This window comes from Phreatobacter sp. (assembly GCF_022843985.1).
Lineage (GTDB): Bacteria > Pseudomonadota > Alphaproteobacteria > Rhizobiales > Phreatobacteraceae > Phreatobacter.
Genome location: NZ_JALHMP010000005.1, coordinates 1 through 56,841, shown reverse-complemented (window position 1 = coordinate 56,841; position 56,841 = coordinate 1). Strand labels below are relative to the sequence as shown.

The 56,841-nt window shown below is 68.7% G+C and carries 49 protein-coding genes and 1 pseudogene (1 of these 50 only partly in view); 20 read left to right on the top strand and 30 right to left on the bottom strand.

The window, feature by feature from the left end:
• The 4 genes from Q0C57_RS04790 to Q0C57_RS04775 all read right to left on the bottom strand — a co-directional run.
• A protein-coding gene (locus tag Q0C57_RS04790) for a murein L,D-transpeptidase family protein (protein ID WP_296572816.1) crosses the window boundary here: on the bottom strand, positions 1–1,130 show its 5' portion. 529 nt of this gene lie to the left of the window's left edge; the window shows 1,130 of its 1,659 coding nt (coding positions 1–1,130); the start codon lies at positions 1,128–1,130; its stop codon lies off the left edge, out of view.
• A 246-nt stretch (positions 1,131–1,376) separates the two neighbouring features.
• Positions 1,377–2,330 (bottom strand): acetyl-CoA carboxylase carboxyltransferase subunit alpha, encoded by a 954-nt coding sequence (locus Q0C57_RS04785; RefSeq protein WP_296572814.1) that lies wholly within the window; start codon positions 2,328–2,330, stop codon positions 1,377–1,379.
• Between the two features lie 124 nt (positions 2,331–2,454).
• On the bottom strand, positions 2,455–3,378 hold the full coding sequence (locus tag Q0C57_RS04780) for a site-specific tyrosine recombinase XerD (RefSeq protein ID WP_296572812.1): 924 nt from the start codon (positions 3,376–3,378) through the stop codon (positions 2,455–2,457).
• A gap of 4 nt (positions 3,379–3,382) precedes the next feature.
• On the bottom strand, positions 3,383–3,532 hold the full coding sequence (locus tag Q0C57_RS04775) for a histidine kinase (RefSeq protein WP_296572810.1): 150 nt from the start codon (positions 3,530–3,532) through the stop codon (positions 3,383–3,385).
• Positions 3,533–3,709: 177 nt separating this feature from the next.
• Here Q0C57_RS04775 and xth point away from each other — a divergent pair, with 177 nt between their 5' ends.
• The 4 genes from xth (at position 3,710) to Q0C57_RS04755 (ending at position 7,406) form a co-directional block, all read left to right on the top strand.
• On the top strand, positions 3,710–4,522 hold the full coding sequence (gene xth, locus Q0C57_RS04770) for an exodeoxyribonuclease III (protein WP_296572808.1): 813 nt from the start codon (positions 3,710–3,712) through the stop codon (positions 4,520–4,522).
• A gap of 166 nt (positions 4,523–4,688) precedes the next feature.
• Positions 4,689–5,438, top strand: a complete 750-nt coding sequence (locus Q0C57_RS04765) for an electron transfer flavoprotein subunit beta/FixA family protein (protein WP_296572805.1) — start codon at positions 4,689–4,691, stop codon at positions 5,436–5,438.
• On the top strand, positions 5,438–6,373 hold the full coding sequence (locus tag Q0C57_RS04760) for an FAD-binding protein (RefSeq protein WP_296572802.1): 936 nt from the start codon (positions 5,438–5,440) through the stop codon (positions 6,371–6,373). Before Q0C57_RS04765 ends, Q0C57_RS04760 begins: the two co-directional genes overlap by 1 nt.
• 157 nt (positions 6,374–6,530) lie before the next feature.
• Complete coding sequence (locus Q0C57_RS04755; RefSeq protein ID WP_296572800.1) at positions 6,531–7,406, top strand: 3-hydroxybutyryl-CoA dehydrogenase; 876 nt, start codon at positions 6,531–6,533, stop codon at positions 7,404–7,406.
• Positions 7,407–7,415: 9 nt separating this feature from the next.
• On the opposite strand, the gene Q0C57_RS04750 is transcribed toward Q0C57_RS04755, so the two are convergent.
• Complete coding sequence (locus Q0C57_RS04750) at positions 7,416–8,603, bottom strand: GGDEF domain-containing protein (RefSeq protein ID WP_296572797.1); 1,188 nt, start codon at positions 8,601–8,603, stop codon at positions 7,416–7,418.
• Between the two features lie 200 nt (positions 8,604–8,803).
• On the opposite strand from Q0C57_RS04750, the gene Q0C57_RS04745 reads away from it, so the two are divergent.
• The gene (locus tag Q0C57_RS04745) at positions 8,804–8,989 is read left to right on the top strand and encodes a hypothetical protein (protein ID WP_296572795.1); all 186 of its coding nucleotides are present in this window, start codon (positions 8,804–8,806) and stop codon (positions 8,987–8,989) included.
• A gap of 4 nt (positions 8,990–8,993) precedes the next feature.
• Here Q0C57_RS04745 and Q0C57_RS04740 read toward each other — a convergent pair whose 3' ends face one another.
• On the bottom strand, positions 8,994–9,860 hold the full coding sequence (locus Q0C57_RS04740; protein ID WP_296572792.1) for a prolyl oligopeptidase family serine peptidase: 867 nt from the start codon (positions 9,858–9,860) through the stop codon (positions 8,994–8,996).
• Complete coding sequence (locus Q0C57_RS04735) at positions 9,857–14,683, bottom strand: NAD-glutamate dehydrogenase (protein ID WP_296572790.1); 4,827 nt, start codon at positions 14,681–14,683, stop codon at positions 9,857–9,859. Before Q0C57_RS04735 ends, Q0C57_RS04740 begins: the two co-directional genes overlap by 4 nt.
• A gap of 181 nt (positions 14,684–14,864) precedes the next feature.
• Here Q0C57_RS04735 and Q0C57_RS04730 point away from each other — a divergent pair, with 181 nt between their 5' ends.
• The 3 genes from Q0C57_RS04730 to Q0C57_RS04720 all read left to right on the top strand — a co-directional run bounded on the left by Q0C57_RS04730 (position 14,865) and on the right by Q0C57_RS04720 (position 16,633).
• Positions 14,865–15,563, top strand: coding sequence for a peroxidase-related enzyme (locus Q0C57_RS04730; protein ID WP_296572788.1), 699 nt, complete (start codon positions 14,865–14,867; stop codon positions 15,561–15,563).
• An 85-nt stretch (positions 15,564–15,648) separates the two neighbouring features.
• On the top strand, positions 15,649–16,323 hold the full coding sequence (locus tag Q0C57_RS04725; RefSeq protein WP_296572786.1) for an LON peptidase substrate-binding domain-containing protein: 675 nt from the start codon (positions 15,649–15,651) through the stop codon (positions 16,321–16,323).
• Between the two features lie 64 nt (positions 16,324–16,387).
• Positions 16,388–16,633 (top strand): Trm112 family protein, encoded by a 246-nt coding sequence (locus Q0C57_RS04720; RefSeq protein ID WP_296572784.1) that lies wholly within the window; start codon positions 16,388–16,390, stop codon positions 16,631–16,633.
• Positions 16,634–16,637: 4 nt separating this feature from the next.
• Here the strand turns inward: Q0C57_RS04720 and Q0C57_RS04715 are convergent, their stop codons facing one another.
• The 3 genes from Q0C57_RS04715 to fdxA form a co-directional block, all read right to left on the bottom strand.
• Entirely contained in the window at positions 16,638–17,510 is an 873-nt protein-coding gene (locus tag Q0C57_RS04715) for an RNA polymerase factor sigma-32 (protein WP_296572782.1), read from the bottom strand.
• A 259-nt stretch (positions 17,511–17,769) separates the two neighbouring features.
• Positions 17,770–18,357, bottom strand: a complete 588-nt coding sequence (locus tag Q0C57_RS04710) for a CarD family transcriptional regulator (RefSeq protein WP_296572780.1) — start codon at positions 18,355–18,357, stop codon at positions 17,770–17,772.
• 405 nt (positions 18,358–18,762) lie between these two features.
• Positions 18,763–19,098 (bottom strand): ferredoxin FdxA, encoded by a 336-nt coding sequence (gene fdxA, locus Q0C57_RS04705; protein WP_296572778.1) that lies wholly within the window; start codon positions 19,096–19,098, stop codon positions 18,763–18,765.
• 153 nt (positions 19,099–19,251) lie between these two features.
• Between fdxA and htpX the strand changes: the two genes are divergently transcribed.
• Positions 19,252–20,175 carry a zinc metalloprotease HtpX gene (gene htpX / locus Q0C57_RS04700; protein WP_296572776.1) on the top strand — a complete coding sequence of 308 codons (924 nt, stop codon included), beginning with the start codon at positions 19,252–19,254 and terminating at the stop codon, positions 20,173–20,175.
• Positions 20,176–20,227: 52 nt separating this feature from the next.
• A complete protein-coding gene (locus Q0C57_RS04695) occupies positions 20,228–21,580 on the top strand; it encodes an RsmB/NOP family class I SAM-dependent RNA methyltransferase (RefSeq protein ID WP_296572774.1) in 1,353 nt (450 codons plus the stop codon).
• A gap of 53 nt (positions 21,581–21,633) precedes the next feature.
• Here Q0C57_RS04695 and Q0C57_RS04690 read toward each other — a convergent pair whose 3' ends face one another.
• The 5 genes from Q0C57_RS04690 to Q0C57_RS04670 form a co-directional block, all read right to left on the bottom strand.
• Entirely contained in the window at positions 21,634–22,923 is a 1,290-nt protein-coding gene (locus Q0C57_RS04690; RefSeq protein ID WP_296572773.1) for an ABC transporter substrate-binding protein, read from the bottom strand.
• A 79-nt stretch (positions 22,924–23,002) separates the two neighbouring features.
• On the bottom strand, positions 23,003–24,277 hold the full coding sequence (locus Q0C57_RS04685) for an ABC transporter substrate-binding protein (RefSeq protein ID WP_296572772.1): 1,275 nt from the start codon (positions 24,275–24,277) through the stop codon (positions 23,003–23,005).
• A gap of 37 nt (positions 24,278–24,314) precedes the next feature.
• Positions 24,315–25,166, bottom strand: coding sequence for a carbohydrate ABC transporter permease (locus Q0C57_RS04680; protein ID WP_296572771.1), 852 nt, complete (start codon positions 25,164–25,166; stop codon positions 24,315–24,317).
• 7 nt (positions 25,167–25,173) lie between these two features.
• On the bottom strand, positions 25,174–26,106 hold the full coding sequence (locus Q0C57_RS04675; protein WP_296572770.1) for a carbohydrate ABC transporter permease: 933 nt from the start codon (positions 26,104–26,106) through the stop codon (positions 25,174–25,176).
• Entirely contained in the window at positions 26,099–27,283 is a 1,185-nt protein-coding gene (locus tag Q0C57_RS04670) for an ABC transporter ATP-binding protein (RefSeq protein ID WP_296572769.1), read from the bottom strand. Before Q0C57_RS04670 ends, Q0C57_RS04675 begins: the two co-directional genes overlap by 8 nt.
• 186 nt (positions 27,284–27,469) lie before the next feature.
• On the opposite strand from Q0C57_RS04670, the gene Q0C57_RS04665 reads away from it, so the two are divergent.
• On the top strand, positions 27,470–28,294 hold the full coding sequence (locus Q0C57_RS04665) for a phosphodiesterase (protein ID WP_296572768.1): 825 nt from the start codon (positions 27,470–27,472) through the stop codon (positions 28,292–28,294).
• A 51-nt stretch (positions 28,295–28,345) separates the two neighbouring features.
• Here Q0C57_RS04665 and cydB read toward each other — a convergent pair whose 3' ends face one another.
• The 6 genes from cydB to Q0C57_RS04635 form a co-directional block, all read right to left on the bottom strand.
• The gene (gene cydB, locus Q0C57_RS04660; protein ID WP_296572767.1) at positions 28,346–29,350 is read right to left on the bottom strand and encodes a cytochrome d ubiquinol oxidase subunit II; all 1,005 of its coding nucleotides are present in this window, start codon (positions 29,348–29,350) and stop codon (positions 28,346–28,348) included.
• A 6-nt stretch (positions 29,351–29,356) separates the two neighbouring features.
• Positions 29,357–30,709: a cytochrome ubiquinol oxidase subunit I gene (locus tag Q0C57_RS04655; RefSeq protein ID WP_296572764.1), complete on the bottom strand. Its 1,353-nt coding sequence runs from the start codon at positions 30,707–30,709 to the stop codon at positions 29,357–29,359.
• A 394-nt stretch (positions 30,710–31,103) separates the two neighbouring features.
• Complete coding sequence (locus Q0C57_RS04650; protein WP_296573186.1) at positions 31,104–32,018, bottom strand: NAD(P)-dependent oxidoreductase; 915 nt, start codon at positions 32,016–32,018, stop codon at positions 31,104–31,106.
• Between the two features lie 6 nt (positions 32,019–32,024).
• Positions 32,025–32,978, bottom strand: coding sequence for a tripartite tricarboxylate transporter substrate binding protein (locus tag Q0C57_RS04645; protein ID WP_296572762.1), 954 nt, complete (start codon positions 32,976–32,978; stop codon positions 32,025–32,027).
• Between the two features lie 51 nt (positions 32,979–33,029).
• Complete coding sequence (locus Q0C57_RS04640; RefSeq protein ID WP_296572759.1) at positions 33,030–34,121, bottom strand: Ldh family oxidoreductase; 1,092 nt, start codon at positions 34,119–34,121, stop codon at positions 33,030–33,032.
• Complete coding sequence (locus Q0C57_RS04635; RefSeq protein ID WP_296572757.1) at positions 34,118–34,786, bottom strand: RraA family protein; 669 nt, start codon at positions 34,784–34,786, stop codon at positions 34,118–34,120. Before Q0C57_RS04635 ends, Q0C57_RS04640 begins: the two co-directional genes overlap by 4 nt.
• Before the next feature lie 96 nt (positions 34,787–34,882).
• On the opposite strand from Q0C57_RS04635, the gene Q0C57_RS04630 reads away from it, so the two are divergent.
• The 4 genes from Q0C57_RS04630 to Q0C57_RS04615 all read left to right on the top strand — a co-directional run bounded on the left by Q0C57_RS04630 (position 34,883) and on the right by Q0C57_RS04615 (position 38,261).
• Entirely contained in the window at positions 34,883–35,797 is a 915-nt protein-coding gene (locus tag Q0C57_RS04630) for a LysR family transcriptional regulator (RefSeq protein ID WP_296572755.1), read from the top strand.
• Between the two features lie 103 nt (positions 35,798–35,900).
• The gene (locus Q0C57_RS04625; protein WP_296572752.1) at positions 35,901–36,194 is read left to right on the top strand and encodes a lipoprotein; all 294 of its coding nucleotides are present in this window, start codon (positions 35,901–35,903) and stop codon (positions 36,192–36,194) included.
• A gap of 46 nt (positions 36,195–36,240) precedes the next feature.
• Positions 36,241–37,506, top strand: coding sequence for a diaminopimelate decarboxylase (gene lysA, locus Q0C57_RS04620; protein WP_296572749.1), 1,266 nt, complete (start codon positions 36,241–36,243; stop codon positions 37,504–37,506).
• 83 nt (positions 37,507–37,589) lie between these two features.
• Positions 37,590–38,261, top strand: coding sequence for a carbonic anhydrase (locus tag Q0C57_RS04615; protein ID WP_296572746.1), 672 nt, complete (start codon positions 37,590–37,592; stop codon positions 38,259–38,261).
• A gap of 1 nt (position 38,262) precedes the next feature.
• Here the strand turns inward: Q0C57_RS04615 and Q0C57_RS04610 are convergent, their stop codons facing one another.
• Positions 38,263–38,562: a YciI family protein gene (locus tag Q0C57_RS04610; RefSeq protein ID WP_296572743.1), complete on the bottom strand. Its 300-nt coding sequence runs from the start codon at positions 38,560–38,562 to the stop codon at positions 38,263–38,265.
• 82 nt (positions 38,563–38,644) lie between these two features.
• On the bottom strand, positions 38,645–39,682 hold the full coding sequence (locus Q0C57_RS04605) for an aspartate-semialdehyde dehydrogenase (protein WP_296572740.1): 1,038 nt from the start codon (positions 39,680–39,682) through the stop codon (positions 38,645–38,647).
• A 349-nt stretch (positions 39,683–40,031) separates the two neighbouring features.
• Here Q0C57_RS04605 and Q0C57_RS04600 point away from each other — a divergent pair, with 349 nt between their 5' ends.
• Positions 40,032–41,615: a glucan biosynthesis protein gene (locus tag Q0C57_RS04600; protein WP_296572738.1), complete on the top strand. Its 1,584-nt coding sequence runs from the start codon at positions 40,032–40,034 to the stop codon at positions 41,613–41,615.
• A 12-nt stretch (positions 41,616–41,627) separates the two neighbouring features.
• On the opposite strand, the gene Q0C57_RS04595 is transcribed toward Q0C57_RS04600, so the two are convergent.
• Entirely contained in the window at positions 41,628–42,317 is a 690-nt protein-coding gene (locus Q0C57_RS04595) for a hypothetical protein (protein WP_296572735.1), read from the bottom strand.
• 113 nt (positions 42,318–42,430) lie between these two features.
• Here Q0C57_RS04595 and Q0C57_RS04590 point away from each other — a divergent pair, with 113 nt between their 5' ends.
• Positions 42,431–43,045, top strand: coding sequence for a TetR/AcrR family transcriptional regulator (locus Q0C57_RS04590; protein ID WP_296572733.1), 615 nt, complete (start codon positions 42,431–42,433; stop codon positions 43,043–43,045).
• Here the strand turns inward: Q0C57_RS04590 and pbpC are convergent, their stop codons facing one another.
• The 5 genes from pbpC to Q0C57_RS04565 all read right to left on the bottom strand — a co-directional run bounded on the left by pbpC (position 43,046) and on the right by Q0C57_RS04565 (position 53,867).
• Positions 43,046–45,100, bottom strand: a complete 2,055-nt coding sequence (gene pbpC, locus Q0C57_RS04585; RefSeq protein WP_296572732.1) for a penicillin-binding protein 1C — start codon at positions 45,098–45,100, stop codon at positions 43,046–43,048.
• 10 nt (positions 45,101–45,110) lie between these two features.
• Positions 45,111–50,474 carry an alpha-2-macroglobulin gene (locus Q0C57_RS04580; RefSeq protein WP_296572729.1) on the bottom strand — a complete coding sequence of 1,788 codons (5,364 nt, stop codon included), beginning with the start codon at positions 50,472–50,474 and terminating at the stop codon, positions 45,111–45,113.
• Between the two features lie 220 nt (positions 50,475–50,694).
• Positions 50,695–51,672, bottom strand: coding sequence for a transketolase C-terminal domain-containing protein (locus tag Q0C57_RS04575; RefSeq protein ID WP_296572726.1), 978 nt, complete (start codon positions 51,670–51,672; stop codon positions 50,695–50,697).
• Positions 51,669–52,664: a thiamine pyrophosphate-dependent dehydrogenase E1 component subunit alpha gene (locus Q0C57_RS04570; protein WP_296572723.1), complete on the bottom strand. Its 996-nt coding sequence runs from the start codon at positions 52,662–52,664 to the stop codon at positions 51,669–51,671. Before Q0C57_RS04570 ends, Q0C57_RS04575 begins: the two co-directional genes overlap by 4 nt.
• Before the next feature lie 36 nt (positions 52,665–52,700).
• Positions 52,701–53,867 carry an acyl-CoA dehydrogenase family protein gene (locus Q0C57_RS04565; RefSeq protein ID WP_296572719.1) on the bottom strand — a complete coding sequence of 389 codons (1,167 nt, stop codon included), beginning with the start codon at positions 53,865–53,867 and terminating at the stop codon, positions 52,701–52,703.
• Between the two features lie 258 nt (positions 53,868–54,125).
• Here Q0C57_RS04565 and Q0C57_RS04560 point away from each other — a divergent pair, with 258 nt between their 5' ends.
• Positions 54,126–54,935, top strand: coding sequence for a hypothetical protein (locus Q0C57_RS04560; protein ID WP_296572716.1), 810 nt, complete (start codon positions 54,126–54,128; stop codon positions 54,933–54,935).
• Here the strand turns inward: Q0C57_RS04560 and Q0C57_RS04555 are convergent, their stop codons facing one another.
• Positions 54,936–56,027, bottom strand: coding sequence for a ring-opening amidohydrolase (locus Q0C57_RS04555; protein ID WP_296572713.1), 1,092 nt, complete (start codon positions 56,025–56,027; stop codon positions 54,936–54,938).
• A 153-nt stretch (positions 56,028–56,180) separates the two neighbouring features.
• On the opposite strand from Q0C57_RS04555, the gene rpmB reads away from it, so the two are divergent.
• Together rpmB and Q0C57_RS04545 are read left to right on the top strand one after the other, a co-directional pair.
• A complete protein-coding gene (gene rpmB / locus Q0C57_RS04550) occupies positions 56,181–56,471 on the top strand; it encodes a 50S ribosomal protein L28 (protein ID WP_106749993.1) in 291 nt (96 codons plus the stop codon).
• A gap of 157 nt (positions 56,472–56,628) precedes the next feature.
• Positions 56,629–56,841, top strand: a pseudogene (locus Q0C57_RS04545) (hypothetical protein); the annotation flags it as partial.

Here is a 56,841-nt window from a genome sequence, read left to right as displayed (position 1 = left end):
TCACGCGACAGCAGGGCGACCTGCGCCATGTCGCGGGCATGTTTGGCCGCCACCGCCTGGCGGATGGCCGGCGGCACGACATAGGCCGGGCAGCGGCCGGCGGCCTGGAAGCTCGGACGCGGCGCCGACGTGTCGTCGCCGATGGCGGTGAAGCGCGTGCGGATCGACCGCGCGGTGGCCGGTGCCTCGCGCGTCACCGGCGCCATGGTCGTGACCGGCTGGTTCAGCGAGGTCGGCACCGGCGTGCGCGGCGCCGGTACGGTCGTGACGTTGGCGCGCGTCGCGCCGGTGCGGCGGGTACCGGCCCAGGGATCGTTCACGGCGATCATCTCGCGTGTCTCGCCCGTGCCGCCGGCCTGCGCCAGCACCGATTGCGGCGACACGGCATTGAAGACGTAGCGGCGCTCGCAGACGTCGACCTGCGGCTCCAGGCGCGTCACCTCGAAATGATCGTGGCCTTCCTTCAGGTTCTTCCAGAAGGCCATGTTCGGATTGTTGCGGTGGCGGGCCATGTTCCGCGGCGTCATGCGGAAGGGGAAGGCCTGGACCTGGAAGCTCTCCTGGCCGGCCTGCAGCGCCTCGCGGGCCAGCGCATAGACCTCGGCGATGGCCTCGTCCGTCATGGCGTAGCAGCCGCGCGACGAGCAGTCGCCATGCACCATCAGATGCGAGCCGGTCCGGCCGTGCGAGCGATCGAACTGGTTGGGGAAGCCCATGTTGAAGGCGAGGTAGAAGGACGAACGCGGATTCATCAGACCCATATTGACCTGGTAGAAGCCTTCCGGCGATTGCCGGTCTCCCTCCCGCACCTTCGGGCCGAGATCACCCGAATAGTTGCAGATCGGATAGGTCTTGAAATGGGCGAAGCGGCCGGTCGCGTCCCGCTTCCAGACCTCCAGCTCGGCCTCTTCCTTGAAGATCCGCATCAGCACCGGCGAGCTGCGCGTCATGCCCTTGACGTTCAGTTCCTCAAGCACGGCCTGGGCGATCGGCACATTGCCGCGGTTGGGATCATTGCGCGACACGGTCTGGCTCTGGCAGCCGGCGAGCAGGACGGCGCATGCGGCGACGGAAAGCGCCAGCCGCCAGCCGCCGAAACGGTTGGACCGCGAGATTGCCACCTGGGACATACCGGCCGTCTGCTGCAATGCGATGCTCCCGAAACAGGGCGAAAAAGGACCCCTCGAACGGTATCAGCTTGGCGCTGATGATCCTTAACGGACCCTTGAAAACGACCGATAGCGTCAACCTGCGGTTACCGCAACCCGCCGGAAACCACGCCGAAGGTTAATGAAATCCTCAGGCTGGTCACAGGTCGGTGATGGTGCGGCAAGGAACACGGCGGAACCATGGCAGGCAGCTCAGCCGGCCGGTTTTCAGATCGTCCGACCGATGGCGAGGAATTTCTCGCGCCGGAGCCTGCGGACCTCGTCCGGCGGCAGGCCGGCCATGCCCTGCAACGCCGCCTCGATCGCATCGCCCACCCGCGCCACGGCGAGGTCGGGATCACGGTGGGCGCCGCCCAGCGGCTCTGGCACGATCTGGTCGATGACGCCGAACCGCATCAGGTCCTGCGCAGTGATCTTCATGTTGGTGGCGGCTTCCTGCGCCTTGGTCGTGTCGCGCCACAGGATCGAGGCGGCCCCTTCCGGCGAGATCACGCTGTAGATGGCATGTTCCAGCATCATCACCCGGTTGGCTGTAGCGATGGCGATGGCCCCGCCCGACCCACCCTCGCCGATGATGATGGCGATGTTCGGCACGCCGAGGCCGAGGCTGCAATCGGTGGACCGGGCGATGGCCTCGGCCTGGCCGCGTTCCTCGGCGCCGATACCGGGATAGGCACCCGCCGTATCGACCAGCGAAACCACCGGGATGTCGAAGCGCTGGGCCGTCTCCATCAGGCGTACCGCCTTGCGGTAGCCCTCCGGCCGGGCCATGCCGAAATTGTGCCGGATGCGCGTCTCGGTCGTGTCGCCGCGTTCGTGGCCCATGATGCAGAGGCTCTGGCCGCGAAACCGGCCGAACCCGCCGATGATGGCCTCGTCCTCGCCGAAGACGCGGTCACCGGCGAGCGGCGTGAAGTCCTCGACGAGCTTGCCGATATAGTCGAGGGTGTGGGGGCGGCCCGGATGGCGGGCAACCAGCGTCTTCTGCCACGGCGTCAGGGCCTGGTAGAGATCCTTGAGCGCCTGACCGGCCTTCTGCTCGAGGCGCGTCACCTCTTCGGTGATGGAAACCCCGCCGTCACGCGCCGCGACCTCGCGCAGTTCCTCGACCTTGGATTCGAGTTCGGCGATGGGTTTTTCAAAATCGAGGTAGCTGCGCATCGGCAAGGTGCGGCCCAGGACCTGTGAACGGCGACCCTTAGGGGCCGGGGGACGGCCCCTAAGGGCCCGACGAAGCGCGAGCACATGCCTTTCGGGGCAGGGCAAGTCAAGGACGGACCTGTCCCTACCCGTCGTTGCCGAGGGGGTGCAGGTCCCGCACCAGGCTTTTCAGCCGCTCATCCAGCACATGGGTATAGATCTGTGTCGTCGCAATATCGGCATGGCCGAGAAGCTGCTGGACGGCACGCAGATCGGCCCCGTTCTGCAGCAGGTGGCTGGCGAAGGCGTGGCGCAGGACATGAGGTGAGACCTTGGCGGCAGACAGGCCCGCTGCACCGGCCACCCCCTTGAGTTCCCGGCCGACATGCTGGCGCGTCAGATGGCCGCTCTCGCCCGACGAGGGGAAAAGCCATTTCGACGGCCCGAGGCCCGCCATCTCGCGCAGGGCAAGATAGGCGGCCATGGCGTCCTTGGCGGCCCCGTTCAGGGGAACGATCCGTTCCTTGTCGCCCTTGCCGCGCACCACGAGGAAGCGCTGGTCGCGGCGCGCCGCCGTCACCGGCAGCGCGATCAGCTCCGACACCCGCATGCCAGTGGCATAGAGGAGCTCCAGAAGACAGGTGATCCGCGCCGCCCTGAGACGCTCGCCGACTGGTCGCGTCGCGTCCTCCAGCCCTTCGCGGGCGGTGGCGAGCAGGCGGTCGACCTCGCCCAGCGCCAGCGTCTTGGGCAGCGGCCGGCCACGCCGCGGACCCTCGAGCACGGCCGCGGGGTCTTCGCCGCTCAGGCCTTCGCCATAGAGGAAGCGGTGCAACTGGCGAACCGCCGACAGCCGGCGGGCGACGGAGGCCGCCTTCAGGCCGCGCGCCTGGCAATCTGCCAGATAGTCGCGGATCGTCGCGGTAGTGACCGACTTCGGGCTCGCCCCGATGGCGGCGAGGAAACCGGAATAGTCGTCGAGATCGCGGCGATAGGCCTCGAGCGTGTTGCGCGCGGCGCCCCGTTCGGCGGCCATCATGTCGAGAAAGAGGGCGATCTCCCCGGCCATCGCCCTACCGGCGCGGCTGCAGGCGGGCGGGCGGGACCTGCACACTCATCTCCCGCGCCTCCGGTTCCACCAGATAGGCGAGCGCCAGCATGCCCGAGAAGCCGAGGCCGGCGAGCACGATCAGGATCGTCACGAAGCGGAACAGCGTCGGCATGACGGAAGGCGTCCTTGTCCGAATCGGTTTGGACCATCAAAGCTCGTTCCAGGCAAGCCGCAAGCTGGCGGTGGTCCGCAAGGGGCCTCTCCCGCCGCCGTTGCAAACCGTGGACAGGACGGTCCTGCCGCTTCCAGGGAGGACGGCGGCCTTCTATGGTCCGGCCCGCGAGGACCCATGACGCTCAAGATCGCCACCTGGAACATCAACTCCGTCCGCCTCCGCATCGAGACGGTCGCCCGTTTCGTCGCCGAGCACCAGCCCGACGTCCTGTGCCTGCAGGAGACCAAGTGCATCGACGGGCAGTTCCCGCTCGCCGACGTCAAGCGCATGGGCTACGAGCACACCGCCATTCATGGTCAGAAGGGCTATCACGGCGTCGCCGTCTTTTCCCGCTACGGCCTCGCCGACATCGACCGCCGCGCCTTCTGCGGCAAGAATGACGCGCGGCACATCGCCGTCACCCTCGCCGAGGGGCCGGCTGCCGGCACCCGCATCCATAATTTCTATGTTCCGGCCGGCGGTGACGAGCCGGACCCGGCGGTCAACGAGAAATTCGCCCACAAGCTCGGCTTCCTTGAGGAGATGGAGGCCTGGGACGCGCTGAGGGTCGGCGGCGGCTCGGCAAAGACCGTGCTCGTCGGCGACCTCAACATCGCCCCGCTCGAACACGACGTCTGGAGCTCCAAACAGCTCGCCAAGGTCGTCTCCCACACCCCGCTGGAACGCCGCCGCCTGACCGAGGTGGCAACCGCCGGCGGCTGGGTCGACATGATGCGCGCCCTGACCCCCGAACCGCAGAAGCTCTACACCTGGTGGAGCTACCGCTCGCCGGACTGGGACAGTGCCGACAAGGGCCGCCGCCTCGACCATGTCTGGCTGAGCCCCGCTCTCGCCCCCGCCATGCGCGCCGTCGACATCCTGCGCGCCGCACGCGGCTGGGAGCGCCCCTCGGACCACGTGCCGGTGGTCGCGACGCTGGCGATCTGATGCAAGCGGCGGATCGTGTTGCGCTGCATCACCCGAAGGCCCTATGGCGGCGCCGGGGCGGTTTCGTTGACACCCCGCGGGGCCGCTTCTAGGGTGCCGGCCCGGTCGAAATGACTTTCAAATCCGATTATCCGAGCGCGAAATCATCCGCTCGGGGAGGGACGTGATGAAGATCCTTGTGCCCGTCAAACGGGTCGTCGATTACAATGTGAAGATCCGCGTGAAGCCCGACGGCTCCGGGGTCGAACTCGCCAATGTGAAGATGTCGATGAATCCCTTCGACGAGATCGCCGTCGAGGAAGCCATCCGTCTGAAGGAAAAGGGCGCGGCCACCGAAATCGTCGTGGTCTCCATCGGCGCGCAGGGCGCGGCGGAAACGATCCGCACGGCCCTTGCCATGGGCGCCGATCGCGGCATCCACGTGAAGACCGACTCCACCGTCGAGCCGCTCGCCGTCGCCAAGATCCTGAAGGGTGTGGTCGGCGAGGAGGCCCCGGGTCTCGTCATTCTCGGCAAGCAGGCCATCGACGACGACGCCAACCAGACCGGGCAGATGCTCGCCGCCCTCCTCGGCTGGCCACAGGGCACCTTCGCCTCCAGGGTGGAACTGGCCGGCGACACCGTCTCGGTCACCCGCGAGGTCGACGGCGGCCTGCAGACGGTCGCCCTGAAGACGCCCGCCATCGTCACCACCGATCTGCGCCTCAACGAGCCGCGCTACGCCTCGCTGCCCAACATCATGAAGGCGAAGAAGAAGCCGATCGACGAGAAGGCGCCCGACGCCTATGGCGTCGACGTCACCCCCCGCCTCAATGTCCTCAAGACCGCCGAGCCCGGCGGCCGCCAGGCCGGCGTCAAGGTCGGCTCTGTCGCCGAACTCGTCGGCAAGCTCAAGAACGAAGCCGGGGTGCTCTGATGGCCACGCTCCTTCTCGCAGAACACGACAACGCCTCACTGAAGGACCCGACCCTGAAGGCGCTGACCGCCGCCGTCGCGCTCGGCGCGCCGGTCGCCGTGCTCGTCGCCGGCTCGGGCTGCCAGGGTGCGGCGGAAGCCGCGTCCAAGCTGGCCGGCGTCGCCAAGGTGCTGGTCGCCGACGACAAGGCCTATGCGAACCTCCTGGCCGAGCCCACAGCGGCGCTGATCGTCTCGCTCGCCGGCGGCTATGGTGCGCTCGTCGCGCCGTCCACCGCCAACGGCAAGAACATCATGCCGCGCGTTGCTGCCCTTCTCGACGTCATGCAGATCTCCGACATCGTCAAGGTGATCTCGCCCGACACGTTCGAGCGGCCGATCTATGCCGGCAATGCGATCCAGACCGTGCAGTCGACCGATGCCAAGAAGGTCATCACCGTGCGCACCGCCTCCTTCCAGGCGGCCGGCACGGGCGGCAGCGCCCCGATCGAGGCTGTCGCGGCCGTCGCCGATCCCGGCCTGTCGACCTTCGCCGGAGAGGAGATCGCCAAATCGGACCGTCCCGAACTCGGCGCCGCCAAGATCATCATCTCCGGCGGCCGCGCACTCGGCTCCAAGGAGAACTTCGCCAAGGTGATCGAACCCGTCGCCGACCGGCTCGGCGCCGCCATGGGTGCCTCGCGCGCCGCAGTGGATGCCGGCTATGCGCCGAACGACTGGCAGGTTGGCCAGACCGGCAAGGTCGTCGCACCGGATCTCTACATCGCCGTCGGCATTTCGGGCGCTATCCAGCACCTCGCTGGCATGAAGGACTCCAAGGTGATCGTGGCCATCAACAAGGACGAGGAGGCGCCGATCTTCCAGGTGGCCGATTACGGACTCGTCGGCGACCTCTTCACCATCCTGCCCGAGCTTGAGAAAGAGCTCGGCAAATAAGTCGAGACGCGATGCGGGCGGGGAACGACCTCCGCCCGCGTTCTTGTACGCGGTCGGGATGGCGTCGGCGGCAGGACCGTCGTAGAGATGTCCGCCAGTTCGTTTTGATCGCACCGCCGCCCGACGCCTTGCGCCGGGCCGTCCACCGGGTGGAACCATGGAAATTCGCAAGATCGGCGTGATCGGCGCCGGGCAGATGGGCAACGGCATCGCGCATGTGGCGGCTCTCGCCGGCATCGATGTGTCCCTGCACGACATCTCCGAGGACCGCATCAAGTCCGGCCTGGCGACCATCAACGGCAATATGAGCCGCCAGCTGTCGAAGAACCTCATTTCCGAGGAGGAGCGCCAGAACGCCCTGCTGCGCATCGGCGGCGCCCCCAAGGTGGACGACCTCGCCGACTGCGACCTCGTCATCGAGGCCGCCACCGAGAACGAGCAGGTCAAGGTCAAGATCTTCCAGTCCGTCTGCCCGGTCCTGCGTCCGGACGCCATCCTGGCCACCAACACGTCGTCGATTTCGATCACCCGCCTCGCCTCGACCACCGACCGGCCCGAACGCTTCATCGGCATTCACTTCATGAATCCGGTGCCGGTCATGCAGCTGGTCGAACTGATCCGCGGCATCGCCACCGAGGACGAGACCTTCGAGGCCTCCCGCGCGCTCTGCACCAAGCTCGGCAAGACCATCGCCGTGGCCGAAGACTTTCCCGCCTTCATCGTCAACCGCATCCTGCTGCCGATGATCAACGAGGCGATCTACACGCTCTACGAGGGCGTCGGCTCGGTCGAGGCCATCGACACCGCCATGCGGCTCGGTGCCAACCACCCGATGGGGCCCCTGCAGCTTGCCGACTTCATCGGCCTGGACACCTGCCTGTCGGTGATGCAGGTGCTCTACGAGGGGCTCGCCGATTCAAAATACCGCCCCTGCCCGCTTCTGGTCAAATATGTCGAAGCCGGCTGGCTCGGCCGGAAGACGCAGCGCGGCTTCTACGACTATCGCGGCGAGCGACCGGTTCCCACCCGCTGAGCAACGCCGTCAGGCACTGAGGCTATCCGGAGCCTGCTGCAGATCGGCAAAGTCGCTGTGGCTCAGCACCCGGTTGCGGCCGGCGCGCTTGGCGGCGTAGAGCGCACGATCGGCCTCGCCCACGAGGGCCGCCGTACCGTCCGGCCCGCGCGCCGTCGCAACCCCCACGCTGACCGTCAGGGGTCGTTCCGCCCCGTGATCGCCAATCGAGACCAGGATCGTGTCGGCAATTCCGCGTGCCGCCGCCGCATCGACCCCGGCGAGAAGCACCGCGAACTCCTCGCCGCCGAACCTGGCCACCACATGGTCCGGGCCTGCGGCGATCGATCGCAGCCGCGCCGCAACGCGCCGCAACGCCTCGTCGCCAGCGACATGGCCGTGTTCGTCGTTGAAGCTTTTGAAGTGATCGACATCGATCAGCAGTAACGACAGCGGTCGGTCCTGGCGCACGGCTGCCGCAGCCATGGTGGCGAGCGCCTCATCGAAACGTCGCCGGTTGCCGACCCCGGTCAGGGGGTCGCTCAGCGCGGAGTCGGCAAGTCGCAGATTGGCACGGGTCAGTTCGGTATTGGTGCGTTGGAGCTCGTCCAGCAGCCGCAAGGTCTCGCGTTCCGCCCGCATCTGACGGATCCGGACCCGGCCGAGGGCGAGAATGCACATGCCCTGGAAGAGGGTGTAGAGGATGCAGACCGGGATGAGGGCATAGAGCCCGTCATAGACGATCGCCGCCGCATGGAAGGCAATGAGAATGGCGACCTGGGCCATCGTTGGGCCCGGTGCCATATAGGTGCGCAGCGTCACGGCCTGGACAAACACGCAGCCAATCGCGAGCACGACGATTCGCATGTTGTCATCGGCAGCCCGGTAGAGAATCGCCCCCGTGACACCCCAGAACAGCGCGACACCCACGCATGTAACAGCAAACGCCCTGGCGCACTTGCCGGCATCACCGAAAGCCTCGTCCGTCTGGTAGCGCCGGCCGACGAGGGTGCGCAGGAGCGTCCCGACCACAACCAGCAGCCCAGAGATCGCGGCCTCGAGGCGAGCGCCGGCCAGGAACACCTGGACGATCACCAGCAGCAATGCAGCACTGGCCATCAGATGGGGTCGGTAGTCGAAAAGCTCCGAGAGAACTTCGCGCTTCTGCCGCTCGTCGAAGACGTCGGTACCCAGCAGGAGGGGAAATCTGTCGATCACACCGAGAACCGTGCCTTGGACGGTAAGGGAAAAGAATCGGTTGCCACCCGATGCAACTCTAAGTCTAGGGGCCGCGATCATCGCCGACCACATATTTGTCCGGCCGGGCGGAGGTATCCACATCTTGACAGGCGCACCGGCCCGAGAGGCTTCATTAACCGCGCCGTGCGAGAGATGGAATCCGGGACAGGAGACGACCCATGTCGACAGTCGGTATCGCCAGCACGATGATCGCCATGCAGAGCGAGCAGACCCGCATGGGCATCCAGACCGCCATGGTGAAGCAGCAGGTCCAGGCCGACCAGGGCGTCGTCGACCTGCTGGCATCGGCAGTGCAGGCGAGCCCTGCCCCCGGCACCGGACTGACCGTCGACAAGACGGCCTGACCGCCTACCTGACTTTCTGGATGAAGGGCTCCACCAGCGGCCCCCAGATGCGGATGCCGCCCGGATTGGGCAGCAGCGCATGGCCGTCACGTCCAAACGCCGGTAGCAGCTGGAAGTCGAGTGTGCCACCGGCAAGGCGATAGGCATCCGCCATGCGGCGGGTCAGCTCCGGGCCGAAGGACTGGTCGTTCTCCGTGTAGATCCACAGGGCCGGCGTGCGTGCCCGCCGTCCCATGAACCGTGCGTCGCGCACCAGTTCGTCGAGGGCGCAAGCCTGGCCGGTTTCGCCTGACCGGCCGCGGCGGCCGCCACCGAAATTGATCGTCCCGGCGACGGCCGGATGGTTCTCGGCCGCGAGCGCGGCAGCCGCCCAGCCTCCCGTCGACTGCCCGACGACGATGACGCCGTCCTTGCGCACGAAGGGCAGCCCGGTCAGCCCATCGATGACCACGGCGAGATCGGCCGCGTCGGCCCGCCCGGCGGCGAAATGGTTGGGCCTGCGGCAGGCGAAACGCTCGGCGCGTTCACCGCCGGTCAGGCCGTAGCCGCGCCGGTGGACGACGGCCACGACATAGCCGCGCTCGACGAACCAGGAGACCACGTGGGGATAGACACCATGGCGGGGCTCGCCATTGCGGGCATTGTCGCCCGACGTGTGGTGGGTCATCACCACCAGCGGGCGCGGCGTGTCGCCCGCCGGCCGGAAGACGATCGCCGCGATCTCGCGGCCCTCGTCGGCATTGTGCGGCAGGCGCCAGACCTGCTCGCGGTGAACCGTGCCCTCGCCACCCTCCGGGCGGGGCGCCTGGGCAGCCACCGGTGAGCCGCAGAGGAGCGCGGCGGCGAGGACCAGAACCGAAAGCCGCCTCATGCGCGCACCAGATCGCCGAGCAGGCTCGCCGCCACCGTCGCCTTGGAGACGGTGAGCCCCGAGCCGGCGATCTCCGCGACCGCCTTCCTGATGCGTTCGGCCCGCCCGCCATGCACGGCCATCCAGGCCTCGACTGCCGCGGCCCCGGAAGCATGGCCGGAGACCATGTCCGCCGTGATTCGGCGCTCGGCATCGGCGATCGAATCAAGCGCCCGGTCGAGCGCCAGCCGGTCGAAATAGTCGGTAACGGTGATCGCCTTGGCCGCGCCCTTCATCTGGTCGAGGCGGAAGACGGCGGAGGCCGCGAAGGCGGTGGCAGCGACATCGGCGACGCTGCGTCCGGTCTGGTCGGCCACCGCGACGATGTCGGGGGCGGCGGCGAGGTGGTCGAGGCTCGCCAGCACACCGGCCAGCGGGTCCGGCAGCCCGGCGGTCCGGAGTTCGGCGGTGCGGGCAGCGCGCGCCGCGGCGGCCTCGGGCGGCAGCGCCGTGTCGAGGCTCGCGGCCACGGTCTCGATGCCGGCGCGATGGTGGGCGACGACGTCGGCAAGGCCGTGGGTCAGGTCGACATTGCGGATGAACCAGATGACCCGGTCGATCAGCAGGTCCTGGATCGCCGCATAGAGCTCGAGCTGCAATGTCCCCGCCACGCGGTTGTCGAGGCTGTCGAGTTCGGTGTTCAGTGCGGTCATCCCGTAGGAATCCCGCACCGCCGCGAAGGCCGAGGCGATGGTGGCGACGTCGGCACCGGTCTGGTCGATCAGCCGGGCGACGAAGGCGGGGCCGCCGCGGTTGATCATCGAATTGGCGAGGCCCGTGGCGATGATCTCGCGGCGCAGCCTGTGGCTCTCCACCGCGTCGGGGAATTTCTCCTGCATCGGGCGCGGGAAATAGCGGACAAGCTCGCGCGCCAGATAGGGATCGTCCGGCACCGACGAGGCGAGAAGGTGGTCGTAGAGATCGATCTTGGCATAGGCCAGCAGCACGGCGATCTCGGGGCGGGTCAAGGGATCACCGCGCCGGCGCCGGTCGGCCAGGTCCGTCTCGTCCGGCAGGTATTCCACCGCCCGGTCGAGCTTGCCCTGGGTTTCCAGGCTCTGCATCAGCCTTTGCTGGAAACCCAGATCCTCCAGGCCGCGCCGCTGCGACAGCGAGAGCGCCAGGGTCTGCAGATAATTGTTGCGCAGCACCAGCTGCCCGACCTCGTCCGTCATGGCCGCCAGCAGCGCGTTGCGCGCGGCACCGTCCAGCCGGCCGTCGCGCTCCGGCGTCGTCAGGGCGATCTTGATATTGACCTCGACGTCCGATGTGTTCACCCCCGCCGAATTGTCGATGGCGTCCGTGTTGAGGCGAACCCCGGCGCGCCCGGCCTCGATGCGGCCCCGCTGGGTCATGCCGAGATTGGCGCCCTCGCCCACCACCTTCGCCCGGATGTCGGCGCCGGTGATGCGGATGGCATCGTTGGCGCGGTCGCCGGCCTGGTCGTCGGTCTCTGCGCCGGAGCGCACATAGGTACCGATTCCGCCGAACCACAGGAGATCGACCCGCGCTTTCAGAATGGCGTTCATCACTTCCTGGGGAGTCGCCTGCGCCTTCGGCAGGTCGAGCATCGCCTGCACCTCCGGCGCCAGGGCGATGGACTTGGCCGAGCGGGAGAAGACGCCGCCGCCGGCAGAGATCAGGCTCTTGTCGTAGTCGGCCCAGGACGAGCGCGGCAGGTCGAACAGGCGCTTGCGCTCGGTCCAGGCCGCCGCCGGATCGGGCGCGGGATCGAGGAAGATGTCGCGATGGTCGAAGGCCGCGACCAGCTTGATGGTCTTCTCCAGCAGCATGCCGTTGCCGAAGACGTCGCCGGACATGTCGCCGACCCCGGCCACCGTGAAGGGCGTCGCGGAAATGTCGGTGCCCATCTCGCGGAAATGCCGCTTAACGGCCTCCCAGGCGCCGCGGGCGGTGATGCCCATGCCCTTGTGGTCGTAGCCCTGGCTGCCACCGGAGGCGAAGGCGTCGCCAAGCCAGTGGCCCTTGTCGAGGGAGAGCTGGTTGGCGATGTCGGAGAAGGTTGCCGTGCCCTTGTCGGCAGCGACGACGAGATAGGGATCATCGCCGTCGTGCCGGACGGTCTCCGGTGGCGGCACGATGGTCGCGCCGTCGATATTGTCGGTGATCTGCAGCAGCGAGCGGACGAAGATGCGATAGGCCTCGGTCCCCTCGGCCAGCCAGGCGTCGCGCTGGCTCGCCGGCGGCAGGCGCTTCGGCACGAAGCCGCCCTTGGCGCCCACCGGCACGATGACGGCGTTCTTCACCTGCTGCGCCTTGACGAGGCCGAGGACCTCGGTACGGAAGTCCTGCGGCCGGTCGGACCAGCGCAGGCCACCGCGCGCCACCTTGCCGAAGCGCATGTGCACGCCCTCGACCCGCGGCGAATAGACGAAGATCTCGTAGAGCGGGCGCGGTGCCGGCAGGTTGTCGATCTTCTTCGACTCGAACTTCACGGCGATCGTCGGCCGGACCTGCCCGTCCTCGCCGGTCTGGTAGAAATTGGTCCGCACCGCCGCCTGGATCAGGTTGATGAAGGCTCGCAGGATGCGGTCCTCGTCCAGTGAACTGACCTGCGCCAGGCTCTCCTCGAACCGCGCCAGGAGATCGGTGAGCTTGGTATTGCGCTCCTCCGGCGTCAGGCCGAGCCGCGGATCGAAGCGCAGGTGGAACATCAGCACGATGCCTTTGGCGATCGTCGCATGTTTGCGCAATGTCGCCCACAGATAGTCCTGGCTGAACGGAGCCCGGATCTGCCTGAGGGTGCGAGCGAGGGTGCGGATGACCGCCACGTCGCGCCAGGCGAGACCGGCCTCCAGCGTCAGGGCATTGAAACCGTCGCTTTCCGCATCGCCGCGCATCACCGCCATGAGGGCGGAGCCGAGCTTTTCGTCCAGCGCCTCGAGGTCGATGACCTGGCCCCCGGGGCGGGCGAGCGACATGTCGTGCAGCCAGACCGGCGCCGTGCCGGCCGGCGCGATCTCATAGGTGCGCTCGTCGACCACGGCGAAACCCATGGCCTCAAGGATCGGGACGCGCTCGGAGAGCGGGATCGGCCGCCCGCGGGCGAAGACCTTGAGGCCGGCTTCCGTGCGTTCGGCCGCGTTGGGCCGGTAGAAGTCGATGGCGAGGGAGCGGGCCTCGCTGAGGCCTTCGAAGATCCGGATGTCGCCGATCGCATCTTCCGCCGGCACCGCCTCGCGATAGGCGGCGGAGAAGGCCTCGCGGTAGCGCACCGCGAGGTCGCCGGCCCGGGCGGGACCGTGGATCAGTGCCAGGGCCTCGCCGAGCCCGTCGCTCCAGGTCCGCACGATCCGCGAGACCGCGGCCTCGAGCGTCGACCGGTCGATGCGCGGGGTCTCGCCCTCGTCCCGGCCGATGATGAAATGGACCCGCGTCAGCGGCCCGTCCGGGAAAAACGGATAGAAGGCCGAGACGCGACCGTTGTAGACCCCGGCCAGGTAGTTGCCGATGGCCAGCCGCACCGTCGTGTCGAACCGGTCGCGCGGCACATAGACCATCACCGACACGAAGCGGTGGAAGCGGTCCTCGCGCGGCAGAACCCTGACGCGCGGCCGGTCCTCGAGCTGCATCACCGCCATGGCGTGGCTGAACAGCGTGTCGTCGTCGATCTGGAACAGCTCGTCCCGCGGGTAGCTTTCCAGCACGTTGACCAGCGCCTTGCCGGAATGGCCGTCGGGATCGAAGCCCGCCCGCGTCAGCACGCGGTCGACCTTGCGCCTGAGATAGGGGATCGTCCGCGTCGAGCGCGTATAGGCGGTGGAGGTGAAGAGCCCGACGATGCGGGCCTCGCCGACGAGCTGGCCGTGCCGGTCGAAGCGCTTCACCCCGACATAGTCCATGTGGATCCGCCGATGCACGCGCGAGCGGACATTGGCCTTGGTGATGATCAGCGGCACAGGCTGCATGAGGAATTCGCGCAGTTCCGGCGTCATGGTGACGAGATCGGTGCCGCGCCGCAGGATGCGCACGTTCTCGTCGCGCAGGATGCCGAGGCCGGAAGTGAATTCCGGTTCGAGCTGGCCTTCGGCGACGCCGCCCACATAGGCGTAGTCGCGGACGCCGAGCAGGGTGAAGTTGTTGGCGGCGAGCCATTCCAGGAACTGGATTCCCTCGGCCATCTCGGTGACCGGCAGGACGGGATTGGACTTCAGGTCCTCGATGATGGCCCGCACGCGCGCCTGCATCGGCTTCCAGTCGGCGACGCAGATCCGCACGTCGGCAAGGGTCGCCTCCAATTCCTCGACCAGCGCGGCGCGGCGGCCCTCGCCGCCGATTCTGTCGACATGGACGTGGATGAGGCTCTCGCGGGTCGTGGCCTGCTCGGCGTCGAGGCCCCGATAGGCGGACAGGGTCCCGTCCGGCTCGCGCTCGACGGTGAGGATGGGATGGACGACCAGGCCGATCTTCAGGCCCTGCTCGGCCAGGACGCCGAGCACGGAATCGACGAGGAAGGGCATGTTGTCATTGACCACCTCGATGACCGTGACGGCGGCGAGCCGCGAGGCGACGGAGGTCGGCTCGGGATCGGTGAGGCGGATCGAGGAACGGCCGGGAACCCGCCGGGTGAAGGCGGCATGGCTGGCGACCGCCAGCGCCGCGAGATCGCGCGCATCATAGGCGACGACGTCCTCCGGGTCGGCACGGCCGAACAGGTCGGTCGCATAATCGCCGGGGACGCTGGCCTCGGTGCCGCGCAGGATGATGCCCGCCTGCTCGATGATGGCCGCGGCCCCCCGCGCATCCTCGGCCCGATTGCTCATGCTTGTCTCCTTGCGGCAGATTCGTCTTGGTTGTTGGCGCCTTGCGGGCAGGATGATCACGCGGCCCCTCGGCCGTAAAGTCAATTTCGCCGGCCCGATGGGCCATGCTACCACCCTGCGACGCGGTGATGACGCCGGCCGGAACCGGCGGGTCACCGGGTCGGATTCGGGAGACAGCGCCATGCCGGCATCGCCATCGAAGACGAAGAGCGCAGCCAAGACCGCTCCGCCCGCCAAGGCCGCTCCGCCCGCCAAGAGCGCCAAGAGCGCCAAGAGCGCGAAGAGTGCCGAAAAGCCGGCCGGGCGGACAAAGGCCGCCGCCGAGGCGATCATCGCCCTCGACCTGCCCGCGGCGCCGCTCGATGCCGAGATCGAGGTCTTTTTCCAGAAATGCCGCGACAAGATCGGCTTCGTGCCGAACGTGCTGCTCGCCTATACCCACGACCTGGCCAAGCTGAAGGCCTTCTCGGCCATGTACAACGACCTGATGCTGGCGCCGTCCGGCCTCAGCAAGCTGGAGCGCGAGATGATCGCCGTGGCGGTGTCGGCGGTGAACCGCTGCTTCTACTGCCTCACCGCCCATGGCGCGGCGGTGCGCCAGCTCTCGGGCGACCCCGAACTCGGCGAGATGATGGTGATGAACTACCGCGCCGCCCGCCTGGATGCGCGCCAGCGCGCCATGCTCGATTTCGCCGTCAAACTGACGGAGACGCCCTGGACGATTGACGATCCCGACCGCGACGCGCTGCGTAAGGTCGGCTTTTCCGAACGCGACATCTGGGACATCTCGGCCACCGCCGCCTTTTACAACATGTCCAACCGGATGGCATCGGCCACCGACATGCGGCCCAACGGCGCCTATCACGGGACGGCGCGCTGATTTGCGGCACCCGGGACTGGCAGCGCGGCCGCGCGCGCCTAGATGACACGGGATCAGTGTTCGTCATCGTGCCACGGAGCCAGCCATGGCCACCAACACCCCCTATCTCGGTCCGGCCGATCTTCCGGACGTGATCCCCGTCTTCCCCCTGCCGGGTGCGCTGCTGCTGCCGCGCGGCCAGCTGCCGCTCAACATCTTCGAGCCACGCTATCTGGCGATGATCGACGACGCGTTCCTGTCGGGTCGCCGCCTGATCGGCATGGTGCAGCCGGTTCCCGCCGACGAAGACGCCAAGCGCCCGGCCCTGTCGGCGGTCGGCTGCGTCGGCCGGATCACCCAGCTCGCCGAGTCGGGCGACGGCCGCTACATGCTGAGCCTGACCGGCATCACCCGCTTCCGCATCGTCGAGGAACTGGCGGTCACCACGCCCTATCGCCAGTGCAAGATCGACTGCGAACCCTATCAGGGGGATTTCGAGGCGCGGGTCGGCGAGGACGACGTTGACCGGGACGGCCTGCTCAAGACCCTGAAGGAGTTCCTCGAGGTCAACGACATGGAGGCGGACTGGGACGGTATCCGCCGGGCCCCGACGGAGATCCTTGTCAATGCCCTCTGCATGATGTCGCCCTGGGGCCTGAAGGAGAAGCAGGCCCTGCTGGAGGCACCCGACCTGAAGACGCGGGCCGCCCTGCTGGTGGCCGTCACCGAGGTCGCCCTCGCCAAGGACCGGCCCGCCGACGACAAGCAGCCCCTGAACTGACCGCACTGGCCGCGGGCGCCGCAACCGGCTAGACCGTCGCGGCCGCTTCCGAGGGAACCATCCCATGACCACGCCGACCGATCACGACGATTCCAGGCCCGCCGAGAGCAGGACAGCAGTGCCCCAGACCCGGCCGGGAACGGTCGACCCGCGCCTTCTCGAGGTCCTGGTCTGCCCGGTGACGAAGGGGCCCCTCGACTATGACGCCGAGGCCGGCGAGCTGATCTCCCGCGCCGCGAAGCTGGTCTATCCGATCCGCGAGGGCATTCCGATCATGTTGCCCGAGGAAGCCCGCCCGCTGGCCGACTGAGTCCTCAGACCAGCGCCGAGCTGTCGGTGTGGCGCTCCACCAGCGCCTGCCGAAGCTTCTCGATGGCGCGGTTCTCGATCTGCCGGACCCGCTCCTTGGAGATGCCAAGCCGCTCGCCGAGCGATTCCAGCGTCGCCGCCTCCTCACTCAGCCGGCGCGCCCGGATGATGTTGAGCTCACGGTCGGACAGGACGTGCAGCACGTCGCGCAGCCAGGCGACCCGACGGCTGCTGTCGATCGTCTCGCCCACCACCTCGTCGGGGAGCGGCGCCGCGTCGACGAGATGATCGAGCCGCTCCGACGAGGCCCCACCGTCGGCTTCGTGGCTGGGCGCGTTGAGTGACAGATCGGAGCCGGACATGCGGGCGTCCATGACCGCGACATCGGCCTGCGACACACCGATGGCCGCGGCGATCTGCTGGTGAAGGACCGCAGAGCCGATCCCGGCCCCCAGCGTCTGCGAAAGCTGCGCCCTGAGGCGCCGCAGGTTGAAGAACAGCGCCTTCTGCGCCGACGAGGTGCCGCCGCGGACGATCGACCAGTTGCGCAGGATGTGGTCCTGGATCGACGCGCGGATCCACCAGGTCGCGTAGGTGGAAAAGCGGACGTCCCGCTCGGGCTCGAAGCGGGAGGCGGCCTCAAGGAGGCCGACATGGCCTTCCTGGATCAGGTCGGCCATCGGCAGGCCATAATGGCGGAAACGGGCTGCAACCGAGATGACGAGGCGCATATGCGCCTGCGCCAGGCGATGGAGCGCCACCTCGTCGTGGCGGTCCTTCCAGCGGGTGGCAAGGGCCTGTTCTTCCTCGCGATCGAGGAACGGAGCGTTGCGGGCCGCCTTTGCGAGGCTCTGACCGATCCCGGAAACCTGCGCCATCACATGCCTTCCCTGATCTCGTCCGGAGAGGTTTTCCCTGATAGATGTGCCCGCTTTACGACCCGTCGTCGGCGCCGGATCAACGGTCCGCAGCGGCCATAACAGACCGCCTCCCAAGGCTCGCCCGAGGCAGGGGATCGGCGGCGCATCTGGCCTGCAACCGGTCGTGTGACAAAAAACCCTGCGCGAACCGCATCGCCCAACAAAAAGCCCGGCGCAATGGCCGGGCTCTCTGCAGGAATGGGTGGGATTGTGCCGGTCAGGCGGCTTCGACCTCGGGCTCGTCGCTCTCGTCGGCGTCATCGGCCTCAGCCTTGGCCGGACCGCGGCGCGGGCCCTTGGCAAGCTGCGCCTCGATCAGCTTGACAGCCTCGGTCTCGACCACCCGCTCGACGGCGGCAAGTTCGCGCGCCATGCGGTCGAGGGCCTGTTCGTAAAGCTGGCGCTCCGAATAGGACTGTTCGGGCTGGGCGTCGGAGCGGAAGAGATCGCGGACGACCTCGGAAATGGCAATCAGGTCGCCGGAATTGATCTTCGCTTCATATTCCTGGGCGCGGCGCGACCACATCGTGCGCTTGACGCGGGCGCGACCCTTGAGGACCTCCATGGCCTTGGCCATGACCTCGGGCTCGGCGAGCTTGCGCATTCCGACCTGGGCGATCTTGGCGGTCGGCACCCGAAGGGTCATCTTGTCCTTTTCGAAGGTGATGACGAACAGTTCGAGCTTGAACCCAGCGATGTCCTGCTCCTCGATCGACACGATCTGTCCGACCCCGTGGGACGGATAGACGATGAACTCGTTCGTCTTGAAGCCCTGACGGGTCTGCGCGTTCTTCTTCACGGTCATACTGCGCCTTACTCCTCGCCGGCCGGATGACGGCCGCTGGTGATGCCCGCCCCGCATGGCGCGGATGACGGACCCACGGCCACCTCGCGGCGCCGTGGCGTTGTGCGCGAAAGGGACATCGACACGGGATGATCGCCCGGTCGGCCCCTGACGTCAGGCAATGAGAAACGACCTGCCGCGGCGCGATCAGAACCCTTTGGCACGGGCCGTCGCGACGATTTGTCGGAGATTTCCGAAAAATAACGCTCCGCACGAGGGGAGCGTACCGGTGGGACCGCTTTTCTGATCGACTGTGATACAACCCTACCACAATTTTCGCCGAATTCAAAGGCTTGCGCTCGCAAGGGTGGCCCGCGCCGGGAACCCGCGACCGATTCTGCGCACGTGGTTACCGCAAGGGGAGCTTTAGTCGCCCGTGCCGGGGGCGGACGACAGCAGCGGCTCCTTGCCCGGCTTGCCGTCCCACTCCTTGGCGTCGGGAAGCGGATCGCGCTTCTGCGTGATATTGGGCCATTGCGCCGCGAAATCGGCATTGATGCCGAGCCATTTTTCGAGGCCCGCCTCGGTATCCGGCTTGATCGCCTCGGCCGGGCATTCGGGCTCGCAGACGCCGCAATCGATGCATTCGTCGGGATGGATGACGAGAAAATTCTCGCCTTCATAGAAACAGTCGACCGGGCACACTTCGACGCAGTCGGTATATTTACACTTGATGCAGTTCTCGGTGACCACGTAGGTCATGCCAGATCTCCGGAAGCACGGCTGCGTCGGCCTCGCCGATTACCAGATGAGGTCGTTCGTACGCAAGCGATAGGGTGGTGCGGCGCACGCGCCCTCTTGTCCACAACCGGAACCCACACGATCTAGTGATCGTCCTCCACGGGGATTTGCGCCATGAACTACATGAAGACCGCCATTCTCCTGGCCGCTATGACCGCCCTGTTCATGGGCGTCGGCTTCCTCATAGGTGGCCAGGCAGGCATGCTGATCGCACTGGCCGTCGCCTGCGCCATGAATTTCTGGAGCTACTGGGGTTCGGATAAAGCCGTCCTCAACATGTATGGCGCCCAGGAGGTCGACCAGCATTCGGCACCGGACCTTTACCAGATGACCTGGGAGATGGCCCAGCGCGCCGGCATGCCGATGCCGCGGCTGTTCATTATCCACGAGGACCAGCCCAACGCCTTCGCCACCGGCCGCAACCCGGAAAACGCCGCCGTCGCCGTCAATACCGGGCTTCTCAACGCCCTGACGCGCGAGGAGGTGGCTGGCGTGATCGCCCATGAACTCGCCCACATCAAGAACCGCGACACGCTCATCATGACGATCACAGCGACGCTCGCCGGCGCCGTGTCGATGCTGGCGAATTTCGCCGCCTTCAGCGGCAACAGCCAGAACCGCAACGGCTTTGGCGTCATCGGGACCATCGCCATGATGATCCTCGCGCCCCTCGCCGCCTCCATCGTGCAGATGGCGATCTCGCGCTCGCGCGAATACGAGGCGGACAAGGTGGGGGCCGAGATCTGTGGCAATCCGATATGGCTGGCCTCGGCGCTGGCCAAGATCGCCGGTGCCCATGACCGCACGGTCAACAATACGGCCGAACACAATCCGCAGACGGCGCACATGTTCATCATCAACCCGCTGTCGGGCGCGCGCATGGACAACCTGTTCTCGACCCATCCCGATACCGGCAACCGCATCGCCGCCCTGCAGCAGATCGCCCAGGCCTGGGGCATGGCCGGTCACATCGGCTATGGCCAGCCGCAGACGGCCCCCTGGGGCAGCAATGCCCGCCGCGGCGGCCCCTGGGGCTGACACACGGCCCTTGCGGGTTGCCGCGGGGGCGCACGGGGCCTAAACGGGCGCGATGAGCAAGCGCCCGTTTTTCCACAAGGCCCGGCCGAAGACCGTCAAGCCGAAGCCCGCCGCCCACCCGGGCCTGCCGGCCCGCCGCCGTGCCTGCGATCTCGTCGAGGCGGTGCTGCTGCGCCGACGTCCGCTCGACGAGGCGCTGGAACTGCCGACAGAGCTCGACGGCCTCGACCGGGCCCTCGCCCGCAAGATCGCCGCCACCACGCTGCGGCGCCTCGGCACCATCGACCGGCTGCTGGGCGAGCGGCTCGCCAAGGGCCTGCCTGAGGGCCTGCCGCGACTGGAGACCGTCCTCAGGACCGCCGCCTGCCAGATTCTCTTCCTCGACGTGCCGGACTATGCCGCCGTCGACAGCGCCGTGCGTATGGTGGAGAACGATCGCAAGGCCAAGGGCTTTTCAGGTCTCGCCAACGCCGTGCTGCGGGGCCTCGCCCGCGACCGGGAGGAGGCACTCGCCTCCCTTGACCCCCTCGACGACCTCGCGTCCTGGCTGCGCGACCGCTGGACGGCGGTCTATGGCGCCGAGGCGACGTCTGCCATTGCCGCCATCATCACCGCCGAGCCGCCCCTCGACCTCACGGTCTCGTCCGACCCCGCCGGCTGGGCCGACCGCCTCGGCGGTTTCGTGACACCGACCGGCTCGGTCCGGCTGAAGGCGGAGGGCGCCATCCCCGACCTTACCGGCTATACCGACGGCGCCTGGTGGGTGCAGGACGCCGCCGCGGCCCTGCCGGCGCGCCTTCTCGGCGACATTGCCGGCCTCGCCGTCGCCGACCTCTGCGCCGCGCCGGGAGGCAAGACCGCACAGCTCGCGCGCGCAGGGGCCCGCGTCACCGCCATCGACCGCTCGCCGCGGCGGCTGGAGCGCCTGATGGAAAACATGACGCGCCTGAAGCTCGACGTCACCGTGCGCACCATCGACGCCCTCGACCTCGAAGGCCAGTTCGACGCGATCCTCATCGATGCGCCCTGCTCCGCCACCGGCACCCTGCGCGGCCATCCCGACGTCATGCACCTGAAGTCGGCCGCCGATGTCGAGGGCCTCGCCCGGCTGCAGGCGCGCCTCCTCGACCGGCTCGCCGTCCTCCTGAAGCCAGGCGGGCGCGCGGTCTACTGCACCTGCTCGCTGGAGCCGGAGGAGGGCGAGGCGCAGATAACCGCCCTGCTCGCCCGCGAGCCGCGCCTCGCCCTTGACCCGATCCGCCCCGACGAGCTGCCCGGCATCGCCCCCTTCGTCACGGCGGCCGGCCACCTGCGCACCCTGCCATCGCACTGGCCCGACCCCGACCCGGCCCGTGCCGGCCTCGACGGGTTCTTTGCGGCCCGTCTCGTCTTCCGCGGCCCCTGACACGACAAAGCCCGCCCGGATCGCTCCGGGCGGGCTGTCGTGGAGGCGCAGGATCAGCCCTGACGGCGCGGGATCAGACGGGTGACCTCGCGGGACATGTCGCGCAGCACCTCTTCCGGCGACGCCTTCTGCTCGACGATACGGGCGAGGTTGTCGACCATGACCTGGGTGACGCGGACCGAGTTCTGGCCCGGGAAAGCGTACCACGGGATCATCAGTTGGACCTGCTTGGTGGCAGCGACGAAGAGCGGGTTCGCCTTGTAGAACTCGGCGAGATAGGACTGGTCGTCGATGGCGAGCTGGTTGCAGGGCACGTAGCCGGTGTTCTTCACCATCAGCGTGGTTCCCTCGGCCGAGGTCGCGAACTTGATGAACTCCCAGGCAGCGGCCTGGCGGGCCGGATCCTTGGCGGTCATCATGGCGCCGGCGCCACCGGTCGGCAGGCGGCCCTTCACCGGATCGATGACCGGCAGCGTCGTCGTCTGCAGCTCGAAATTGCTGCCGACCATTCCGGAGACCTGGCGGACCTGCGCCGTGGTGCGGAACATCATGCCCATCTTGCCGGCGCCGAAAGACTGGAGATCGGCGTTGCCGGTGAGGTTGGGCATCTTGCCTTCCTTCACCATGCGGTCGAGCAGGCGGAGCGCGGCGAGGCCCTCGGCGCCGTCGAAGGCAACCTTGGTTTCGTCCTCGGTCAGCATGCGGCCACCATGGCCGTAGAGCAGGGCCGAGAACATCCAGTCGTCACCGGGCCAGCGGAAGAACATGCCGGAATTGCCGTCGCCGAGGGCGGAAATCTTCGCCGCCAGGGCGATGACACCGTCCCAGTTCGTCGGGAAGGCCTCGGCGCTGGCGCCGACCTTCTTGAGGAGGTCGACATTGAGATAGCTGATCGGGTTGGAGGTGGCGAAGGGCAGGCCGCACTGCACGCCGCCATGGAAGCCGAGGCCGAGGATGGGCTTGGAATAGCCGATCTTCGCCAGGTCGCCCTCGCGGTCGAGGAAGGGCTTCAGATCGGCGGCGATCGACCGCTCGGCGAAGAGCCGCAAGCGGTTGAGGCCCTGGAACGAGACGTCCGGCATGCCGCCGGTGGTCGCCTGGCGCAGCACGAGCTGGGCGCCGTCCTCGTAAGTGGGGGTCGGATTGACATAGGTGACCTTCACCTTGTCGCTCTTCTTGTTGAAGGCCTCGGCGACAGCATCCATGGCGGCCTTGAAAATCGGCGGCATGGAGTAGTGGGCGACGACCTCGACCGTCTGGGCGCGGACGACATTGGGCATGGCGAGCGTGGCGGCGCCGGCCATCAGGCCGAGCGTCGAGCGGCGGGTGATCTTCTGAGACATGACAACCTCGGTTCCGGGGCTGAGCGTGTGGAATGGTCCCGCCGGCCGGCCCCTCCGGCGCAGCGGGTCATGGGCGGGATCAGGCGCGGGGCAGGAGGCGCGCGACGTCGCGCGCCATGTCGGCCAGCGCGCTATCGACGCTGGCCTTCTGCTCGACGACGCGGGAGACGTTGTCGGTGATGGTGGAGGAGATGCGCACCCCGTTCGGCCCCGGGAAGGCGTACCAGGGCACCATGATCGGCATCTGCCGGACGCCGGTCATGAACAGCGGATTGTCGCGGTAGAAGGCGCCGAGATGGCGCGGATCGTCGGCGGCCAGCTGGTTGACCGGCACATAGCCGGTGCCCTTAACCATGATGGCCGTGCCCTCCGGCGAGGTGCAGTAACGCAGGAAGCGATAGGCGGCCTGCTGCTTGGCCGGATCCCTGGCGAGAACCATGCCGGCGGCACCGCCGGTCGGCAGGCGGCCGCGGGCGCGGTCGCCCAGCGGGAACTCCCAAGTGGTAAGTTTGAAATTATTGCCCAGCGAGCGCATCGCCTGACGCAGGAACGCGGTCGACCAGAAATACATGCCGACCTTGCCGGCGGCGAAGGCCTGGGCGCCCGCCTCGCCCGAGAGCGCCGGCATGCCGCCCTCCTTGACCAGGCGGTCGAGTACGGTGAGGGACGCCTTTCCTTCGGGCCCGGCGAAACCGATATTCCGTTCGGCCTCGTCCATCATGCGGCCACCGAAGCCGAAGAGCAGCGCCGAATAGATCCAGTCACCCTGCCAGCGGTAATAGGCGCCGTGGACGCCGTCCCCGAGCGCCGAGATCGCCTTCGACGCCGCGATGATCTCGTCCCAGGTCGTCAGCTTCCTGTCGGGATCGAGGCCGGCGCGCCGGAACAGGTCGGCATTGACGAAGACGATCGGATTGGATGTGGCGAAGGCGAGCCCCGCCTGGATGCCGCCCGCCGCCCCGATGCCGAGAAGTTCGGGCGTGTAGCCGAGCTTCGCGCTATCGCCCTCGCGCTTCAGCAAAGGCGCAAGATCGACGGCGAGGCCGCGCTCGGCAATGACCCTGAGGCGGTTAAGGCCCTGGAAGGTCAGGTCGGGCTGGCGGCCGGTGACCGCCTCGCGCAGCACCAGCTGGGTGCCGTCGTCATAGCTCGCCGTCGCCTGGCGATAGCTGACCTTGATCCCGGACTGGGCGGCCATGAAGCCGGCGGCGAGCTGCTCCTGCACGTCCTTGAAGACGGCCGGCATCGAGTAGTGGACGTCGATCTCCACCGGATTGGCCAGCGCCAGGCGCGGGGCGGCGAGGCTGGCGGCCGAGGCGGCGAGCACCGTGCGACGGGTCAGGCGGATCGTCATGACGATCTCCGGTTCTGCAGCGGACAGGAGACCGGCCTCATCCCTTGAGGCCGGTCATGGTGATGCCTTCGATGAAGCGCCGCTGGGCGATGAGGAAGGCAGCCACCAGCGGGATCGTGGTGATGGTCGCCGCCGCCATAAGGGCGCCGAAATCGTCGCCCGCCTCTTCGGTGCGGAAATAGATGACGCCGAGCGCCGGAGTCGCCAGTTCGCCCTTGCCGGAGACGGCGATGAGCGGCCAGAACAGGTCGTTCCAGTGAGCCACTACCGAAAAGATCGCGAAGGCGGTGGCGGCCGGCCAGGCATTGGGGACGATGATGCGCCAGACGATGGACCATTCGCCGAGCCCGTCCATGCGGGCGGCGTGGATCAGCTCGTCCGGCATGGCCCGGAAGAACTGGCGGAACATGAAGATGGCGAAAACCGAGATGGTCGAGGGCGCGATCAGCGCCGCATAGGTGTTGAGGATGCCGGTCTGCGCGAAGGCGATGTAGAGCGGGATCGCCGGCACATGGGCCGGGATCAGCAGGCCGAGCATGACGAAGGCGAAGAGCGTCTCGCGGCCGCGGAAATTGAGCTTGGCGAGCGCATAGCCGGCCGGCAGGGCGAAGGCGAGCTGGAAGACCAGGATGCCGAAGCAGACAATGGCGCCGTTGAGCAGGTAGCGCCCGATCGGCACCTCGCTCAGCACCCGGCCATAGTTCTTCTCGAAGGCGAAGGTCTGCGGGATCAGCGACATCGAGGCGCGCCAGACCTCGTCCAGCGGCTTCAGCGAGACCGAGATCATCCAGATATAGGGCATCAGGAAGATCAGGCCGAGGACGGAGAGCAGGGCCAGCCGCGGCAGGTCGGCGAGGAGGCTCTTGTCATGCGGGGAGGAGGGGGTCATCGGCGCCTCACCCGTAATGGACGCGGCGGTCGAGCACGCGCGTCTGCAGGAGCATGAGGACGACGACAGCGCCGAGGAAGACGACGGTGATCGCCGCCGAATAGCCCATGCGGAAGAAGGTGAAGCCCTCCGTGTACATAGTATAGAGCAGCACCTCGGAGGCCTTGTTCGGACCGCCCTGGGTCAGTGTCGCGACGATGTCGAAGACGCGGAGCGAGCGGATCATCGTGATGGTCAGGACAAAGAGGCTGGTAGGGCCGAGCAGCGGCCAGGTCACCGTCCAGAAGCGCGACCAGGCCGAGCGCACTCCGTCCACTTCCGCTGCCGCATAGAGGTCGCGCGGAATGGCGGTCAGGCCCGCCAGGAACAGCACCATGTTGAAGCCGATCTGCTCCCAGACACCGATGATGGCGAGCGTCCACATGACGCTGTCGGAGGAGCCGAGCCAGTTCGGGCCGACGATGCCGAGACCGCGGAGCGCCGCATTCACCGGGCCGATCGTCGGGTGGAACATGTACTGGAAGGCGGTCGCCATCGCGACCATCAGCGACACGACCGGCAGGAAGAACACGGCGCGGAAGAAGGCGCGGCCGCGCGTGCCGCTCTCGATGAGCAGCGCCAGCATCAGCCCGCCGATGATCGAGACCGGCGTCGTCACGGCGACGAAGAAGGCCGTATTGCGGAACGAGGTAACGAAGCCGCGGTCCTCCAGCAACTCGGCGAAATTGGCGAGGCCAACGAAGCGCAGCGCCGGCGCGCCGAGTTCATAGTCGGTGAAGGCGATGGCGACGACCGCCGCCGTCGGGATCAGCAGCATCAGCACGAAGGCGAGGATGGCTGGTGCCGTCAGCAGCCAGGCGGCCAGCGCCTCACCACGATGGGTCCGCTCGCCGGCCGGTTCGGCAGCGGCATGGCCAAGGGGAAGCGCAACGTCAGACATGCGCCGCCCCCGTGCGCAGGGGCCGCGTACCGCCGGCTCCGATGCGAGCCGCCGTCTCGCTGCCGATGAGACCGACGCGGTTGCCGACGGGATCGAAGGCGAGGAGCCGCCCGGCGAGAGGGGCGACGGTCAAGTTCTGGCGCGACGGCGCGGCCTCCCAGGCCTCCGGAGCAAGGCGAAGGATGAGGTCGGATCCCGCGCGGGTCTCGCGCGCATAGACAAGCACCTCCGATCCGAGGAACTCGACATGACCGACCGTCACCGCGATGCCTTGGGCGGCCAGTGTCAGATGTTCCGGACGGACACCGATGGAGAGCTTTCCGGTCAGGCGCGGCGCAACGAGGCCTGTGGCGACCCCGGTGACGGAGACCCGGCCCTCGCCGTCGGCCTCGCCGGCCAGGATGTTGATCCGCGGCGAGCCGATGAACTTGGCGACGTCGATCGTCGCGGGCTGCTCGTAGACCTCGCGCGGCGAGCCGAACTGCAGGACATGGCCGCCAAGCATGACCGCGACCCTGTCCGACATGGTCATCGCCTCGGCCTGGTCATGGGTCACGTAGACGGTGGTGACGCCGATGCGCTTGTGCAGGTCGACGAGTTCGCGACGCATGTCGTGGCGCAGGGCGGCGTCGAGATTCGACAGCGGCTCGTCCATCAGGAAGGCTTTGGGATGGCGCACAATGGCGCGGCCGAGGGCGACGCGCTGGCGTTGGCCGCCCGAGAGCTGCCCGGGCCGACGCTCCATCAGGTGGCCGATGGATAGAAGCCTTGCCGCCTGCGCGACCTCCTCCCGGATCGCCGCGCGGCGGGTGCCCGTGCCCGCCACGAGACGCCCGAGGAACGGCGCGCGCTCCAGGGTCGTGAGCCGGCGCATGACCAGCGGCAGCGCCATGTTCTGCTCGACCGTCATATGCGGATAAAGCGCATAGTTCTGGAACACCATCGCGACGTCGCGGTCGGCGGCGCGGATGCCGGTGACGTCGCGACCGCCGATCGACACCTGTCCGCGGTCCGCCTGTTCGAGACCGGCGATGATGCGCAGGAGGGTGGTCTTGCCGCAGCCGGACGGGCCGACCAGCGAGATGAAGGACCCGGCATCGAAGGCGAGCGACACACCCTTCAGGACGCGCGTCTCGCCAAAAGACTTCTCGATCCGGTCGAGGACGATTCCGGCCATGGCCACCCAACTCCCTTGGTGTGGCCGGGTTACGCGGCTTTCACGACAGCGCGGCAACGCACGAATGACGCTTCGCCGACGTTTGGACGACGGCGCGATGACAGCGCCGCAGCGGCTGCACCTGTCGTCGCGCTGTCATGGAGGGCGCCTAGTCAGCCGGCGAACCGCATCCCAGGGAAGGCCCCCATGCTCATCGCCCATCTGACCGATCTTCATGTCCGTCCGCACGGTCTTCCCGCCTATCGGACGGCCGAGACCAACATGCTGACCGAGCGCGCCATCGACGCGGTGCTGGCGCTCGACCCACGCCCGGATTGCGTGCTGATCACCGGCGACCTCACCGATAACGGACTGCCGGCAGAATACGAGAACCTCAAGCGCATGCTCTCCCGCCTGCCCATGCCGGTCTGGCTCATCCCCGGCAACCATGACCGCCGCGAAAATCTGAAGAGCATCTTCGGCTCGTATCCCGGCCTCTCCGACGATCCCGATTTCGCCCACTGGGCGACCGATCTCGGTCCCGTCCGCATGATCGGTCTCGACACCGTCGTTCCCGGATCCGGCGCGGGGCGCCTCTGCGCCGAGCGCCTCGCCTGGCTGGACGCCCGCCTGTCGGAGGACAGCGCCAAGCCGACCATCGTTGCCCTGCACCACCCCGCCTTCGTCTGCGGCATCCACCACATGGACCGCATCAACCTGATCGAGGGCAAGGCCGAGTTCGAGGCGATCATCCGCCGTCACACCCAGGTCGTGCGCGTCCTCTCCGGTCACCATCACCGGCCGATCCAGGCGCTCTTCGCCGGAACCCTCGCCATGGTGGCACCGAGCGTCGCCCATCAGGTGGTGCTGGACCTGCACGACCGGCCGTCAGGGCAGTTCAACTTCGAACCGGCAGCCTTCCACCTGCACCTGTGGACCGAGGCCGCCGGCCTTGTCAGCCACACTGCCTATGTCGAGAAGGCGCCGGGCCCCTACCCCTTCCTGCGCGATGCCGACTATCCCGGCGCATGAGTCTGCCAGCAAAGCGGTTCGGGCCAGAAAGGTCCGGGCCGCAACCGTGCATCAGTCGTAGCGCAGCTCCGTCGCCTTGCCGCGGAACACCCAGTAGCTGAAGGCCGAATAGGCGACGATGACCGGCACCACGACCAGGGCCCCGACCAGGATGATGAGCAGGCTCTCGGGCGCCGACGCCGCCGCATAGATGGTCAGCCGGTCCGGCACGATGAAGGGATAGAACGAATAGGCGAGGCCGAAGAAGGCCAGGGTGAAGATTCCCGCCGAGCCGGCAAAGGGCACCCAGGAAAAACGGTCCCGCGCATGCGGCTGGTTGGCCAGCACGACCCAGACCACCGTGGCCAGCACCAGGGCCATCAGCGGCAGGGGTGACAGGAACAGGAACTCGGGCAACGAGAACCAACGATCGAAGATTCGCCCCGAGACGAGCGGGGTCACCACCGAGATCACCGCGAAACCGATCATCGTGACGACCAGCGCGACCCGGGCCCGGCGCACGGCCCGCCGCTGCAGGTCGCCGTCGGTCTTGATGATCAGCCAGGTCGCGCCCATCAGCGTGTAGCCGGCCGCCACGCAGACCGCGGTGACCAGCCCGAAACCGACCGTCGCCAGGCTGCGGTCCAGACCCATCACGTAAAGCCCCAGCATGTAGCCCTGCGACAGCGCCGTCAGCAGCGATCCGGCGAAGAAGATGCGGTCCCAGGTCGGCTTCCAGCCGGCCTCGGCCTTGGCGCGGAACTCGAAGGCCACGCCGCGCATGATGAGGGCGATGAGCATCACCGTCACCGGCAGGTAGAGCGCCGAGAGGATCGCCCCGTGCGCCACCGGGAAGGCGACGAGGAGAAGGCCGACGGCGAGCACCAGCCAGGTCTCGTTGGCATCCCAGAAGGGCCCGATCGAGGCGATCATCCGGTCGTGTTCCTCGGGCCGGGCGATGGGGAAGAGGATGCCAACGCCAAGATCATAGCCGTCGAGGATCACGTAGATCAGGATCGACAGGCCCATGAGGGCGGCGAAGGCGACGGGCAGCCAGACGGCGGGATCATCGAACATGGTCGCTCACTCCGCGGGGACGAAGGCGGTGGGATGGGATGTCGGGCCGGTCTCGATCGTCTGGGGCTTCGCCCCCTTGCGCGCCAGCAGGAACAGCGTCGCCACATAGGCCGCCAGCAGCAGGGCATAGACCGCGAGATAGGCGGCGAGCGTGGCGGCGATCATCGCCGCGGGAACCGCCGACACCGCCTCCGACGTGCGCAGCACGCCGGACACCAGCCAGGGCTGACGTCCAATCTCCGTGACATACCAGCCGGCGAGGGTCGCAACCCATCCCGAGAAGGTCATGCCGACCAGCACCCGCGCGAGCCAGGGATGGGGATCGCCGCGGCGCCAGAGCCACCAGGCGGCGATCCAGGACACCGCCAGCATGAGCAGGCCGACGCCGATCATGATGCGGAAGGCGAAGAAGACCGGCGCCACCGGCGGATGCTGTCCCGCGAAATCATTGAGGCCGGGAACGACACCCTGCGGATCGTGCTTGAGGATCAGGCTCGCCCCATAGGGAATGCCGATCTCGAACCGGTTGGAGCGGGTCGCCTCGTCCGGCCAGGCGAAGAGGATCAGCGGCTTTGCCGGACCGGTCTCCCAATTGCCCTCCATGGCGGCGACCTTCTGCGGCTGGTGCTCCAGCGTATTGAGCCCGTGCATGTCGCCGGCAAGGATCTGCAAGGGGATGAGAATGGCGGCGACAGCCACGCCGAAGCGCAGCGCCGCAAGCACGGCCGGCGTGCGGTCGTTGCGCAGCCAGCGATAGGCCGACAGGCCGGCGATCAGGAAGGCGGTGGTCAGACCCGAGGCCAGCAGCATATGCGTCAGCCGGTAGGGCATGGACGGATTGAAGATGATCTCCATCCAGTTGGTGGCATGCACAACCCCGTTGCGGATCTCGAAGCCGGTCGGCGTGTGCATCCACGAATTGAGAACGAGAATCCAGAAGGCGGACAGGGTCGTGGCGCCCGCCACCAGCACGGTGGCAAGGGTGTGGACCCAGCCCGGCACCTTGCGGAAGCCGAACAGCATGATGCCGAGGAACACCGCCTCCAGGAAGAAGGCCGTCAGCACCTCATAGGCGAGGAGCGGACCGGCGACATTGCCGACGCGCTCCATGAAGCCGGGCCAGTTCGTGCCGAACTGGAAGCTCATGGTGATGCCGGAGACAACACCGAGGGCGAAGCTCAGCGCGAAGATCTTCACCCAGAAATGGTAGACGTCCATCCACTTGAGGTCTTGCGTTGCCCGGTAGCGCAGCTTGAAGAACACCAGGGCCCAGCCCAGCGCGATCGTGATGGTCGGGAAGAGGATGTGAAACGAGATATTGGCGCCGAACTGGATGCGCGCGAGAAGGATCGGATCCATGGGTCAGACCTCCTGAGCCTGAGACGGCCGCGCCGGCAGACTGGCGGAAACCGCCGCAACGGCCAAGCCGGGGAGGGCAGGCATCTGTTGCCTTGCGTGAGCGGGAACGCCTTCGCGACGGCGGCACGGGGCAGCACCGGGCCGGTACGGAAAGACAAGCGGCGGGGCGGCCGTAATGGCAGGACGGGGAACGGGCCAGGGCATCGGGGGAACCAGGCTTTCTTTATTTTCAGATATTCCTGAAAATAGCGAAAGCCTTGCGAAGATCAAGATGCCACGTCTCCGCTCCCGGCCCCCCGGTGCCGCAGCCGGCACCGCAGGGGTGCCGGGACCTGCCCGGACACCTGGCGACGCCGGGAACGGAGAGCCGAGGCGGGACGCGGGACAGCGTCCCTCAGGCCGCGGGAGGGGTGCCCTCTGGCGGCGCGACGGCCGACAATTGCTGGATCAGATCGCCGACGGCGCACCAGTCGTCATCCTGGCGGCCGGAGGCGCCGAGGCCTTTGAGGACCTGCAGGACGGCGGCAGCGACCGGCGCGAAGACCTGGGCGTCGTTGAGGGCCTTCGCGGCGATGGTGAGGTCCTTGGTGATCAGCGCCGTGCGGAATCCGGGCCGGAAGTCGCGGTCGAGCAGTTTCTGGACATGGCGCTCGAGAACGACGCTGCGGGCGGCACCGCCGAGCAGCGCCTCGCGCACGCGCGACGGGTCGACGCCCATCTTCATGGCCAGCGCCATGGCCTCGCTGGCGCCGACCAGATTGGCGGAGACGCAGATCTGGTTGCAGGCCTTGGCGACCTGGCCGGCACCGCTCGCGCCGACATGGACGATCGTCGTCGCCATCGCCGCAAGAAAGGGCCGCGCTGTGGCGAGGGCCTCCGCCGGGCCGCCGACCATGCAGGTCAGAGTGCCGTCGTCCGCGCCCTTCTGGCCGCCCGAGACTGGCGCGTCGAGCAGGGAGACGCCCAGGGCGGCGAGGCGGCCGGCAAAGTCACGGGTCGCGACCGGGTCGATGGTGCTGGTGTCGACCACCACCGTCCCAGCGGCGAGGCTGTCGGCGATGCCTGCGGCACCGAACAGCACAGCCGCGACGTCGCCGGTCGCCGGCAGGCAGAGGAACACCACGTCAGCACCGCCGACCGCCTCCCGCGCCGTGGCCGCCACCCGGGCGCCGCAAGCGGCGACCGGGACTGCTTTGGCCGCGCCGCGGTTGAACACCGTCGTGTCAAACCCCTTGCGTGCCAGGTTGGCGGCCATGCCCGCCCCCATGATCCCAAGGCCGATGAAGGCAACCCTGCCTGCCGATTCCATCATGAGTCAGGAATCGCCCTTGGCGGCAAGCACGGCCCGCGACGTGTCCTCCATCGCCTTCATGAAACCGGCACCGTCGAGATAGGCGAGGTCCAGATTGGTGCGCTGGGCGAGTTCCTTCATCTTTTCGCTCTGCAGGATGCGAGCGAAGAGCGCATCATAATAGGCGATGATCGGCGCCGGCGTGCGTGCCGAGACCATCAATCCCTTCATGTTCTCGATATTGACCGGTACGCCCGCCTCGGTGAGAGAGGGCGTATCGGGAAGGATGCTGCTCCGGTTGGAGGTGGTGGCGAGAATGAAGACATGGCCGGCATCGGACTGGTTCTTGGCCTCGGCCGGCGTCAGCAGCGTCATGTCCAGCCGGCCGCCAAGCAGGTCCTGCAGCGCATGGGCACCGCCACGATAGGCGACGTGGGTCATCTGGATGCCGGCCGTCTTCTCCAGTGCCTGGAAAGCGGCATGCAGGATCCCGCCCTGGCCGGAAGACCCGTAGGTCAGCTTGCCAGGCTCGGCCTTGGCCCGCTTCACCAGTCCGGCGACGGAGTTGATGCCGCCCTTGCGAAAGGTGACCAGCACCATGTGCTCGCGGTTGACCCGCGCGATGCCGCGGAAGTCCTCGAGCTTGTAGTTGAGGCGGTTGTAATGCGGCAGGGTCGTGCTCTCGCTGCCGCCACCAACGAGCATTGTATAGCCGTCGGGCTCGCCCCGGGCGACGAACTCGGCTGCGATGGCGCCGGCTGCACCGGGCCGGTTCACCACCAGGACCGGCACAGGCGAGACGCCTTCGGCAGCCTGGGCGACGGTCCGGGCGGTGACGTCGGTGCCACCGCCGGGCTGAAAGCCCACAAGCAGCGTGATCGGACGGCTCGGCGTCCAGCCGGACTGGGCCCGCGCCGACAGGACCGGCAGGGCGAGGGCAGAACCGGCAAGGCTCAGAAGATGACGGCGGTGCAACATGTGAATCCTCCCTTGGCGACGTCGCGCTGCGGCGACTTGATAATGGAGCGGTCAGGCGCCAGCGGCGGCCCTCCCGTTCCGGAGATCGACGAGGTCGATGGGGTACGGCATCGGGACGGCGAGATCCGCCGCCAGCTCCGACAGTTCCCCCACCACCGCGGGAACGAGGAAGATTCCGGTCTCGCGGCGCCCCTGTGCGAGGCGATGTTCATATTCTCCGGCAAACAGGATCTCCGGAATGCCGGGGGCCCGCGGCTCGGCCTTCAGCAACTCCACATAGTCCTGCATGCGGGCGAGGAAGATGGACAACGGCATGAAGGCGGTGATGTCGATCAGGATGAAACTGTGGCCGACATCCTGCGGGTTCCCCCAGTCCTCGTACATGTTGCGCACATGCGGACCGTAACCGGCGCCGGTTAGAACGCCGGCGAGGATGTCGATGGCCATGGACAGCCCATAGCCCTTGGCGCCGCCGAGCGGCAGAACGGCCCCGGCGAGCCCGGCCTCCGCATCGCGCGTCGGCTGTCCGGCCGCATCGATGGCCCAGCCCTCGGGTATCGCCTCGCCGCGCCGCGCCGCCGCGATGATCTTGCCGCGGGCCACCTGGCTGGTCGCCATGTCGAGGAGGAACGGTGTCGGGCCGCCGGTGGGGGCGGCGATCGCCAGCGGATTGGTGCCGAGGAACGGCCGCACCCCGCCGGTGGGAGGCATGGTCTGGGAGGCATTCGAAACGATGACGGCGATGAGGCCCGCCGCGGCCGCCTGTTCGGCGAAATAGGCGGCGGTGCCGAAATGGTTGGAGCGACACACGCCGACAGTCGCCACGCCATAGTGGCGCGCCCTCTCGATGGCCAGATCCAGCGCCTTCTGGCCGACATAGGCGCCGAAATTGTTGCCGCCGTCGACCAGCGCCGTCGCGCCGCGATCCTGCACGACAGCGGGCTCGCGGACGACGTCCACCATGCCTTCCCTGACACGGCGGAGATAAATGGGCAGGCGCAGAATACCGTGGGACTCGACGCCGCGCACATCGGCATAGACGAGCGAGGCGGCCACCGACATGGCCACCTGCTGCCGCACGCCGCCGGCGACGAGCGCCGCCGTGCAGAAGTCGGTGAGGGCCTCCGGCGCAAACTGGGTCATAGCATGCAGCCCCGCGCCTTCAGCGTCGCATCGACCCAGGACCTGTCGATGCTGCCGTCGGCGATGGAGGCGAGGATCGCCTGTTCGCGCGCCATCTGGGCGCGGCTGAGCCGCGCCACCTCAGCCGCTTCCGCCTGCGGGATCGCCAAGACGCCGTCGGCGTCGCCGATGATGATGTCGCCCGGCATGACCGGCATGCCGCCGATGCTGACCGGGCCGTTGAGCTCGCCCGGCCCGTCCTTGTAGGGCCCGCGATGGGTGACGCCGCGCGCATAGACCGGCAGCGGCGAGGCGGCGATATGATCGGTGTCGCGCACGGCCCCGTCGATGACGAAGCCGGCGAGGCCGCGGCGGGCGGCGATCGACAGCATGATCTCGCCGATGATCGCATTGGTCAGGTCGCCACCGGCATCGACGACCACCACGTCGCCCGGTTCGGCCATGTCGATCGCCTTGTGAACCATGAGGTTGTCGCCCGGGCGGGTGCGGACGGTGAAGGCCGTCCCGAGCAGAGCCCCACCGCGGTGATGGGGCCTGAGGCCGCAGCCGCCGGCAAAGAGCCGCGCCATGTTGTCGGAGGCAATGGAGGTCGGAACCCCCGCCAGGCCGCCGACGAGGTCTTTGCTGGCCGCCACCCGTGGCTGCACCCGAAATCCGATGCTCATCTGTCCTCCCGGACCGTCTTTTCCGGAAGTATGGGGATCGTTCAAAAGACGTCCAATAAATTGATAGATGCTGATTGATGCGCTATCCGTATCGACGTGGACATTGTCGGGCTGCGCAGTTTCGTCGTCCTCGCCGAGGACCTGCATTTCGGCCGGGCGGCCGGGCGGCTCGGCATTGCCCAGCCGCATCTGAGCCGCCGCATCCGCGATCTCGAAAAGGACCTCGGCGCCGTCCTGTTCGAACGGACCCAACGGCGCGTCGCGCTGACCCGCGCCGGGACCGCTCTCCTCGCGCGTGCGCGACGCCTCCTCGACGATCTCCGGCGCGCCGGTGACGAGACGCGGGCGATCGCCGAGGGCAAGTCGGGCCGGCTGCGCATCGGCTTCATCCATTCCGCCACCTACGGCACCCTGCCGGAACTGCTGCGCCTGTTCAGCCGCGATCACCCGCAGGTGGGGCTCGACCTCGCCGAGATGACCATGGCCGAGCAGGCGGCCGCGCTCGCCGCGGGCGACATCGACGTCGGCATCCTCAGGCCCGTGGCGGGAGTCGATGGCCTCTGTTTCGAGACGATCCGCCGCGAGCATTTCCTCCTCGCCGTGCCCGAGGACATGACGCTGTCCGCCCGACCAAGGGTGTCGCTCCGCGACCTCGTCACCACGCCGATGATCGGCTTCCCGCGGCTGACCAGCCCGCTGTTCCATGCCCGCATCACCGGCGCCCTCGACCGAGCCGGGGTGACGCCGGTCATCGTCCAGGAGGCGACGCAGATCCACACGGTCGTCGGCCTTGTCTCGGCCGGCCTCGGCGTCGCGCTCGTCCCGGAAGTCGCCGCCCGCCTCGGCGTCAAGGGCGTGCGCTTTCTCGTGGTCAGCGACGGTCCCGAACCGGTGGAGGTCTGTATCGGCACCCGGCGGGGCGAAACCTCGCCTGCGGTCCTTGCCTTTGCCAGGGCCGGCGCGCAGCTTGGCGGCGGACCGGCTGGCGAGAGCCCCCCGGCACCGGCCTGAGGCCGCAACACCCGACATCCCGCAAGAATGCCAGGCCGCCCCCTCTCGCAGTCCCCCGCCGCTTCCGTTATGGTTCGGACGCTCATTCGCCGAGGACCCTTCATTGACCCCATCGCTGTCCCGCCGCACTGCTCTCCTTGCTGTCCTTGCGGGCGCGGCGGCGCTCGGCGGATGTGGCCGGCGGGGTGGCCTGGAACTCCCTGGAGAGACCCCCTCGCCCATCGGCGGGCCGACGCCGCCGAACCTGCCGCCGCGGGCGGAAGTCCCGGCGGATCCCGCCAACCCCAACCAGCGTCAGGCGGAGACGTCGGCGCGCCGTGACTATGACCGCAACAGACCCGTCGGTGGCGGCCAGCTGATCCCCTCCGGTCAGTTCATCCTCGACCCGCTGCTCTAGACCTGCCCGCTGCAAGGGCGCGACACCGAAGCCGAACATCCCCGCCATGCATCATTTCGCCTATCGTGACGGCCGCCTTCACGCCGAGGACGTGCCGCTGGACACCATCGCGGCCGAGGTCGGCACGCCCTTCTACTGCTATTCCACGGCGACGCTGGAGCGGCACTATCGCGTCTTCTCGGAGGCCTTTGCCGGGCTCGATTTCCTCGTCTGTTACGCGATGAAGGCCAATTCCAACCAGGCCGTCATCAAGACCCTGGCGCGGCTCGGCGCCGGCATGGACGTGGTCTCCGGCGGCGAGCTGAAGCGGGCGCTGGCGGCCGGGGTGCCCGGGGACCGGATCATGTTCTCCGGTGTCGGCAAGACCGAGGCCGAACATGCCGCGGCCCTTGAGGCCGGCGTCTTCTGCATCAATGTCGAGAGCGAGCCGGAGGTCGCCCAGCTCTCCCGCGTCGCCACGGCGCTCGGACGCACGGCGCATGTCTCCTTCCGCGTCAATCCCGACGTCGACGCCCGGACCCACGCCAAGATCTCCACGGGCAAGAAGGGCGACAAGTTCGGCATTCCGATCTCCACCGCCCGCGAGGCCTATGCCCGCGCCGCCAAGCTCCCCGGCATCCACATCGCCGGCGTCGACATGCATATCGGCTCGCAGATCACCGACCTGCAGCCTTTCGACGACGCCTATGCCCTGCTGGCGGAATTCGTCGGGACGCTCAGGGCCGACGGCCACGCCATCGACCATGTCGATGTCGGCGGAGGCCTCGGCATCCCCTACCGCGACGACAATGCCCCGCCGCCCGATCCCATCCGCTATGCCGAGGTGGTGAAACGCCACACGGCAAGCCTCGGCGCCAGGGTCATCATGGAACCCGGCCGCATGATGGTCGGCAATGCCGGCATTCTCGTCACCCGCGTCATCTATGTGAAGGAGACGGAGGGGCACACCTTCGTCATCGTCGACGGCGCCATGAACGACCTCATCCGCCCGACCCTCTATGACGCCCACCACGAGATCCGGCCGGTGCGCGAACCCGCTCCCGGCGCGCCGAAGCCGAAAGTGGACGTGGTCGGTCCCATCTGCGAGAGCGGCGACTATCTCGCCCTCGGCCGCAAGCTTCCCGCGGTCGGGCCCGGCGACCTGCTCGCGGTGATGACGGCCGGCGCCTATGGCGCAGTCCAGGCCGGCACGTACAACACGCGGCCCCTGTCGCCGGAAGTGCTGGTACGCGGCGCCGACTATGCGGTGGTGCGGCCGAGATTCGACGTCGAGGCCATCATTGCCATGGATCGCCTGCCCGACTGGCTGTAGGTGCTGCACTGCCAAAAGCGGGATTGACCTCAAGGCCCAGAGGGTCTTGATGCGCGGGCTTCACCCCGTGCAGGAGCCCCACCATGCTGCCGCAACGCCTGGTCGACGGCTACGCCGCCTTTCTGGATGGACGGTTTCCCGAAGTCTCGGAGCGTTATCGCGTCCTCGCCGAGAGCGGCCAGAGCCCGAAGACCATGGTCGTCTCCTGCTGCGACAGCCGCGTCTCGCCGGAAGTGATCTTCGACGTCGGCCCGGGCGAGCTCTTCATCGTGCGCAACGTCGCCAATCTCGTGCCGCCCTATGCGCCGGACGAGAATTATCACGGCACCTCGGCGGCCCTCGAATTCGCCGTCCAGGCCCTGCGCGTCACCGACATCGTCGTGCTCGGCCATGCCCAGTGCGGCGGGATCCGCGCTGCCGTCGCCGAGGATGCCGAGCCGCTCTCGCCGGGCGATTTCATCGGCCGCTGGATGGGCCTCGTCGCCCCGGCCATCGACAAGGTCGGGCCGCGCGGCGCGCGGAGGATGGAGGACTATCTGCGCCTGCTCGAATTCGCTTCCGTCGCCAGCACCCTCAACAACCTGCGCACCTTCCCCTGCGTGCGCATCCTCGAGCAGCGTGGCAAGCTGAAGCTGCACGGCGCCTTCTTCGGCGTCGCCACCGGCGTGCTGAGCTGGCTTGACGAGGCCACCGGCCTGTTCCAGCCGGTGATGGACCGTCCTGGCCGGATCTTCGCTTGCAGCGCGGTGGGGTGAGCTACAGCCTCACCTCGCCATAACAGGGTGCCTTGCCCCACACCGCGAGCCGGTAGCCCTTGCGCAGGCCGTGCGTGAAATAGGGGTCGGCTTCGACGAGGCCCACAGCCTCCTCGCGGCTCTCCACCTCCAGGACCCAGAGCCCGCCCTCCCACCAGGCGCCCGGCTCGGATCGCAGGCCACCGCCGATCAGGATGCGGTCGGCGTGAGCGGCAAGGTAGTCGAAATGTGCCTGGCCATGGTCCTTCCGGACCCAGGCGGCATCGGGATTGTCGTCGAACAGAGCGATCCAGCGGGCCATGACGGCTCCCCAAAAGACGAACGGCGGGCCGTCAGGGCCCGCCGTCGCTACCAATGGGTTCAAGCGAAGGAAAGGGCGGCGGTCAGGCCGCCGCTTTCGCCCGGGGCTGGATCAGCTTGCGGTTGACCAGCACCTCGGCGATCTGCACCGCGTTCAGCGCCGCGCCCTTGCGCAGGTTGTCGGAGACGCACCAGAAGGCGAGGCCGTTCTCCACGGTCGCGTCCTCGCGGATGCGCGAGATGTAGGTCGCGTCCTCGCCGGCGGCATCGAGCGGCGTCGCATAGCCGGCATTCTCCTGCTTGTCGATGACAAGGATGCCCGGCGCCGCCCGCAGGATCTCGCGGGCCTCATCCGCCGTGATCGGCTGCTCGCACTCGATGTTGACGGCCTCCGAATGGCCGATGAACACCGGCACGCGCACGCAGGTCGCGGTGAGCCGGATCTTCGGGTCGAGGATCTTCTTGGTCTCGACCGTCATCTTCCACTCTTCCTTCGTCGAGCCGTCCTCCATGAAGACGTCGATGTGCGGAATGACGTTGAAGGCGATGCGGGCCGGGAACTTCTTGGTCTCCGGGTCCTTCATCGAATAGAGCGCCTTGGTCTGGCGATCGAGTTCGTCCATGCCGTCCTTGCCAGCGCCGGAGACCGACTGGTAGGTCGAGACCACCACCCGCTTGATGCCGAAACGGTCGTGCAGCGGCTTCAGCGCCACGACAAGCTGGGCGGTCGAACAGTTCGGATTGGCGATGATGTTGCGCTTGGCGAAGCCGGTGATGGCATCGGCATTGACCTCCGGCACGATCAGCGGCACATCCGACTCATAGCGCCAGGCCGAGGAATTATCGATCACGACGCAGCCGGCGGCGGCGATCCTGGGCGACCACTCCTTCGACACCGCGCCGCCCGCGGACATCAGGCAGATGTCGGTGTCGGAAAAGTCGTAATTCTCCAGTGCCTTGACCTTCAGCGTTTTGGTGCCGAAGGAGACCTCCTGGCCGAGGGAGCGGCGCGAGGCCAGCGGCACGACCTCCGAGACGGGGAACCCGCGCTCCTCGAGGATGGAGAGCATTTCGCGGCCCACATTGCCCGTGGCGCCGGCGATCGCGACCTTGTAACCCATGATTCTGGCCTCTTTGGCTTGCAACTCTCCCCCGGGATCGGGGCCCGTCACCGGGTCCCGTGGCGCCCATCTCCCCGTCGGGGGAGCACCCGGTTGCGAGGACGAAGCGTCAGCCTGCCGTGCCGCCTGTGGCGGCCGGCTTGGTTTTCGTCGTCGTTTTGGTGCGACCGAAAGCCATGGCGCGGAGAGGTGTCCTCGGCGAAAGTGCCGTGAGGGCAGCGAAAAACACCAGGTGCGGCGAAATGTCAATCGCGCTATGGCGGACAGGCTGGCAATGGCACGACGGCGCCCAAGATTCGCCGGGAATGCCGTGCCATGAGGGACGCCCCACCGCCTGCCCGAGAGCCCGATGATCCACACCCTGTCCCGCCGGAACCTCCTGACCATCGCTGCGGCAGCGGGCCTCGCCCCTGCCCTGCCCGGTGGGGCGACCGCCGCCACCGCCCTGCGCTTCGGGACGGCGAAGCCATTTTCCTACGACGTCCTGAAACAGATGGCTCTGGCCGCTGCCGGCAAGCCCTATGTTCCGCCGTCCCGCCCGAACCCGCAGGTCGTCAGCCGCATCGACTACGACAATCACGGCAAGCTGCGCTTCGACAAGGACGTGGCGCTGTTCGCCGAGGGGCCGGGCGCCTATCCCGTCACCTTCCAGCATGTCGGTCAGTTCTTCCCGAAGACGGTCCACATGCACGTTGTCGAAGGCCAGACGGCGCGCGAGATCGTCTACGATCCGCGCTATTTCACCATTCTGCCCGACCACCCCGCCGCCGCCTTGCCGCCCGAACCCTCGGCCTTCGCCGGCCTGTGGCTGCAGGAGGCGAAGTCCGGCCCGTGGAAGACGCAGGAGCCCTGGGCCACCTGGCTCGGCGCCTCCTATTTCCGCGGCGTCGGCGAACTCGGCCAGGTCGGCCTGTCGGCGCGCGGCCTCGCCCTTTCCCCTGGCCAGGCGCCCGGCCCGGAGGAATTCCCCGATTTCGTGGGATTCTGGGTCGCCCCGGCGGCGAGCGAAGCCGATCCCGTCACGCTCTATGCGCTGATGGATTCGCCCTCGCTGACCGGCGCCTACCGCTTCCTATGCCGGCGCACCAGCGGGGTCGTCATGGACATCGAGGCGACGCTGCATTTCCGCCGCACCGTCACCCATGTCGGCATCGCGCCGCTGACCTCCATGTACTGGTATTCGGAAACCGTCAGCTCGCGCACCATCGACTGGCGTCCGGAAGTCCACGATTCCGACGGTCTCGCCATCTGGACCGGCCAGGGCGAGCGCATCTGGCGGCCGCTCAACAACCCGCCGCGGACCATGACCTCGAGCTTCGTCGACCGGACGCCGCGCGGCTTCGGCCTGCTGCAGCGCGACCGCGAGTTCCTGCACTATCTCGACGGCGTCAAATACGAGAAGCGCCCCTCGGCCTGGGTCGAGCCGCAGGGCGACTGGGGGCGTGGCGCGGTGCAGCTCGTCGAGCTCAACACTGACGACGAGATCCACGACAATATCGTCGCCATGTGGGTGCCGGAGGCCCCCGCCGAACCGGGCCGGCCGCTCGAATTCCGCTACCGGCTGCACTGGCTCGCCGACGAGCCCTATCCGACGCCGCTCGCCCGGGTCGTCGCCACGCGCCTCGGCCGGGGCGGCCAGCCGGGCCAGCCCCGGCCGCAGGGCGTGCGCAAGTTCCTCGTCGAGTTCAAGGGCGGGCCGCTGGTCAACCTGCCCAAGGGCACCATCCCAAAACCGGTTCTCTGGACCTCGCGCGGCACCTTCGGGGACTATCAATATACCGAAGCGGTGCCCAACGACGTGCCGGGCCACTGGCGCACCCAGTTCGACCTCAGGGTCGAAGGCAATGAACCCGTTGAGATGCGTTGCTATCTCCGGGTCGGCGACCAGGTCGCTTCCGAGAGCTGGCTTTACCAGTACCATCCCGGCGCCTGAACGGCGCCGGCCTCAGGCCACGCGGCTTGGCATCATCGCCCGGTTGCGGATGCTGACGAGGACCTCGGCGGCGCTCGGGCTCCGCCGCTGGCCGGGGGCTCCGGCGAAGACGCCAGGCAAGGGGGCTGCGGCGGACCGCGCCGTCGCCGGACGGGTGGAGAGGCGCTGCATCTGGCTGCGCCTGAGACAGGCAAGCGTCGCCTCGGCCTCGGCGAGCAGCAACCCCTCGTCCCCGGGTCGGCCGGTCGTCCTTTCACGCAGGGCCCGCACCGCCTGTTCCGCCATGACGATCCGCCGGCCACGCTCGCAGCGCGCCAGCCTGATTTCGGCATCGGCGATCTTCTGCTTCTGCCGCTCGATCTCAGCCGCCAGCACCTTCAGGCACTGGGTGCCGACGATGCAATCCGTCGAGATCACCGCGATATCCGCCGCAGCCTCTTCCGCCATGTCGGCGAAACCGGCGCGGACCGCCGCGACGGCGCGGCCGTCGAGCGTCGCCATGCGGCTCGCGAGGTTGCGCAGCCGGTGCGCCTCCGAGCGCTCGGAGGCCACTGCGGCGGCCAGTTCCCGACGCGCCAGGGCGAGATCACGGGTCGCGACCCGCGCCTGATGGTCGATCAGCGCCAGCGCGTTACGGTCGTCGACGCAGCCGGCGCCGACGCGAAACTGGCCATGCATGACCCTGAACATCGACTTGAACATGGGCGACCCCCTCGCTATGAACGTTGTTCATGAACGATTTCTAGCAAGGCCGTGAACGTCGTTCAAGCCATTTTTTGAACGCCGTTCAAATTTTCTCGGAAGGCGGTATCTGCATGACAACGGACCTGCCGGCCAAGCGCGCCAGGCTGCGCGACGATCTGATCCTGGCGGCCGAGACAGCCATCGCCAAGGGCGGGCTCTCCGCCCTGAAGGCGCGCACGCTCGCGGAGACGGCGGGCTGCGCCGTCGGGGCGATCTACAACGTCTTCCCGGACCTCGATGCACTGATCTTTGCGGTCAATGCCCGCACGCTGGAGAAGCTGGACGCGGTCCTGGCCGCCACCGTCAGGCCCGACACCGATCCCGAGACCGCCATGCGCCGCCTCGCCCTCGCCTATCACGGCTTCTCGCGCGCCGAACGACGGCGCTGGACGGCCGTCTTCGCCCATCAGATTCCGGACGGATCCTCGCCGCCGGACTGGTATCTCGGCGTTGTCGGCAAGCTCTTCCGCCACATCGAGGGCCCGCTGGCCACACTGCTGCCCGATGCCACGCCGGAGGTGCGCGGCGGCCTCGCCCGCACCCTGTTCTCGGCCACCCACGGCATCGTTTCGCTGGGGCTTGAGGAGAAGCTCGGCCCGGCCCCGGACGAGGTCATCGCCCAGGCACTGGTGGTGATGACACGCGGCTGGGTTCTCGGGCTCCCGGGCGCAGTTTCGCCGCGCTGACTATTCGACCCTGACCGTCACCGAAGCGCTGCGACCCTCGCCATCCACCACCGAGAGGGTGGTGAAGCCGGGCCCGTCGGGCAGGACATTGGCCTGCCGCTGCGCCCCGAACCGGGCCGCGGGTCGCCCGTCCACCAGCACGGTGAAGGGCGGCCGCCCACCTGTCGTGCGCACCACCAACTGCTCCATCTCGCCCCGCGCCGCGCCCAGATCGACGCGCACGCCATCCGGCGGGAAGGCGATCTTCAGGTCGCGCGTGTCGCCCGCCGCCTCGCGCGCCGGGCCGAAGCGGCGCAGCGGCGCCGGCAATTGCGGATGGGTGAGCGCCGGCGCGGCCACCGGCCGGGCCGGCATCGCTGCCGGAGACCCGAGGCGGGCGAAGGCATCGAAAAGGATCGGCGCCGCGGCGGTGCGGCCGGTAATGCCCGGCACCGAGGATCCGTCGGGCCGGCCAACCCAGACGGCGACCGTACGGCGGCCGTCGAAACCGACGGCCCAGGCGTCGCGAAAGCCGTAGGACGTGCCGGTCTTGTAGGCGAGGCGGCCGGTCAGGGCGGCATCGGGGGCCGGCGCCTCGGTGAGGATGTCACCGACATGCCAGGCCGCGGCCTCGTCGGTGAGCGGCCGTCCCGCCGACTGCGGCGCGCCCAGCCGCTCGACGAAGTCCGCCATCTCACCGCCGCGGGCAAGACCGGCATAGAGAGCCGCGAGATCGGCGAGTCGCAGGCCGACCCCGCCGAGCCCGACAGCCAGTCCCGGCACCTCGCCGCGTGGCAGGACGGGGCGGATGCCCGCCTGCTGGAGGCGGGAAAAGAAGCGCTGCGGCCCGACGGCCTCCAGCAGCGCCACCGCCGGCACGTTGAGCGACATCTGCAGCGCGAGGCGCGTCGGCACCGTGCCCTGATAGCCACGGTCGAAATTGGCCGGCGCATAGGTGCCGAAGCGCGATGGGCGATCCTCGATCAGCGTCTCGGGGTGGGCGAGACCGGCCTCATAGGCCATGGCGTAGATGAAAGGTTTCAGCGTCGATCCCGGCGAGCGCACCGCGCGGGTCATGTCGACCGCCCCCTGCCGCTCATGGTCGAGCGGATCGGCCGCGCCGATGCGGGCGATGACATCGCCGCTACGGTGATCGACGGCGATGAGCGCGCCGGACAGCCGCGTGCCGAGCGCCCGCACCCGCTCGCGCAATAGCGCCTCCAGGGCCTCCTGTGCCGTACGGTCATAGGCCATCCGGTGCACGCGCTCGCCCGGTCTGGCGGCGGTCGCCTCGCCGCTCGCATGCCAGGCGAAGGTCGGCATCTGGCGGCGGGCAAGGGGAACCCGTTCGGCTTTGCCTGAGGCGGCCTGTTCCGGCTTGAGAACGCCCGCCGCGAGCATGCGGTCGAGCACGCGGTCGCGGGCGCGGCGGGCGGCCTCGGGATGGCGATCGGGACGCCGCGCTTCGGGCGATTGCGGGATGGCGACCAGCAATGCCGCCTCACCCGGGGACAGGCGGCGCGGTTCCTTGCCGAAATAGGCGAGCGAGGCGGCGCGGATGCCCTCGACATTGCCGCCATAGGGCGCCAGCGACAGATAGAGATCGATGACCCGTGCCTTGCCGAGATCGCGCTCCAGCCTGACGGCCCGGGCCATCTCGCGCAACTTGACGGCGATGGAGCGGCCGCCCTCGCGCTTGTCGATGAGGCGGGCGACCTGCATGGACAGCGTCGAACCCCCGGAGACGATGCGCCCGCTCGTCGCCCACTGTCCCGCCGCCCGCAGCAGCGCCAGCGGGTCGACGCCGGGATGCCGGGCGAAGCGGCGGTCCTCGTAGGCGGTCAGCATGCGCAGGAACAGCGGGTCGACATCGGCGGCGGCGCCGGGAAAGCGCCACATGTCGTCATCGGTCTGGAACGGCCTGAGAAGCCGCCCGTTCCGGTCCACCACCTCGCGGGAGAACGGCGTCTCGCTGCCGTCGGGCCCCGCACCGGCGCGGTGCAGCGCGACGCCGGAGCCGATCCCGGCGAGCGCCAGCCCGCCGGCTGCCAGCGCCGCCATCCGCGCCTTGCGCATGGGCCCGCTCCTACCGGGCGCCGGCCGTCACCTCGGTCTGGCCGACCGCGGTGCGCGCCGCCCGCTCGGGCCGGTACATGTCCTCGATGGTGGCCGGGGGCACGAGATAGCGTCCGGGCGTCACGGCGCGGATCATATAGGCCACCTGCCAGGTGCCATTGGACCCGCTGGTGCGGCTGTAGGCAGCCAGGAAGCGGTCATCGCGGAAGGCCTTGTAGTCGGGCTGGACCGCTTCCGCCGGCAGCCACTTCAGCGCGGAGGTCTCAGCCGAGGCGATGAGGCTGGGATTGTCGATCTCGAAACCGGCCGGCAGCCGGTCCACGAGCATGATCTGGCCGAGCTGCGGACTGGCCTCCGTCACCTGCAGCACCACGACGAGGCGGGTGCCCTGGGCGACGCGGCTGATGTCCGCAGGCTGGCCGGTCAGCGTCATGTAACGCCGTTGCAGGGTAAAGCCATTGGCCGCGGCGGGTTCAGGCGTCGCCGGCGTGCCGGTGACCGCGACGACCGCGCGCACCGTCTCCGGGCCGGTATTGCGCAGGGCGAGGCCCGCACCGAGTTCATCGGACCGGATGGTCCGCGCCAGCGCCCCCTCATGCGGGCTGCCGCCGACATCCAGGCGGATGCGCTTGGCGTCCTCGATCAGCGCCTGGGCGGCGAGCACGAGCCAGACCTTCTCCTGGGTCGACAGGTATCGGGTGCGCCCGCGCAGGTCCTCGACGACGCGCTGGGCGTCGGCGACGATGCGGCGGGTGACGCGTGCCTCAACTCCGAGCGCCATCAGCGCGGCGGCGTCACGCAGCCGCGAGCCATAGTCGAAGCGGCCCATGTCGACCTGGCCGCGGGCGGTGAGCAGAGTCACCGCCGAGGCCATGACCCGCTCGGCCCGGCCCATATCGCCCATCAGGGCGAGCGCCGCGCCGAGCTGGCCGCGGGCCACGGGGGTGGCGATCTCGTTCAGCTGGGTATCGGCGAGCCAGCGCAGTTCGGACAGCGAGCCGCGACCGTTGCGCGCCAGCACATAATGGGCATAGGCGAGGTCCATGCCCTTGTTGTCGCCGACGCCGTTGGTCGAGACGACCAGCGTTCGCAGCCGCTCGATGGCCAGGTTGAAGGCCGCCGTCGGCACGCCATAGCCGCGCTCCTTCGCCCGCGACAGGAAGTCCGTCACATAGGCGTCGATCCAGGCGTCCTCGTTGGATCCGGCATTCCATAAGCCGAACGAGCCCGAGCCCGAGGAGCGAGACAGGATGCGCTCGATCGAATCGGCGACGCGCTCGCGCACCGGCGTCTCGAGGCCGAGGCCGCCCTCGGCCGCCGCGAGGACGTCGAGGTAAAGCAGCGGCAGCGCCCGCGAGGTGATCTGCTCGGTGCAGCCGAAGGGATAGCGGTCCAGCGCCAGGATCAGGCCGGGCACGTCCATTGCCGTGGAAGGACCGACCGAGACGGAGACCCGGGCAGAACCGGGCAGGAAGTCACCGAGAAGGTCGTTCGTCACTGTTACCGACTGGCCCGGTTCCATGGTGAGGACCGTGCGGCGGGCGATGTCCGGCAGGGCCGGCCTGACGCCGAGCGCATAGCGCGAGGTGACGTCCAGGCCGTCGGGACCGGTGAGCTGCACGGACAGATGCCCGACCCCGAGGCCGGAGGCCGACAGGGGCAGCGATACCGAGCCGCGGCCGCCGGCGGCGCCGAGCTGCACCGTCGCCTGCGTCTGCGTCAGCCGCAGCGGGCCCTCCGGCCTGACGGTGACGCGATAGGCGCCGGGGGGGCCCTCGGCATTGACGAAGTCGAGCCGCGCCGTGGCGCTGTCGGCATGGCCGAGCACCCGCGGCAGAGTGGCGGTCACCACGACGGGATCGCGGGCGATGACGTCGCGCGAGGCCGAACCGTGCTTCTTCGTCGTCCAGGCCATGGCCATCAGGCGCACGGTGCCGTTGAAGTCGGGGATGTCGAAGACGGCTTCCGCGGTGCCATCGGCTCCGACCGTCAGGATGCCGGAGAACAGCGACAGCGGCTGCTGCGCCGGCGGCGCGCCGGAGAAGCGGTTCGTCGGCCCGTCGCCGCCGGAACGGATGGAGCCGCGCACCGCCGACATGCCGTCGATCAGCAGACCGTAGAGGTCGCGCACCTCGGCCGACAGGCGACGCTGGCCGAGATAGTGCTCGTCCGGCTTCGGCGGCTGGTAGTTGGTGATGGTGAGGATGCCCAGATCGACGGCGGCCACGGTCACATGGGCCTGTTCGCCGGGCGACAGGCCATCGACCTTGACGGGCACCCGCAACGCCGTGCGCGGTGCCATCTTCTCCGGCGCGGTGAGGGTCACGGAGAGGCGGCGCTCGGCCGTGTCGATGCCGAACCAGGCCAGGCCGATGGCGCGGCCGGGCATGCGTGAGGCCGCGGCATCGAGAGGCCGGCGCATGAACACGGTCGCATAGGCACCGGCACCCCAGTCGCTGCCGACCGGGATCTGGATGGTCGAGCGGCCCTGCGGCACGTCCACCGTACGCTCGGCCAAAAGACGGTCGCCCATCACCGCCACCGTCGCAGAGCCGGCGAAGCGCGCATTGATCGCCACGGTCAGCGTCTCGCCGGAGCGATAGGAGGGTTTGTCGAGGCTCATCTCCAGGACATCCGGCGTATCGGCGGTCCCGCCGGCGCCGTAGCCGGATTCGAAGATGACCGTGGTCATCGGTCCGGCGACGTCGCCACCGGCCGTCACCTCAAGGCGATATCGGCCCCAGGGCACCGGCGCGCCGATGCGCGGCGCGGCGCCCGAGGCGGAAGCCTGCACCTCGCCATCGGCGATGCGCCGTGTCGAGACGATGGCCTGGCTCGCCCAGCCGGAGGTGCCCCGTGTCCAGATCCAGCGCGTCTCCAGACGCAGCAATTGCCAGGTCAGCGGCCCGGGGCGCCGCGTGCGCCCGTCCGGCGCCACGGCAATGAGCTCGAAGGACGCGGTCTCATTCTCCGAGACGCGGTCGCCCTCGAACAGCGGCTTGACGCCGATGAGCGGCGTCCCCGGCAGAACCGGTACCGTCGCGGTGCGCTCGACGGCGCGGCCGCCGGGCTCGGCGACGCGGACCTGCAGGCGGGCCGAGAGCGGCCGGGTCGTGTCCTCCATGCGCGGCAGGCGGGCGGCAATCGTCGCTTTGCCGGCATCGTCGGTGGTGATGCCCTCGGGCAGGGGCTCGCGGTCGCGCTTCACCTCCTCGTCGCCGAGGCCGAAGCGGAAACCGGGGAAATCGGGCAGGCTCGGGGTCGTCTCCATGACGACCTCGCCCTCGACGGCAAGGCCGGCGCCGGGCATGCCGAAGAGGTAGCGGGCATCGACGGTGGCTGCGAAGGGCTCGTCGCGGGTCAGGCGCGGCGCTGTCGGGGCGAGGTCAAAGGCGATCCGGTCGGGCACGAAGTCCTCGACCATGAAGCGCACCTCCCCGGCCGTGGGGCTGCGCGGATCGGTGACCGCCCTGACCCGCCAGGTCCCGGTCGGCGCCGAGGAGACGATCGGGATCGGCACGGCGCGCGCGCCGGCGCCCTGGTCCTGCGTGACGACGCGGCGATATTCGACCCCGTCCGGGCGTTCAACGATCAGCGTCAGCGGCAGGTTCGGCACCGCGTCGCCCTTGGCGTCGCGGAGCAGCGCGGTGAGATAGACCGTCTCGCCGGGCCGGTAGATGCCGCGTTCCGGCACGAGGAAGGCATCGAGCGGTCCGGTCACCTCGCGTCCCGCGACGCCCCGGTCGGAGAGATCGAAGGCCGGCTGCCGCAGGTTGAGGAAGGAATAGTCGCCCTGAACCGTCGAAGCGACGATGAGGGACGGCGCCAGCGAACCCTCGCCGCGGGTAAGGCCCGCCGCAAAGCGCGCGCGGCCGGAGCCATCGGTCCGCGCCGTGCCCAGCACCTCGTTGTTGCGGGCGATGAGACGCACCTCCACATCGGCCAGGGGCTTTGCCGAGTTCAGCGAATGGACATAGCCGTGGACGCCGTCGACGCCGGACAGGGCCGTGAGTCCGAGATCGGAGACGATGAACCACTGGGCGACGCGACCGTCGCCGCCATAATCATCGTCGGCACGGCGTTGGGCATTGGTCGGCTTGGCGGTGACGACATAGACGCCGGGCTCCAGCGTCCGCACCGCCTCGTCCACCGGCAGGGCGGTGGTCACATCGGCATTGAGCCGGTTTTCCGTCTCCAGCTGCCCCTTCCAGACGGAAATGCCGCGCTCGGCAATGAGCTGCTGCATCTCGTAGCTTTCCAGCGGCTTGGGGAAGTCCTCCTGGATTGTCTGGGCGATGGAGCGGTCACCCATGCGGATGATCTCCACATCCACCGACTGCAGGTTGACGGTGACGACCGGCAGGCCGCGCTGGCCGGTGCGCGGCAGCACGTAGGACCGGCCGGAGAAGCGCACCGCGGGCGTGCGGTCGCGGACATAGACGGTGACGTCGACATTGCGCGTCAGGCTCTCGCTCGGGATCGCCGAGGGCAGGCCCTCGCGCAACTGGAACGTGTAGCGCTCACCGTGCCTCAGGCCGTCGACGCAGATCTGCCGGTCCTCGACCGTGATCGGCGGGGCGTTGACGCCGGTCTGGCGGATATAGGGGGCGAAATCGGTGCGGCCGGCGCGCAGGTTCTCGCTGAAGACGAAACAGGCGCGCGGGCGCGTCGCGTCGGAATCCACCTTGGTCTCGCGGAAGCGGAAACCGTGCTGGTCGCGCAGCCGGTTATAGGCCTCGCGCGCCTCCGGCGTGTCGCGGGTCTCGACCACGGCGCGGGCAATGTCGATGGCCGGGCGCCATTGCTGGCGCGCCACCATGATCTGCCGGATATGGGCAAGGGCGAAGGCCTCCTCGTTGCGGTTGGCAGCGCGCCGATAGGCCATATAGGCGGAGGCGAGAATGTCGGTTTGCAACTGCTGGCGCTCGCGCCAGTCATTGGTGCGGACGCCGGCAAGGGCCTGCGAAAACCGCACCCAGGGCGCCGAATCCATGCCAGAGCGCAGCGCGATCGTCTCCCAGTGGCGGGCCGCGTTGCGGAAATCACCACGGGTCGAGGCGGCATCGGCATCACGGCGCACCTCGGGAATGGGACGGGTATCGCCCGCCTGTCTGTTGGCGACGGTGGTCTCGAAGCGGCGGGCCTGTTCTGCGAGATCGTCGCGCTGGAAGACGCGCAGCGGCGGCAGCTCTTGCACCGGGGCCCGCTGCGGCTGGGCGGATTCGGGGCGCGGCTGGGGACGTGGCGGCACCTGCGCGAGATCGATCCGTTCGGGCGCAGCAGTCTGCGCCCTGACGCTCTGCGGGCCGGCCAGCCCGACAAGAACCATGACGACAAACGGCCCCGCGGCCGCCACAAGACCCGGGATGCGCATGGCGAACGTCCTCGTTGCGGTCCGACGCCCCATCGTCCGCGGACCCGGACTGTCCCACCCGCTTGCGACCGGAACAATAAGGGCTGATACGTAATTCCCCTAAGCGGAAGGTGGACGGAGGCTGACGGCCCCGGCCGGGCGGAGCGCTTCGCGGTACCCTTCCCCCACCCTCTCCGCGCACAGCGGGGAGGGTACGGGTGGGGTCCTGAAGCGCCGCGCCCTATCCCATCGCCGCCTTCGCCGCCGCGACGATCTTGGCCGGCGTCACTTTGACGGCATCCTCGAGGGGTGGCGAGAAGGGGATGGGAATGCGCGGCGCGCCGAGCCGGCGGGCCGCCTTGACCCGGGCCGGTCCCAGCGTCTCGAGCACGGTCGCGACCACTTCGGCACCGAAACCGGCCACCGAGACGGCCTCCTGCACCACCAGCAGCCGGCCGGTCCTGGCGACAGAGGCGCAGACGGCCTCCTGGTCCCAGGGCCAGAGCGTCCTGAGGTCGATGACATCGGCGGCGATGCCATCCGCCGCCAGCGTCGCCGCCGCCTGTTCAACCGCCGGCATGATGGCCGACCACGAGACGATGGTAAGGTCGCGGCCCTCGCGGGCGAGGCGCGCCTTGCCGAAGGGGATCGGTTCGATCACCGAGGCCACGTCACCTGTCGCCGGAAAGAGGTTCTTCGGGTCGAAGAACAGCACCGGGTCGTCGGAGCGGATGGCATTGACCAGCAGCCCCGCCGCATCCGCCGGCGTCGACGGCGTCACGACGATGACGCCCGGCAGATGGACGAACCAGGATTCCAGCATCTGGCTGTGCTGGGCGGCCGAGTTGCGCCAGATGCCGTGGGGCATCCGCACGACCACGGAGGGCCGCGCCTGACCGCCGAACATGTAGCGGATCTTGGCGATCTGGTTCACCAGTTCGTCCATGGCGCACATGACGAAGTCGAAGATGCGCATCTCGATGATCGGCCGCGTGCCGACCAGCGCCGCGCCGAGGCCGGCGCCCATGATCGTCGATTCCGAGATCGGCGTGGAGACGACGCGCTCGGCCCCGAATTCGGGCAGGAAGTCCCTGTACTGACCGTAGAGGCCGCCACGGGCGACATCCTCGCCCATGACCCAGACGGTGGGGTCGCGGCGCATCTCCTGCAGGGCGGCGAGGCGCACCGCCTCGACCAGGGTGACCTGATGCATGCTCATGCCGAAACTCCCGAAAAACGGACCGCGCCGACATCCTGCACGTCCTCGTAGGCGATGGCCTCGTCGGGCCAGGGGGCGGCCTTGGCATCGTTGACGGCGGCCTCCATCTCCTCGAAGACGGCAAGGCGCAGCGCATCGAGATCGGCGGTGGCAACGCCCCGGTCGGCGAGGAGGAGGCCGAGCCGGTCGATCGGATCGCGGGCCTTCGCCGCCGCGACATCGGCCGGATCCCGCCAGGCCGCGGCATCGGTCGAGGTGTGGCCGGTGATGCGGAAGGTCTTGGCATGGAGCAGCCGCGGCCCCTTGCCGCCGCGCACCTCGGCCACCAGCCGGCCAGCCGCCTCGTCCACCGCCAGGGCATCATTGCCGTCGACGGTGACGCCGGGCACGCCGAGAGAGGCCGCGCGGGCGATGACACCGGGGCCGGCGGTCACGGTGTCGGTGGCAGTGAAGGCGGAGACGCCGTTATCCTCGCAGATGAAGAGCACCGGCAGATTGTAGAGCGCCGCCCAGTTGAGGCCCTCGAGGAAGGGACCGCGATTGATGGCACCGTCGCCGAAGAAGCAGACCGCGATGGCGCTGGAGCGCAACATCTTCAGGCCCTGGGCCGCGCCGACAGCGATGGGAATGCCGCCGGAGACGACCCCGTTCGCCCCGAGCATGCCGACGGAGAAGTCGGCAATATGCATGGAGCCGCCCTTGCCGCGGCAATGGCCGCCCTCGCGGCCGAAGAGTTCGCGCATCATGCCCTGCACGCCGGCGCCCTTGGCGAGGGCATGGCCGTGGCCGCGATGGTTCGAGGTGATGCGATCCTCGGTGGTCAGGTTGAGGCAGACGCCGGCCGCGACGCCCTCCTGCCCGATCGACACATGCAGCGGCCCCGGCACAACACCCTCCTTGTGGGCGTTCAGGGCGGCGGTCTCGAAGGCGCGGATGCGGCTCATGGTCCGGTAGAGGTCCATCAGCCGCCGGATATTGTGGGTGGGTTCCATCTTGTCGTCGTTCCCCGCTGTCGGTCTGGTCTTGGTTCAGTAGGATTTCGGCAGGCCGAGGACCTTCTCGGCGATGTAGGAGAGGATGAGTTGCGCCGAGACGGGCGCGAGGCGCGGGATCCAGGCCTCGCGCAGATAGCGCTCGACATGGAACGCGCGGGCATAGCCCATGCCGCCGAGCGTCATCACCGCCGTCTCGCAGGCCCGGTAGCCGGCCTCCGCCGCCAGGTATTTGGCGGCATTGGCATAGGGCCCGCAGGGTTCGCCGCGGTCATAGAGGCTGGCGGCTTTCAGCATCATCAGCTCGGCCGCCTCCAGTTCCATCCAGCGCTCGGCGAGCGGATGCTGGATCGCCTGGTTCCGGCCGATCGGACGGTCGAAGACGATGCGCTCGCCGGCATAGGCGCAGGCGCGCCGCAGCGCCGCGCGCCCCAGCCCGACGGCTTCCGCCGCGATGAGGATGCGCTCGGGATTGAGCCCGTGCAGGATGATCTCGAAACCCTTGCCTTCTTCGCCGATCAGATCGTCGGCCGGCACCGGCAGGCGGTCGAAGAAGACCTGGTTGGAATCGACGGCCTTGCGACCCATCTTGGCGATCTCGCGCACCTCGACATGGGCGCGGTCCAGCCTGGTGTAGAACAGCGACAGACCCTCGGTGCGCTTCTCCACCTCGGCGAGCGGCGTGGTGCGGGCCAGCAGCAGGATCTTGTCGGCGACCTGCGCCGACGAGGTCCAGATCTTCTGGCCGGTGACCATGTAGACGTCGCCTTGGCGCTCGGCCCGCGTCGTGATCTTCAGCGTGTCGAGGCCCGCATCGGGCTCGGTGACCCCGAAACAGGCCTTCTCCCGGCCGGCGATCAGCGGGGTGAGCATCCGCGCCTTCTGGGCCTGCGTCCCCTTCACCACGACAGGATGGAGCCCGAAGATGTTGAGGTGAATGGCCGAGGCGCCCGACATGCCGGCCCCGGAGGCGGCGATCGCCTCCATCATGAGGGCGGCTTCGGTGATGCCGAGACCGGCGCCGCCGAAGGCCGCGGGCATGGCGATGCCGAGGAACCCGGCCTCGGCGAAGGCGGCATGGAAGTCGTGGGGAAAGCCGCCCGCGATGTCGCGGTCCAGCCAGTAGGCGTCGGGAAAGCGCGCGCACAGGCGCTCCACCGCCGCTCGCAGGGCCTGCTGGTCCGCGGTCAGGGAAAAGTCCATCCGCCGGTCAGCGGTGCGGACGGCGCTGCGCGCGCCCGGCCGGAGCCGTCATGTCGTCATCCTCCCGGTCGCCGGTCTGCGCCGGCCTTGCGCCCGTCTGGCGGGTCGTTGCCCGCGAGTGTGGGGACGAGGCCGGACCTGTCAAGGCGAGGGCCGGCATGACTGGCCTCCGACGAACGGCTTGGCTCGGCCGATTGCCGCCCGCCACCGGGACTGGAACAGTCGCCGTTCTCGCGACAGCCGAACCGGATGACGTCCATGCCGCCGCCCCTCGTTCTCGACAGCGTCACCCATCTCCCCGCCGAGGCGCGCGGGCGCATCGCCGTCTGCGCCTCGCATGGCGCGGTCTATGCCGCCTGGTACGGGGCGAAGAAAGGGGTTTCCGCCCTCATCCTCAACGATGCCGGCATCGGCCGGGAACAGGCGGGCATTTCCGGCCTTGCCTGGCTCGATGGCCTCGGCGTGCCCGGCGCGACGGTCGCCCACAGCTCAGCGCGGATCGGCTGGGGCGCCGACATGCCCGCACGCGGGGTCCTGTCCTTCGTCAACGCTGCCGCGGCGAGCCTCGGCCTGCGGCGCGGCATGACCTGCGCCGAGGGGCTCGATCGGCTGGCACGCGCCGCGCTTGCGCCGTCGCCTAGCCCTGCCGCGCTCGACGAGGCGCGCCACGAGATCACCGAGGCGGGGGGCAAGGGCATCCGCGTCTTCGTGCTCGATTCCAACGGCCTCGTGGGCAGCGAGGATGCCGGCCACATTGTTGTCACCGCCTCCCATGGCGGCCTGCTCGCCGGCAGGCCGGAGACAGCGGTGAAGTCCGCCGTCAGGGCGGCCGTCTATGTCGACGCCGACCGCGGCCTCGACGATGCCGGCATCTCACGCCTGCCCGCGCTGGAGGCCCGCGGCATCGCCGGCGCCATGGTCTCCATCTTCTCCGCCCGGATCGGCGACGGCCTCTCGGTGTGGAACGACGGCTATGTCAGCGCCGTCAACGGCATTGCCGAACGGCGCGGCGGCGCCATCGGCCAGTCGACGAAGGATTTCGTCGCCGCCATGGTCGCCGCCGCCTGATCAGCCCCGCGCGGCGATGACGGCCACCGGCCCGCCCCCGGGGGGACCCTGGTGCTCCGCACCGCCGGAAACATAGAGGTCCGTCCGCCCGACCAGGCCGGCGAGCGCCCCGGCCACGAAGGCCCGCGCGTGACGGGTGGAGGAAATGTCTGAATCGTCCAGCATGGTGTGACGCACCCCGCGGACGGCCCCGTCGGGCGCGGCCTCCGCCTTGGCGAGCAGCGCCACGAGCCGGTCGCGGGCCACAGGTCCGAGCTGGCCGGCCGCGCCGAGGCCGAGCCGGCCGAGCGCCGCCCTTACCGGCTCGACATCGATGGCATCGGCCATCACCGCATGGTCGATGGCCAGCGGCCCGGACCAGGCAGCTGACATGCCAAGCACGACGATCTCGTGGCCGAGAAGCTCCACCCCCGCCGAGGCGCTGGCGCGCCCGGAATGAAGGGCGAGGTCCCGCCCGATCGCCGCATCGGCAAGCGCCTCGGCCGGGATTTCCCCCAGCGCCACCGCCACCCCGAGCGAGGAGGCGCCGCGCGACAGGCCCATCGACTTCAGCGTGTCGCGGACGGCGACGGTGGCGCCCCGCGCCTCCGCCTCGCCGATGCGCTGGGCCGTGAGCAGCGGGCATTTCACCTGGACGAAATGGACATCGCGGGGATCGTCGAGACCGGCCTGCCGCATGGCCGCGCGCACCCCGGCCGCCACCTGCTCGACCTGGCCCATCCGGCCAAGATGCCCGGCCGGCAGCGCCGGCGTGTGGACCCGGCCGATGGCCAGGGCCGGGCCGGGGGCCCCCTCGCCTTCCACCCGCTCGAAGACCGTCCAGTGCGGCGCCATCGCGCCTTCCGTGCCGCCCGACATCACATAGCAGACGGAAGCGGCGCGCTCGGCCCCGACATGGCGGGCGAGGGCCAGGGTCAGCGACTGGGTGGCAAAGCCGCGGGTGAAGTCGTTGACGCAGCCATTGCCCTCGGTCTTGCCGAAGATCGCGAGAATCCCGGCGGGGTCGAGCCGGCCGGCGCTGATTGCCGCCTCGAGGCCCGAGACGTCGTCGGGCGCTTGCGCGATGATGCGGTGGACACGGGCGATGGGCATGCGGCAGGATCCTTCTTGAGGCGGGGGACGTCGGCAGTGCCGGTTTTGCTTGACAGGCCCGGGTCCTGTCACTATGCCGTCGCGTCTCCGAACAGGACCATTTTGTCCAGCGGCCGGCCGACGCCGTCGCACTTTACCTTTGGGATCCGACAGATGTCGCGTCGTTGTGAACTCACCGGCAAGGGTGTTCAGGTTGGCCACCGGGTCAGCCATTCGAACATCAAGACGAAGCACCGCTTCTTGCCGAACCTGCAGAATATCTCTTTCGCCTCCGACCTGCTCGGTCAGACGGTGTCGCTGCGCGTGTCGACCCACGCCCTGCGCTCGGTCGACCACAATGGTGGACTGGATGCCTTCCTGCAGAAGGCCAATGCCGAGGACCTGTCGCCGAAGGCGCGGCAGCTGAAGTCGGCCATTGCCAAGAAGCGCGCCGAAGCCGCCTGATCGCGGTTCTGTCCGAGACCTGTGTAAACCGGCGAGGCGAAACCATCGCCGGTTTTCGCATTGCCGCTGCGGCATTGTCTCGCGGCGACACGGTTCCCATATGCTGCTAACGTTCTAGCAGCGGCGGCGTAAACGCCGCGCCATTCGTGGGGAAACCATGTCGACCAAGACCCTTTTCAGGTCCAAGAAGCTCATTCGCGCCTTCGCCGTCGCCGGCGTCGCCATCATGCTCGGCGGTGTCGTGGCCGAAGCGGCACCCCGCAGTGGCGGCAGCCGCGGCGCGCGCACCGCTGCGCCGCCGCCAACCACCAACACCGCGCCGACCACCGCCGCCCCCCTGCAGCGCACGACCGCGCCGACCCCGGCGCCC

Coding starts and splice junctions, on each gene's coding strand:
- Q0C57_RS04785 (WP_296572814.1), bottom strand. CDS start 2,330: ATGCGCAGCTACCTCGATTTTGAAAAACCCATCGCCGAACTCGAATCC.
- Q0C57_RS04780 (WP_296572812.1), bottom strand. CDS start 3,378: ATGGCCGGGGAGATCGCCCTCTTTCTCGACATGATGGCCGCCGAACGG.
- Q0C57_RS04775 (WP_296572810.1), bottom strand. CDS start 3,532: ATGCCGACGCTGTTCCGCTTCGTGACGATCCTGATCGTGCTCGCCGGC.
- xth (WP_296572808.1), top strand. CDS start 3,710: ATGACGCTCAAGATCGCCACCTGGAACATCAACTCCGTCCGCCTCCGC.
- Q0C57_RS04765 (WP_296572805.1), top strand. CDS start 4,689: ATGAAGATCCTTGTGCCCGTCAAACGGGTCGTCGATTACAATGTGAAG.
- Q0C57_RS04760 (WP_296572802.1), top strand. CDS start 5,438: ATGGCCACGCTCCTTCTCGCAGAACACGACAACGCCTCACTGAAGGAC.
- Q0C57_RS04755 (WP_296572800.1), top strand. CDS start 6,531: ATGGAAATTCGCAAGATCGGCGTGATCGGCGCCGGGCAGATGGGCAAC.
- Q0C57_RS04745 (WP_296572795.1), top strand. CDS start 8,804: ATGTCGACAGTCGGTATCGCCAGCACGATGATCGCCATGCAGAGCGAG.
- Q0C57_RS04740 (WP_296572792.1), bottom strand. CDS start 9,860: ATGAGGCGGCTTTCGGTTCTGGTCCTCGCCGCCGCGCTCCTCTGCGGC.
- Q0C57_RS04735 (WP_296572790.1), bottom strand. CDS start 14,683: ATGAGCAATCGGGCCGAGGATGCGCGGGGGGCCGCGGCCATCATCGAG.
- Q0C57_RS04730 (WP_296572788.1), top strand. CDS start 14,865: ATGCCGGCATCGCCATCGAAGACGAAGAGCGCAGCCAAGACCGCTCCG.
- Q0C57_RS04725 (WP_296572786.1), top strand. CDS start 15,649: ATGGCCACCAACACCCCCTATCTCGGTCCGGCCGATCTTCCGGACGTG.
- Q0C57_RS04720 (WP_296572784.1), top strand. CDS start 16,388: ATGACCACGCCGACCGATCACGACGATTCCAGGCCCGCCGAGAGCAGG.
- Q0C57_RS04715 (WP_296572782.1), bottom strand. CDS start 17,510: ATGGCGCAGGTTTCCGGGATCGGTCAGAGCCTCGCAAAGGCGGCCCGC.
- Q0C57_RS04710 (WP_296572780.1), bottom strand. CDS start 18,357: ATGACCGTGAAGAAGAACGCGCAGACCCGTCAGGGCTTCAAGACGAAC.
- fdxA (WP_296572778.1), bottom strand. CDS start 19,098: ATGACCTACGTGGTCACCGAGAACTGCATCAAGTGTAAATATACCGAC.
- htpX (WP_296572776.1), top strand. CDS start 19,252: ATGAACTACATGAAGACCGCCATTCTCCTGGCCGCTATGACCGCCCTG.
- Q0C57_RS04695 (WP_296572774.1), top strand. CDS start 20,228: ATGAGCAAGCGCCCGTTTTTCCACAAGGCCCGGCCGAAGACCGTCAAG.
- Q0C57_RS04690 (WP_296572773.1), bottom strand. CDS start 22,923: ATGTCTCAGAAGATCACCCGCCGCTCGACGCTCGGCCTGATGGCCGGC.
- Q0C57_RS04685 (WP_296572772.1), bottom strand. CDS start 24,277: ATGACGATCCGCCTGACCCGTCGCACGGTGCTCGCCGCCTCGGCCGCC.
- Q0C57_RS04680 (WP_296572771.1), bottom strand. CDS start 25,166: ATGACCCCCTCCTCCCCGCATGACAAGAGCCTCCTCGCCGACCTGCCG.
- Q0C57_RS04675 (WP_296572770.1), bottom strand. CDS start 26,106: ATGTCTGACGTTGCGCTTCCCCTTGGCCATGCCGCTGCCGAACCGGCC.
- Q0C57_RS04670 (WP_296572769.1), bottom strand. CDS start 27,283: ATGGCCGGAATCGTCCTCGACCGGATCGAGAAGTCTTTTGGCGAGACG.
- Q0C57_RS04665 (WP_296572768.1), top strand. CDS start 27,470: ATGCTCATCGCCCATCTGACCGATCTTCATGTCCGTCCGCACGGTCTT.
- cydB (WP_296572767.1), bottom strand. CDS start 29,350: ATGTTCGATGATCCCGCCGTCTGGCTGCCCGTCGCCTTCGCCGCCCTC.
- Q0C57_RS04655 (WP_296572764.1), bottom strand. CDS start 30,709: ATGGATCCGATCCTTCTCGCGCGCATCCAGTTCGGCGCCAATATCTCG.
- Q0C57_RS04650 (WP_296573186.1), bottom strand. CDS start 32,018: ATGGAATCGGCAGGCAGGGTTGCCTTCATCGGCCTTGGGATCATGGGG.
- Q0C57_RS04645 (WP_296572762.1), bottom strand. CDS start 32,978: ATGTTGCACCGCCGTCATCTTCTGAGCCTTGCCGGTTCTGCCCTCGCC.
- Q0C57_RS04640 (WP_296572759.1), bottom strand. CDS start 34,121: ATGACCCAGTTTGCGCCGGAGGCCCTCACCGACTTCTGCACGGCGGCG.
- Q0C57_RS04635 (WP_296572757.1), bottom strand. CDS start 34,786: ATGAGCATCGGATTTCGGGTGCAGCCACGGGTGGCGGCCAGCAAAGAC.
- lysA (WP_296572749.1), top strand. CDS start 36,241: ATGCATCATTTCGCCTATCGTGACGGCCGCCTTCACGCCGAGGACGTG.
- Q0C57_RS04615 (WP_296572746.1), top strand. CDS start 37,590: ATGCTGCCGCAACGCCTGGTCGACGGCTACGCCGCCTTTCTGGATGGA.
- Q0C57_RS04610 (WP_296572743.1), bottom strand. CDS start 38,562: ATGGCCCGCTGGATCGCTCTGTTCGACGACAATCCCGATGCCGCCTGG.
- Q0C57_RS04605 (WP_296572740.1), bottom strand. CDS start 39,682: ATGGGTTACAAGGTCGCGATCGCCGGCGCCACGGGCAATGTGGGCCGC.
- Q0C57_RS04600 (WP_296572738.1), top strand. CDS start 40,032: ATGATCCACACCCTGTCCCGCCGGAACCTCCTGACCATCGCTGCGGCA.
- Q0C57_RS04595 (WP_296572735.1), bottom strand. CDS start 42,317: ATGTTCAAGTCGATGTTCAGGGTCATGCATGGCCAGTTTCGCGTCGGC.
- Q0C57_RS04590 (WP_296572733.1), top strand. CDS start 42,431: ATGACAACGGACCTGCCGGCCAAGCGCGCCAGGCTGCGCGACGATCTG.
- pbpC (WP_296572732.1), bottom strand. CDS start 45,100: ATGCGCAAGGCGCGGATGGCGGCGCTGGCAGCCGGCGGGCTGGCGCTC.
- Q0C57_RS04580 (WP_296572729.1), bottom strand. CDS start 50,474: ATGCGCATCCCGGGTCTTGTGGCGGCCGCGGGGCCGTTTGTCGTCATG.
- Q0C57_RS04575 (WP_296572726.1), bottom strand. CDS start 51,672: ATGAGCATGCATCAGGTCACCCTGGTCGAGGCGGTGCGCCTCGCCGCC.
- Q0C57_RS04570 (WP_296572723.1), bottom strand. CDS start 52,664: ATGGAACCCACCCACAATATCCGGCGGCTGATGGACCTCTACCGGACC.
- Q0C57_RS04565 (WP_296572719.1), bottom strand. CDS start 53,867: ATGGACTTTTCCCTGACCGCGGACCAGCAGGCCCTGCGAGCGGCGGTG.
- Q0C57_RS04560 (WP_296572716.1), top strand. CDS start 54,126: ATGCCGCCGCCCCTCGTTCTCGACAGCGTCACCCATCTCCCCGCCGAG.
- Q0C57_RS04555 (WP_296572713.1), bottom strand. CDS start 56,027: ATGCCCATCGCCCGTGTCCACCGCATCATCGCGCAAGCGCCCGACGAC.
- rpmB (WP_106749993.1), top strand. CDS start 56,181: ATGTCGCGTCGTTGTGAACTCACCGGCAAGGGTGTTCAGGTTGGCCAC.